General features: G+C 71.1%; 50 protein-coding genes and 2 pseudogenes (2 of these 52 running past the window's edge). 27 read left to right on the plus strand and 25 right to left on the minus strand.

Going from position 1 to position 56639, the window contains the following annotated elements; all coding sequences use genetic code 11:
- Together ACLBYE_RS01005 and ACLBYE_RS01010 are read right to left on the minus strand one after the other, a co-directional pair.
- A pseudogene (locus ACLBYE_RS01005) lies at positions 1-1335 on the minus strand (MATE family efflux transporter) (it extends 31 nt beyond the left edge of the window).
- Between the two features lie 142 nt (positions 1336-1477).
- Positions 1478-1831, minus strand: coding sequence for a DUF6460 domain-containing protein (locus tag ACLBYE_RS01010; protein ID WP_020093561.1), 354 nt, complete (start codon positions 1829-1831; stop codon positions 1478-1480).
- A 276-nt stretch (positions 1832-2107) separates the two neighbouring features.
- Between ACLBYE_RS01010 and ACLBYE_RS01015 the strand changes: the two genes are divergently transcribed.
- The 3 genes and pseudogenes from ACLBYE_RS01015 (at position 2108) to ACLBYE_RS01025 (ending at position 6640) form a co-directional block, all read left to right on the plus strand.
- Complete coding sequence (locus ACLBYE_RS01015; RefSeq protein WP_091680189.1) at positions 2108-3064, plus strand: alpha/beta hydrolase; 957 nt, start codon at positions 2108-2110, stop codon at positions 3062-3064.
- Positions 3061-5790: a ligase-associated DNA damage response DEXH box helicase gene (locus ACLBYE_RS01020; RefSeq protein ID WP_447692727.1), complete on the plus strand. Its 2730-nt coding sequence runs from the start codon at positions 3061-3063 to the stop codon at positions 5788-5790. Before ACLBYE_RS01015 ends, ACLBYE_RS01020 begins: the two co-directional genes overlap by 4 nt.
- A gap of 41 nt (positions 5791-5831) precedes the next feature.
- Positions 5832-6640 (plus strand): annotated as a pseudogene (locus ACLBYE_RS01025) (metallophosphoesterase).
- A 9-nt stretch (positions 6641-6649) separates the two neighbouring features.
- Here the strand turns inward: ACLBYE_RS01025 and ACLBYE_RS01030 are convergent.
- Both ACLBYE_RS01030 and ACLBYE_RS01035 read right to left on the minus strand, forming a co-directional pair.
- Positions 6650-8110 carry a methyl-accepting chemotaxis protein gene (locus ACLBYE_RS01030; protein WP_447692677.1) on the minus strand — a complete coding sequence of 487 codons (1461 nt, stop codon included), beginning with the start codon at positions 8108-8110 and terminating at the stop codon, positions 6650-6652.
- Between the two features lie 208 nt (positions 8111-8318).
- Positions 8319-9305 (minus strand): CorA family divalent cation transporter, encoded by a 987-nt coding sequence (locus ACLBYE_RS01035; RefSeq protein ID WP_447692678.1) that lies wholly within the window; start codon positions 9303-9305, stop codon positions 8319-8321.
- Between the two features lie 212 nt (positions 9306-9517).
- Here ACLBYE_RS01035 and groES point away from each other — a divergent pair, with 212 nt between their 5' ends.
- Both groES and groL read left to right on the plus strand, forming a co-directional pair.
- A complete protein-coding gene (groES, locus tag ACLBYE_RS01040) occupies positions 9518-9808 on the plus strand; it encodes a co-chaperone GroES (protein WP_012317542.1) in 291 nt (96 codons plus the stop codon).
- A gap of 71 nt (positions 9809-9879) precedes the next feature.
- Positions 9880-11520, plus strand: coding sequence for a chaperonin GroEL (gene groL / locus ACLBYE_RS01045; protein ID WP_447680561.1), 1641 nt, complete (start codon positions 9880-9882; stop codon positions 11518-11520).
- Positions 11521-11620: 100 nt separating this feature from the next.
- Here the strand turns inward: groL and ACLBYE_RS01050 are convergent, their stop codons facing one another.
- The 8 genes from ACLBYE_RS01050 to ACLBYE_RS01085 all read right to left on the minus strand — a co-directional run bounded on the left by ACLBYE_RS01050 (position 11621) and on the right by ACLBYE_RS01085 (position 18928).
- The gene (locus ACLBYE_RS01050) at positions 11621-11983 is read right to left on the minus strand and encodes a hypothetical protein (protein WP_447692679.1); all 363 of its coding nucleotides are present in this window, start codon (positions 11981-11983) and stop codon (positions 11621-11623) included.
- A 222-nt stretch (positions 11984-12205) separates the two neighbouring features.
- Positions 12206-12718 (minus strand): 5,6,7,8-tetrahydromethanopterin hydro-lyase, encoded by a 513-nt coding sequence (gene fae, locus ACLBYE_RS01055; RefSeq protein ID WP_012317540.1) that lies wholly within the window; start codon positions 12716-12718, stop codon positions 12206-12208.
- A gap of 238 nt (positions 12719-12956) precedes the next feature.
- Positions 12957-13796 carry a triphosphoribosyl-dephospho-CoA synthase gene (locus tag ACLBYE_RS01060; RefSeq protein ID WP_447692680.1) on the minus strand — a complete coding sequence of 280 codons (840 nt, stop codon included), beginning with the start codon at positions 13794-13796 and terminating at the stop codon, positions 12957-12959.
- Positions 13793-14701, minus strand: a complete 909-nt coding sequence (locus ACLBYE_RS01065) for an ATP-grasp domain-containing protein (RefSeq protein ID WP_103985156.1) — start codon at positions 14699-14701, stop codon at positions 13793-13795. Before ACLBYE_RS01065 ends, ACLBYE_RS01060 begins: the two co-directional genes overlap by 4 nt.
- A 121-nt stretch (positions 14702-14822) precedes the next feature.
- Positions 14823-15797: a methenyltetrahydromethanopterin cyclohydrolase gene (gene mch / locus ACLBYE_RS01070; protein WP_091978092.1), complete on the minus strand. Its 975-nt coding sequence runs from the start codon at positions 15795-15797 to the stop codon at positions 14823-14825.
- Positions 15794-16945 carry an ATP-grasp domain-containing protein gene (locus ACLBYE_RS01075; protein WP_447692681.1) on the minus strand — a complete coding sequence of 384 codons (1152 nt, stop codon included), beginning with the start codon at positions 16943-16945 and terminating at the stop codon, positions 15794-15796. The genes mch and ACLBYE_RS01075 overlap by 4 nt, the downstream gene beginning before the upstream one ends.
- A 22-nt stretch (positions 16946-16967) precedes the next feature.
- Complete coding sequence (locus ACLBYE_RS01080) at positions 16968-17861, minus strand: NAD(P)-dependent methylenetetrahydromethanopterin dehydrogenase (RefSeq protein ID WP_056521160.1); 894 nt, start codon at positions 17859-17861, stop codon at positions 16968-16970.
- Positions 17862-17950: 89 nt separating this feature from the next.
- A complete protein-coding gene (locus ACLBYE_RS01085) occupies positions 17951-18928 on the minus strand; it encodes a beta-ribofuranosylaminobenzene 5'-phosphate synthase family protein (RefSeq protein ID WP_447692682.1) in 978 nt (325 codons plus the stop codon).
- A gap of 398 nt (positions 18929-19326) precedes the next feature.
- Here ACLBYE_RS01085 and ACLBYE_RS01090 point away from each other — a divergent pair, with 398 nt between their 5' ends.
- From ACLBYE_RS01090 to folK, 16 genes are all read left to right on the plus strand, one after another.
- Positions 19327-20397: a formyltransferase gene (locus ACLBYE_RS01090; RefSeq protein ID WP_447692683.1), complete on the plus strand. Its 1071-nt coding sequence runs from the start codon at positions 19327-19329 to the stop codon at positions 20395-20397.
- Entirely contained in the window at positions 20391-22037 is a 1647-nt protein-coding gene (locus ACLBYE_RS01095) for a formylmethanofuran dehydrogenase subunit A (RefSeq protein WP_447692684.1), read from the plus strand. The genes ACLBYE_RS01090 and ACLBYE_RS01095 overlap by 7 nt, the downstream gene beginning before the upstream one ends.
- A gap of 27 nt (positions 22038-22064) precedes the next feature.
- Positions 22065-23012 carry a formylmethanofuran--tetrahydromethanopterin N-formyltransferase gene (fhcD, locus tag ACLBYE_RS01100; protein WP_020091835.1) on the plus strand — a complete coding sequence of 316 codons (948 nt, stop codon included), beginning with the start codon at positions 22065-22067 and terminating at the stop codon, positions 23010-23012.
- Between the two features lie 3 nt (positions 23013-23015).
- On the plus strand, positions 23016-23810 hold the full coding sequence (locus ACLBYE_RS01105; RefSeq protein WP_447692685.1) for a formylmethanofuran dehydrogenase subunit C: 795 nt from the start codon (positions 23016-23018) through the stop codon (positions 23808-23810).
- Positions 23811-23894: 84 nt separating this feature from the next.
- Positions 23895-24101, plus strand: coding sequence for a hypothetical protein (locus ACLBYE_RS01110; protein WP_012317529.1), 207 nt, complete (start codon positions 23895-23897; stop codon positions 24099-24101).
- A 78-nt stretch (positions 24102-24179) separates the two neighbouring features.
- Positions 24180-25838, plus strand: a complete 1659-nt coding sequence (locus ACLBYE_RS01115; RefSeq protein ID WP_447692686.1) for an ATP-binding protein — start codon at positions 24180-24182, stop codon at positions 25836-25838.
- Positions 25835-26539, plus strand: a complete 705-nt coding sequence (locus ACLBYE_RS01120; protein ID WP_020091831.1) for a response regulator transcription factor — start codon at positions 25835-25837, stop codon at positions 26537-26539. The genes ACLBYE_RS01115 and ACLBYE_RS01120 overlap by 4 nt, the downstream gene beginning before the upstream one ends.
- Positions 26540-26763: 224 nt before the next feature.
- Positions 26764-26853 carry a pyrroloquinoline quinone precursor peptide PqqA gene (gene pqqA, locus ACLBYE_RS01125; RefSeq protein ID WP_012317526.1) on the plus strand — a complete coding sequence of 30 codons (90 nt, stop codon included), beginning with the start codon at positions 26764-26766 and terminating at the stop codon, positions 26851-26853.
- Between the two features lie 33 nt (positions 26854-26886).
- A complete protein-coding gene (pqqB, locus tag ACLBYE_RS01130; protein WP_447692687.1) occupies positions 26887-27786 on the plus strand; it encodes a pyrroloquinoline quinone biosynthesis protein PqqB in 900 nt (299 codons plus the stop codon).
- 186 nt (positions 27787-27972) lie between these two features.
- On the plus strand, positions 27973-29058 hold the full coding sequence (gene pqqC, locus ACLBYE_RS01135; protein WP_447692688.1) for a pyrroloquinoline-quinone synthase PqqC: 1086 nt from the start codon (positions 27973-27975) through the stop codon (positions 29056-29058).
- Positions 29055-30200, plus strand: coding sequence for a pyrroloquinoline quinone biosynthesis protein PqqE (gene pqqE, locus ACLBYE_RS01140; protein WP_447692689.1), 1146 nt, complete (start codon positions 29055-29057; stop codon positions 30198-30200). Before pqqC ends, pqqE begins: the two co-directional genes overlap by 4 nt.
- Positions 30197-30922, plus strand: coding sequence for a hypothetical protein (locus ACLBYE_RS01145; RefSeq protein WP_447692690.1), 726 nt, complete (start codon positions 30197-30199; stop codon positions 30920-30922). Before pqqE ends, ACLBYE_RS01145 begins: the two co-directional genes overlap by 4 nt.
- Positions 30903-31265: a hypothetical protein gene (locus ACLBYE_RS01150; RefSeq protein WP_091678351.1), complete on the plus strand. Its 363-nt coding sequence runs from the start codon at positions 30903-30905 to the stop codon at positions 31263-31265. The genes ACLBYE_RS01145 and ACLBYE_RS01150 overlap by 20 nt, the downstream gene beginning before the upstream one ends.
- 97 nt (positions 31266-31362) lie before the next feature.
- Positions 31363-32199 carry a dihydropteroate synthase gene (gene folP, locus ACLBYE_RS01155; protein WP_447692691.1) on the plus strand — a complete coding sequence of 279 codons (837 nt, stop codon included), beginning with the start codon at positions 31363-31365 and terminating at the stop codon, positions 32197-32199.
- 2 nt (positions 32200-32201) lie between these two features.
- The gene (folB, locus tag ACLBYE_RS01160; RefSeq protein ID WP_020091824.1) at positions 32202-32579 is read left to right on the plus strand and encodes a dihydroneopterin aldolase; all 378 of its coding nucleotides are present in this window, start codon (positions 32202-32204) and stop codon (positions 32577-32579) included.
- A complete protein-coding gene (gene folK / locus ACLBYE_RS01165; RefSeq protein WP_132366958.1) occupies positions 32576-33046 on the plus strand; it encodes a 2-amino-4-hydroxy-6-hydroxymethyldihydropteridine diphosphokinase in 471 nt (156 codons plus the stop codon). Before folB ends, folK begins: the two co-directional genes overlap by 4 nt.
- A gap of 30 nt (positions 33047-33076) precedes the next feature.
- Here the strand turns inward: folK and xoxJ are convergent, their stop codons facing one another.
- From xoxJ to ACLBYE_RS01195, 6 genes are all read right to left on the minus strand, one after another.
- On the minus strand, positions 33077-33922 hold the full coding sequence (gene xoxJ, locus ACLBYE_RS01170) for a rare earth element methanol dehydrogenase accessory protein XoxJ (protein WP_244526844.1): 846 nt from the start codon (positions 33920-33922) through the stop codon (positions 33077-33079).
- On the minus strand, positions 33922-34533 hold the full coding sequence (locus ACLBYE_RS01175; RefSeq protein WP_447692692.1) for a c-type cytochrome, methanol metabolism-related: 612 nt from the start codon (positions 34531-34533) through the stop codon (positions 33922-33924). Before ACLBYE_RS01175 ends, xoxJ begins: the two co-directional genes overlap by 1 nt.
- Positions 34534-34666: 133 nt before the next feature.
- Positions 34667-36472, minus strand: coding sequence for a lanthanide-dependent methanol dehydrogenase XoxF1 (gene xoxF1, locus ACLBYE_RS01180; protein WP_447692693.1), 1806 nt, complete (start codon positions 36470-36472; stop codon positions 34667-34669).
- Between the two features lie 704 nt (positions 36473-37176).
- Positions 37177-37464, minus strand: coding sequence for a hypothetical protein (locus ACLBYE_RS01185; RefSeq protein WP_020091819.1), 288 nt, complete (start codon positions 37462-37464; stop codon positions 37177-37179).
- A 110-nt stretch (positions 37465-37574) separates the two neighbouring features.
- Entirely contained in the window at positions 37575-38762 is a 1188-nt protein-coding gene (rnd, locus tag ACLBYE_RS01190; protein ID WP_447692694.1) for a ribonuclease D, read from the minus strand.
- Between the two features lie 107 nt (positions 38763-38869).
- Positions 38870-39268 carry a hypothetical protein gene (locus ACLBYE_RS01195; protein WP_020091817.1) on the minus strand — a complete coding sequence of 133 codons (399 nt, stop codon included), beginning with the start codon at positions 39266-39268 and terminating at the stop codon, positions 38870-38872.
- Between the two features lie 144 nt (positions 39269-39412).
- Between ACLBYE_RS01195 and aspS the strand changes: the two genes are divergently transcribed.
- The 4 genes from aspS to ACLBYE_RS01215 are packed head-to-tail and all read left to right on the plus strand — an operon-like array spanning position 39413 to position 43552.
- The gene (gene aspS, locus ACLBYE_RS01200) at positions 39413-41257 is read left to right on the plus strand and encodes an aspartate--tRNA ligase (protein WP_447692695.1); all 1845 of its coding nucleotides are present in this window, start codon (positions 39413-39415) and stop codon (positions 41255-41257) included.
- Positions 41258-41277: 20 nt separating this feature from the next.
- Positions 41278-42150, plus strand: a complete 873-nt coding sequence (locus ACLBYE_RS01205; RefSeq protein WP_447692696.1) for a glycosyltransferase family 2 protein — start codon at positions 41278-41280, stop codon at positions 42148-42150.
- Positions 42147-43223, plus strand: a complete 1077-nt coding sequence (locus tag ACLBYE_RS01210; RefSeq protein WP_447692697.1) for an acyltransferase family protein — start codon at positions 42147-42149, stop codon at positions 43221-43223. The genes ACLBYE_RS01205 and ACLBYE_RS01210 overlap by 4 nt, the downstream gene beginning before the upstream one ends.
- Positions 43220-43552: a hypothetical protein gene (locus ACLBYE_RS01215; protein WP_447692698.1), complete on the plus strand. Its 333-nt coding sequence runs from the start codon at positions 43220-43222 to the stop codon at positions 43550-43552. The genes ACLBYE_RS01210 and ACLBYE_RS01215 overlap by 4 nt, the downstream gene beginning before the upstream one ends.
- Here the strand turns inward: ACLBYE_RS01215 and ACLBYE_RS01220 are convergent.
- Entirely contained in the window at positions 43522-43773 is a 252-nt protein-coding gene (locus tag ACLBYE_RS01220; protein WP_020091812.1) for a DUF3297 family protein, read from the minus strand. The two genes, ACLBYE_RS01215 and ACLBYE_RS01220, sit on opposite strands and share 31 nt — an antisense overlap.
- Complete coding sequence (locus tag ACLBYE_RS01225) at positions 43770-44432, minus strand: CatB-related O-acetyltransferase (RefSeq protein WP_447692699.1); 663 nt, start codon at positions 44430-44432, stop codon at positions 43770-43772. The genes ACLBYE_RS01220 and ACLBYE_RS01225 overlap by 4 nt, the downstream gene beginning before the upstream one ends.
- A 66-nt stretch (positions 44433-44498) precedes the next feature.
- Between ACLBYE_RS01225 and ACLBYE_RS01230 the strand changes: the two genes are divergently transcribed.
- Positions 44499-46826 carry an NADP-dependent malic enzyme gene (locus ACLBYE_RS01230; protein WP_447692700.1) on the plus strand — a complete coding sequence of 776 codons (2328 nt, stop codon included), beginning with the start codon at positions 44499-44501 and terminating at the stop codon, positions 46824-46826.
- Between the two features lie 82 nt (positions 46827-46908).
- Positions 46909-48354: an acetamidase/formamidase family protein gene (locus tag ACLBYE_RS01235; protein ID WP_447692701.1), complete on the plus strand. Its 1446-nt coding sequence runs from the start codon at positions 46909-46911 to the stop codon at positions 48352-48354.
- Positions 48355-48366: 12 nt separating this feature from the next.
- Here ACLBYE_RS01235 and ACLBYE_RS01240 read toward each other — a convergent pair whose 3' ends face one another.
- From ACLBYE_RS01240 to ACLBYE_RS01260, 5 genes are all read right to left on the minus strand, one after another.
- On the minus strand, positions 48367-50826 hold the full coding sequence (locus tag ACLBYE_RS01240; protein ID WP_447692702.1) for a methyl-accepting chemotaxis protein: 2460 nt from the start codon (positions 50824-50826) through the stop codon (positions 48367-48369).
- A gap of 458 nt (positions 50827-51284) precedes the next feature.
- Positions 51285-52838, minus strand: a complete 1554-nt coding sequence (gene ppx / locus ACLBYE_RS01245; protein ID WP_132366963.1) for an exopolyphosphatase — start codon at positions 52836-52838, stop codon at positions 51285-51287.
- Between the two features lie 82 nt (positions 52839-52920).
- Complete coding sequence (locus ACLBYE_RS01250) at positions 52921-55308, minus strand: RNA degradosome polyphosphate kinase (protein WP_447692703.1); 2388 nt, start codon at positions 55306-55308, stop codon at positions 52921-52923.
- 98 nt (positions 55309-55406) lie between these two features.
- A complete protein-coding gene (locus tag ACLBYE_RS01255; protein ID WP_447692704.1) occupies positions 55407-56117 on the minus strand; it encodes a hypothetical protein in 711 nt (236 codons plus the stop codon).
- Between the two features lie 13 nt (positions 56118-56130).
- On the minus strand, positions 56131-56639 hold the final stretch of the coding sequence (locus ACLBYE_RS01260) for an AI-2E family transporter (RefSeq protein WP_447692705.1). It continues 616 nt past the right edge of the window; 509 of the gene's 1125 nt are visible here — the last part of the coding sequence; its start codon lies beyond the right edge, outside the window; its stop codon occupies positions 56131-56133.

The following is a 56639-nucleotide window of genomic DNA, read 5'->3' on the forward strand; positions in this document are numbered from 1 at the left end:
GGCGTCGGGAACGTGTCCCGGGCGAGGCGCGGGAAGGCGATCGCCTGTCCGAGGCCCCGGGCGCCCAGGAAGCTCACGAAGGCCAGCCACAGCCCGGTATTGCCGAAGCCCAGGCTCTCGACGAGCGCGAGGATCGCGCAGTAGGCGGCGAGCGCGCACACCATCAGGTTGCGCATCGCCCGCGTCCAGGTCGCGCCGATATAGATCCCGTCATACGCGAAGGGCGCCGCGGCGGCGAGCGGCGCCAGGGCGGCGAGGACGAGGTAGGACCGGGCCGCCTCGCGGACCGGACCGTTCGTGGTCACGGCGTCGATGAAGGCCGGGCCGCCCGCCAGAGACACCAGGCTGACCGCGAGGCCGAAGCCGAGGCACCAGCGCAGGCTCAGGGCGGCGGCCGCGTCGAACGCCTCCCGGTCCCGGGCGCCGACGGCCTGGCCGCACAGGGTCTCGGCCGCCGTGGCGAAGCCGTCGAGGAAGAAGCCGCCGATCAGGAAGAGATTCCACAGGACCGAGTTCGCGGCCAGGACCACGTCGCCCTGCCGGGCGCCGAGCGCCGAGAACAGCACGATCCCGGTGATCAGCGCCAGCGTCCGCAGGATGACGTCGCCGTTGACGCTGAGCGTCCGGCGGAGCGCCGCTGCGTCGCGGAGGTCGCGCAGCGGCACCCGGAAGGGCCGGGAGCCGAGGCGGGCCAGGAGGATCAGCCCGAGGCCGAGCCCGAGCGCCTCGGCGCCGAGCGTCGCCAGCGCCGCGCCGGCGAGGCCCAGGCCGAAGCCCAGGACCAGAGTGAGCGTCAGCGCGACGTTGATCAGGTTGATGGCGATCTGCAGCAGCAGGCCGAGATCGGTGCGCCCGCGCCCCAGGACCGAGCCGAGCACGCCGTAGCTCGCCAGCACGAAGGGCGCGGACAGGATGCGGATGTGGAAGTAGGTCGCGAGACCGGCGATCACCGCCGCGCTCGCCCCGCTGATCGCGAAAGCGAGCTGCGCGAGGGGGGCCTGCAGGGCCACCAGGACGAGCCCGATCAGGGCGCCCGCCGCCAGAGCCCGCGCCAGGATGCGGTCGACCTCGGCGTCGTCGCGTCCGCCGACCGCCTGCGCGGTCAGGCCGGCGGGTCGCCATGCGGAGCGCCCCGAACGACCAGAAGATCGCGTCGAAGATCACGGCGCCGAGGGCGATGGCGCCGAGCAGCGCCGCGTCGCCGAGCCGCCCGATCACCGCCGCGCCGACGAAGCCGAGCATCGGCGTCGTGACGTTGGCGATCGTCATGGGCAGCGCCAGGGCCAGGACGCGGCGGTTCGTCGGGCGGGCCGAGCTGGCGACGGTGTGCATCATGCCGCACGCTAAGAAGCCGCGCCCCCCGCGCAAAGCGGGGTGATCGCATCGGCGGGTTGCGATGGCGGGCGGCCGATCTGCCCGATCCCACGGCGCGCCGGGCCGTCGGGGCGCGACCGTGCCGGATCGGCCCCCGACCCCGTCAGCGGGAGACGGCGAAGAGGCGCGCGATCAGCCAGAGCGGCACGACCACGATCGCCCCGGCGACGATCCAGCCGCCGAAATCGTGGAGCGAGGCGAGCCCGACCTCCACCAGCGCCCGCGCCGAATCGTAGACGTGCCAGAACAGTCGCCCCGGCGTCAGGCCGAGCATCGACATGAAGGCGCCGACCAGCACCGACAGGAACAGGAGCCGCAGGAACACGCCGGCCGGCGAGCCGCCGAGGAACCGCCGCAGAGCGGAGGGACGCGACCGGTAGCTGTCCGCGCCGTAGGGGGCGTTCGGCGGGGCGCCCTGCTGATAGCCTTGCCGGCGCCGGTCGTGATCGACGAGCATTGCGTCCTCGTGAAGCCTCAGGACCCTCGGATCGGCGACGAAGCGGGCGGAACCGTGACCGGCACACCACACCGCGTCGAAACCCGAGCGCGGATCAGGCGTTGGCGGGTTTCTCGCGCGCCGTGCAGATGGCAAGCGGCGTCGCGCGCGCCAAGATGCCGGACGGGGTGGACTACGCCGCGGGACTCTCGCGGCGCGGCCTCGGCCAAACGGAGAACTCCCGGGAATCGGGAATTGGTGTGAGAGGCTCTGAGTGCCGACGGGACCATACGCACGATGATCGACCACGCCCTGTTCGACCCGGCGACGATCGATCCCGAGACGCTCCGGCTCAATGCCGAGATCGTCGCGGCGCACGCCGCGCTGCCCGATCCCTGGTCGCTGCCGATCGCCGAGGTGCGCGAGCGGCGCCGTCTGGGCACCAAGGCGGCGCCCGCCATGCCGCACAGCGCCCGGGCCGAGTGGCTGACGATCGACGGGCCCGGCGGCCCACTCAAGCTCCGCGTGGTCCGGCCCAAGCCCGGCACGAAGCTGCGCGGCGCCTACCTCCACATCCACCGCGGCGGCTGGGTCTGGGGCTCCGCCGACGAGCAGGATCCCTGGCTGGAGCGCATCGCCGACACCTGCGGCTTCGTCGCCCTGTCGGTCGAGTACCGCCTCGCCCCCGAGCACCCGTATCCGGCGGCGCTGCTCGACTGCGAGGCGGCGGCCCTGTGGCTGGCCGGTCCGGGCAAGACCGAGTTCGGCATCCACGCGCTGACCATCGGCGGCGAGTCGGTGGGGGCGCACCTCGCCGTGATGGTGCTGCTGCGGCTGCGCGACAAGCACAACCTGCCGCGGGCCTTCCGGGGTGCCAACCTCAACGCCGGCTTCTTCGATCTCGGCCTCACGCCGTCGGTGCGGAACTGGGGCGAGGAGCGGCTGGTCGTGAACACCCGGGACCTGACCAAGTTCGCCGACGGCTACGTCCGCGAGGGCATCGACCGGCGCCGGCCGGACGTGTCGCCGATCTACGCCGACCTGAAGGGTCTGCCGCCGGCCCTGTTCACCATCGGCACCGCCGACCCTCTCCTCGACGACACGCTGTACATGTCGGCGCGCTGGGCGGCGGCGGGCAACGGCGGCCACACGGCGATCTATCCGGGCGGCTGCCACGTCTTCGCCCGCTACCCGAGCCCGATGAGCGAGCGGGCGCTGGAACTGATCGACCGCTTCCTGATGGCGCTCGCCTGAGCGACCCGGCCGAGATCCTGCCGGAGCGGTTCCGGGCCTGGTTCGCGGGGCGCAAATGGGCGCCGCGGCCGCACCAGCTCGATCTCCTGCGGATCGCCGGCGCCGGCCGCTCCGCCCTGCTGGTGGCACCGACCGGGGCCGGCAAGACGCTGGCCGGCTTCCTGCCGAGCCTCGTCGCCCTCGCGGAGCGCGGACCGCAGAAGCTGAAGCCGGTGGGGCTCCACACGCTCTACGTCTCGCCCCTGAAGGCCCTCGCGGTCGACATCGCGCGCAACCTCGACGCGCCGATCGCCGAGATGGCGCTGCCGGTGCGCGTCGAGACCCGCACCGGCGACACCCCCGCGCACAAGCGCACCCGCCAGATCAGCCGGCCGCCGGACATCCTGCTGACGACGCCCGAGCAGCTGGCGCTGCTGATCGCCCATCGCGAGGCGGCGGCGTTCTTCTCCGGATTGCGCTGCGTGGTGCTCGACGAGCTGCACGCGCTGGTGACCTCGAAGCGCGGCGACCTGCTGTCCCTGGCGCTGGCGCGGCTGCACCGGCTGAGCCCCGGCCTCGCGGCGATCGGGCTGTCCGCGACCGTTCGCGAGCCTGATGAACTACGAAAATATCTGGTGCCGCAGGGCCGCCTTCCCCCACCCCCTTCTGCGGGCGCGCCTTTGAAGCTGCACGACGGGAAGGCCAGCCCGGCTGCGGGAACAGGCACGGGTCCCCTCTCCCGTGCGGGAGAGGGACAGGGTGAGGGTCGAGAACGTTCAGAATGTAGCTTGACCGCGACGGGCGGCGATGATGCGCCTGATCCTGATCCTTCGCGTCCCTCACCCCAACCCTCTCCCGCACGGGAGAGGGGGCCGGTCGGGCCACCCATGGCCGATCTCGTCACCGTAGCCGGCGGCGCGAAGGCGGACCTGCGCATGCTCGATCTGGGCCGGGCGCTGCCGATCTCCGGCCACACCGCCTGGCACTCGATGCCGGCGATCTACGACCTCATCCGGGAGCACCGGACCACGCTGGTCTTCGTGAACACCCGCCTCCAGGCCGAGTACACGTTCCAGGAGCTGTGGCGGCTCAACGACGACGCCCTGCCGATCGCGATCCACCACGGCTCGCTCGACGCCCAGCAGCGCCGCCGGGTCGAGGCCGCCATGGCGGCGGGCCAGCTCCGGGCGATCGTCTGCACCGCGACCCTCGACCTCGGGATCGACTGGGGCGACGTCGACCTCGTGGTCAATGTCGGCGCGCCGAAGGGCGCCAGCCGCATCATGCAGCGGATCGGCCGGGCCAACCACCGCATGGACGAGCCCTCGAAGGCCTACCTCGTCCCGGGCAACCGCTTCGAGATGCTGGAGTGCCAAGCGGCCCTCGACGCCGTCGAGGAGGCCGCCCAGGACACGCCGGACGCCCGGCAGGGCGCCCTCGACGTCCTCGCCCAGCACGTCCTCGGCATGGCCTGCGCCGACGCCTTCGATCCCCTCGACCTCTACGATGAGATCGTCTCGGCCGCGCCCTACGCCGGCCTGACCTGGGAATCCTTCGAGCAGGTCGTCGACTACGTCGCCACCGGCGGCTACGCGCTGCGCGCCTACGAGCGCTTCGCCAAGATCCTGCGCGGGCCGGACGGGCTCTGGCGGGTGCGCGACGCCCGCACCGCCCAGGCCTACCGGATGAATGTCGGCACGATCGTGGAGGCGGCCCGGGTGAAGGTCCGCCTCGGCCGGACCCTGCGCGGCAAGCCCGGCACGGTCCTGCCGAAGAGCGGGCGGGTGCTCGGCGAGATCGAGGACGAGTTCGCCGAGACGCTGACGGTGGGCGACACCTTCCTGTTCGCGGGCGAGACCCTGCGCTTCGAGGGGCTCGCCGAGGACGAGTGCCTCGTCACCCGCGCGCCGGCCGGCACCGACCCGGCGATCCCGTCCTACGCGGGCGCGAAGTTCCCGCTCTCGACCTTCCTGGCCGCCCGAGTGCGCGCGCTGATCGCCGACCCGTTCGAGTGGGACCGGCTGCCCGAGCAGATCGGCGCGTACCTGCTGCAGCAGCGCCGCCGCTCGGTCCTGCCGGGCGAGCGCGACCTCCTCGTCGAGACCTTTCCGCGCGGCAAGCGCTACTACCTGACCGCCTTCCCGTTCGAGGGCCGCCTCGCTCACCAGACCCTCGGCATGCTGCTGACCCGGCGGCTGGAGCGTTCGGGCCTGCGCCCGCTCGGCTTCGCGGCCAACGATTACGGCATCGCCATCTGGTCGACCCGCGACGTCTCGGAGCGCGCCGCGATCGATCCGGACTTCATCGGCGACCTGTTCGCGGTCGACATGCTGGGCGACGACCTGGAGGCGTGGCTCGACGAGTCGGCGATGATGAAGCGCACCTTCCGCCAATGCGCGGTGATCGCCGGCCTGATCGAGCGCCACCATCCGGGGCAGAAGAAGTCCGGCCGGGCCGTGACGATCTCGACCGACCTGATCTACGACGTCCTGCGCAAGCACCAGCCCGACCACCTGCTGCTGCGGGCCGCGCGGCAGGATGCGGCAACCGGACTCCTCGACGTGAGGCGCCTCGGCATGATGCTAGAGCGCATCCAGGGGCGAATCATCCACAGGTCTCTCGACCGGGTCTCGCCGCTCTCCGTGTCCGTGATGCTCGAGATCGGGCGCGAGCGGGTCTACGGCGAGGGCGCCGACGAGATCCTGGCCGAGGCCGAGGCGGAGCTTCTCCAAGAGGCTCTGTCCTGACCGTCGATCCGCCTTCCCCCGACGACACCGAGGATGCGATCTTGGCGGCCGGCCTGAGACTCGAGAAGACTCCCAAGCACCCCACCCTGCAGCTCGCGGGCGAGACCCTGGTGCTCGACCTCTGCGGCGGCCTCTGGCTGCCGGAGCACCGGACGCTGATCGTGTCCGACCTCCACCTGGAGAAGGGCTCGTCCTACGCGGCCCGCTCCGGCCAGTTCCTGCCGCCCTACGACACCCGCGAGACGCTCGCCTGCCTGCACGAGGCGGTGGTGCGCCACGATCCCGCGCGCGTGGTCGCGCTGGGCGATTCCTTCCACGACGCCCGCGGTCCCGAGCGCATGGAGCCGGGCGACCGCGCCCTGGTGGCGGCCCTGCAGGAGGGGCGGGACTGGGTCTGGATCGCCGGCAACCACGACGCGGCCGTGAACGAGGGCGTCGGCGGGCGCCCCCCGGGCGCGCCCGCGCCCGCCGGGCCCCCCCCTCCCCCCCCGCCGCGCCCGCCACCGCCGCCCGGGCGGTGAGGGGGGCCGCCGCCGCCCGCTACGCGGACGCGCTGACGCTCGGCGGCCTCGTCCTGCGCCACGAGCCGAGCCCGGAACCCGTGCCCGGCGAGATCGCCGGCCATCTCCATCCCTGCGGGAAGGTGGCGATGCGCGGGCGGGCGGTGCGCCGCCGCTGCTTCGTCACGGACGGCACCCGCCTCGTCATGCCGGCCTTCGGGGCCTACGCCGGCGGCCTGAACGTCCGCGACCGGGCGATCGAGAGCCTGTTCCCCGACGGCTTCACCGCCCATCTCCTCGGGGACGGGCGGGTCTTCGCCATCGGCCGGGCGCAGCTCGCCCGGGACTGAGCCACCCGATCAGGCCGTCTTCATGAACCGGATCACGCTCTCCGACAGGCTCGTCGAGTGGCCGGCGAGGCTCTCGGCAATGCCCTGGACCGCCTGGGCGAGCTGACCGGTGGCGTTGGCGGCCTCGGAGACGCCGCCGATATTGCCCGCCATCTCGTGGGTCGAGACCGCCTGCTCCTCGACGGCGCTCGCCATCGCCAGGGTGAGCTTGGACAGTTCGTCCACCGCGGCCGTGATCATCTCGATGGCGCCGACCGCCTCGCCGGTCGCGCTCTGGATCGCCGAGACCTGCTGCGTGATCTCGCCGGTCGCCTTGGCGGTCTGCTCGGCGAGCGCCTTCACCTCGGAGGCCACAACGGCGAAGCCGCGGCCGGCGGTGCCCGCGCGGGCCGCCTCGATGGTGGCGTTCAGGGCGAGCAGGTTGGTCTGGTCGGCGATCGACTTGATCATGCCCACCACCGCGTCGACCTTGCGGGCGTTCTCGGCGAGCTGGCGCATGGTCGCGTCGGTGGTCCCCGCCTGGGCGGCGATCTGCTGCGCGCGCTCCGAGACCCGCCCGACCTGACCGGAGATCTCCTGGATCGCGCCGTTCATCTGCTCGGAGTTCGACGCGACCGACGACGCCTTGTGGCGCGCCGATTCGGCCGACTGCATCAGGCCCACGGCCGAGCTCTGCATCTCCTGGATGGCGGAGCCGACGGCCTCGACGACCCGCTTGACGTCGGCCTCCATGTTCACCTGCGCGGTGACGACCGCCCAGGTCAGCATCGGGCCGAGGTACTGCCCCTTCTCGTCGTTCACGGCCGTGACCCGCAGGTTGAGGGTCTCGGGCCCGACCTTGATCTTGGTGCTGTGCGGCAGCCGGCTCGCATCGGCCAGCATGGTGCGCTGGTGGCTGGGGTTCTTGTGGAAGATGTCGAACGAGCGGCCGAGCATGTCGTCGACCTTCACCGGCAGGTGCTGGTCGATCGTGCCGAGCGTCTTGCGCGACGTGGCGTTCATGTAGTCGATCTTGAAGTTGTCCTTCAGATCGGCCGTCATGACCGCCACCGGAACGTTGTCGATCATCGTCAGGAGCCGGTTGATCTCCTTCTTCTTGGCCGAGATGTCCGCGGCGAACTTGACGACCTTGATCGGCTTGCCGCGCGCGTCGAGGACAGGATTGTACGTCGCCTCGAGCCAGACCGAGTCGCCCTCCTTGTCGAGGCGCAGGAACTCGCCGGTGACGTACTGGCCGTCCTTCAGCTTGCTCCAGAACGCCGCGTAGTCGGCGGACTCGGCGTAGCTCTTGTCCACGAAGATGCGGTGATGGCGGTCCTGGACGTCGCTGAGGCCGTATTTCATCAATCGCAGGAAGTTCTCGTTCGCGTGAAGAACCGTTCCGTCCATCGAGAACTCGATGATTGCCAGCGAGCGATCGAGCGCGTCGATCTTGGCCTGGGCTTCATTGAAAACAGTGCGATTGAACATGGTACGGCTCGCGTTCCCCCGGTGTGGGGTATAGCGTCACAGCGTTAATGAATTCCTTATTTCGGCATTCGCCCAGATTAGGGATTGTCTGACGGAAAGCGAATGCTTGTAGCGCCGCGTTCTCTGCGCGCCCGTGTTCGGATCGACGCCATCATCGAGATTATATTCAAATATAAACGTAGTCAGGGCCGAAGCATGCGTGTGAATATTAGAACCAACCGCGCATGCGAAAGTATACGATCGGCGCGACCGCGCTGATGAGGATCAGGCCGAGCGCGTATGGGTATCCGAGCGCCCAATCTAGCTCGGGCATGTGCTTGAAGTTCATGCCGTAGATCGACGCGATCAGCGTCGGCGGGACGCCGACCACCGAGACGACGGTGAGGACGCGGAAGACGTTGTTCTGCTCGATGGTGATCAGGCCGAGGGCCGCGTCGAGCAGGAACTGCACGTTCTCGGCGAGCCGCGTCTCGAACTCGTCGAGGGATTCGATGTCCCGCTTGATCGTCTCGAAGCGCGCATCCTCCGGCAGGCCGAGGCTGTCGCAGGCCGCGGCGACGAACGGGATGATCCGTTCGAGCCCGAGCAGGCTCGACCGGATCTTGCCCAGAACCTTTCCGCGGTTGCTGATGCCCCGCAGGATCCGCCGCAGGGCGAGGTCGCGGCGCCGGGGCGGCGGGCTCTCCAGGCGCCGCCGCTCGGCGCCGCGGACGTCGAAGTCGAAGATGCGGGTCGAGAGCGAGTCGAGCTCGGAGCCCATATCCTCGAGGGCGTCGGCGAGGCTGTCGACCAGTTCCTCCAGCACGACGAGGAAGATCTCGCTCGGCGTCGTGCTGCCGTCGCCGTCGGCGACGCGCTTCGCGGACGCCTCGAAGGCGCGCAGGTCGTGGAAGCGGATCGTGACGAGGTGATCCTTGGTCAGCAGGAAGCCCAGCGGCTTCAGCTGCGACGCGCTCTGCTCGAACGTGATCATCGGTGTCGAGAGCGAGAGGCCGCCCTTCACCCGGCGCAGGCGACTCGACGTCTCGACTTCCGAGAGCGCCGCCCGCGACGGCACCCGCAGGCCGGTCGCGGCCTCGACCGCCGCGGCCTCCTCCGGCGTGGGGTCGTTCAGGTCGAGCCACACGGTGTCGCGCGCGATCGGGCTGCCGGGTCGCAGCGCGACCGGGCCTTCGGGTCCGTGCAGGCTCAGCATGAGAGCGCGTTATCCATGAGGGGGGAACGGGGCCGCCGGCGCGTCATCGCACCGTCGCGCGGGGGTGCGACAGCCTTGACTCGGAACCCGCCCGCGCCTATCTCGCGGCCGTCTTTGGCACTCGCCGAGACAGAGTGCTAACAGTCGAGTTTGCGAGCGGTCCCGCCGGCCGCATCAACGCCAACTCAAGACCTGAAGCAAGAGGGCAGCTCATGAAGTTCCGTCCGCTGCACGACCGCGTGGTCGTCCGTCGCATCGAGAGCGAAGAGAAGACCAAGGGCGGCATCATCATCCCGGACACCGCCAAGGAGAAGCCGCAGGAGGGCGAGGTCGTCGCCGTCGGGCCCGGCGCCCGCGACGAGCAGGGCCGCGTCAACGCGCTCGACGTCAAGGCCGGCGACCGCGTCCTGTTCGGCAAGTGGTCCGGCACCGAGGTCAAGATCGACGGTCAGGACCTCCTGATCATGAAGGAATCCGACATCATGGGCGTCGTCGCCCTCTGATCGGATCACCTGTCACCGCCCTTTGAGGCCGTCCCGGACTCGGGGTTCAACCACTAGCTAAGAGGCACACAATGGCAGCGAAAGACGTTCGTTTCTCCGCCGACGCCCGCGATAAGATGCTGCGCGGCGTCGACATCCTCGCCGACGCGGTGAAGGTGACGCTCGGCCCGAAGGGCCGCAACGTCGTGATCGAGAAGAGCTTCGGCGCCCCGCGCATCACCAAGGACGGTGTGACGGTCGCCAAGGAGATCGAGCTCGCCGACAAGTTCGAGAACATGGGCGCCCAGATGGTGCGCGAAGTGGCCTCGAAGACCAACGACATCGCGGGTGACGGCACCACCACCGCGACCGTGCTGGCCCAGGCCATCGTCCGCGAGGGCGCCAAGTACGTCGCCGCCGGCATCAACCCGATGGACCTGAAGCGCGGCATCGACCTCGCCACCCAGGCGGCCGTGAAGGACATCACCTCGCGCGCCAAGAAGGTCTCGACCTCCGACGAGGTCGCCCAGGTCGGCACGATCTCCGCCAACGGCGACAAGGAGATCGGCGAGATGATCGCCCACGCCATGCAGAAGGTGGGCAACGAGGGCGTTATCACGGTCGAGGAGGCGAAGACCGCCGAGACCGAGCTCGACGTCGTCGAGGGCATGCAGTTCGACCGCGGCTACCTCTCCCCGTACTTCATCACGAACGCGGAGAAGATGGTCGCCGAGCTCGAGGACCCCTACATCCTCATCCACGAGAAGAAGCTCTCGTCGCTCCAGGCCATGCTGCCGGTGCTCGAGGCGGTTGTTCAGACCGGCAAGCCGCTCCTGATCATCGCCGAGGACATCGAGGGCGAGGCTCTCGCCACCCTCGTCGTCAACAAGCTCCGCGGCGGCCTCAAGGTCGCGGCCGTCAAGGCGCCGGGCTTCGGTGACCGCCGCAAGGCGATGCTCGAGGACATCGCGATCCTGACCAAGGGCCAGATGATCGCCGAGGACCTCGGCATCAAGCTCGAGAACGTGACGCTCCCCATGCTCGGCCGCGCCAAGCGCGTGCGCATCGAGAAGGAGAACACCACGATCATCGACGGCGTCGGCGAGAAGTCCGACATCGAGGGCCGCATCTCGCAGATCAAGGCGCAGATCGAGGAGACCACCTCGGACTACGACCGCGAGAAGCTCCAGGAGCGTCTGGCCAAGCTCGCGGGCGGCGTCGCGGTGATCCGCGTCGGCGGCGCGACCGAGGTCGAGGTGAAGGAGAAGAAGGACCGCGTCGACGACGCCCTCAACGCCACCCGCGCGGCGGTCGAGGAAGGCATCGTCCCGGGCGGCGGCACCGCGCTGCTGCGCGCCAAGAAGGCGGTCGCCGAGCTGAAGTCCGAGATCCCGGACGTCCAGGCCGGCATCAAGATCGTCCTGAAGGCGCTCGAGGCCCCGCTGCGCCAGATCGCCCAGAACGCGGGCGTCGAGGGCTCGATCGTGGTCGGCAAGATCACCGACAACACCTCGTCGGAGACCTTCGGCTTCAACGCCCAGACCGAAGAGTACGTCGACATGATCCAGTCGGGCATCGTCGACCCGGCCAAGGTGGTGCGCACCGCCCTGCAGGACGCGGCCTCGGTCGCCGGCCTCCTGGTGACCACCGAGGCGATGGTCGCCGACGCGCCGAAGAAGGACAGCCCTGCTCCGGCCATGCCGGGCGGCGGCATGGGCGGCATGGACTTCTAAGTCCGAGCCACCCGTCGAGACGAAGGAAGGGGGTCGCCGCGAGGCGGCCCCTTTTCTCTTGGCGCCGGCTCGCCGCGGTGGCCCACGGGGCGCGGGCCGGTCAGAGGCCGCGACGCGGCGCCTGGGCCGCGAGACGCGCCCGCACGGTGGCGATCAAGGATTGCCGGACGCGCTCGGTCGCCTGGAACGGGATATCGAAGTTCAGGCTGTGGTAGATCAGGGACCGGATGCTGTCCTGATCCGGATCGTCCGCGCCTGTCTCCATGAAGTCGAGGATCCAGGCATGGATCGCCGCGTGGTCGGACGTGTCGGGATCATCGGCGAGGACCAAGTGGCCGCCGCGAATCCAGTCATCGCGCAGCGCCGCGGACACTTCGTCGGATGCAGGCATGCCCTCACCTCGCGGCTCTGCCCGGTCGGCCGGGACGATAGAGTTTCCGCGCGCGCCGATCCCGTTCTCCACCAGCGGTCGCGGAGCTTCGACGCCGCGTCACCTGTACGACGGCGCCTCGCCCGGCCGCGATGTGGCGCGGCGGCCCGGGCGGTGGGCGATCAACGAAAAACGGGACGGCTCGCGCCGTCCCGTTCAGGGGCCTAATTATCGGCCAAGGAAGATCGAAGCCAGTCGCTGGAGCAGGCCCCGCGGTGCGGGCGGAGGCTCGCTCTGCCCAGGACCGTCTCCGATCTAAGCGTTGGCGGCGAAGGGGTGCTGCGCCGAGTTGCGCTGCTCGGTGACCGTCGAGGCCTTCGGCTCGCCGTTCACGGCGCGCTGGATCGACAGCTTGGTGGCCTCGTAGTTGTACTTCTGGATCTTGGCGTCGTCAGCCGCCTCCCAGTGGATGAACACGCCGACCAGGATGTACAGGTCGTCGGCCTCGTCCGCCGGGATGATGCCCTCGGCCACCGCGTCCTGCACGGCCTTGGCAACGCCGTGCTGGGCCGGGCCGAACATCTGGACGGCCTGACGGGCGTCGTTGATGGTGACCTTGTTGAACATCAGGGTGTTCGGCTTGCACGGCAGGTTCGGCGCGATGACCGCGAGCAGGCTGGTGAAGCCGTGCTTGTTGTTCACGAGGCCGTTGCAGAAAGCCGTCTCGGCCGGCGAACCGCGCGGTCCGATGATGAGGTCGATGTGGGCGACCTCGTTGCCGTCGCCGACGAGCGCTTCGCCGACCTGAACCTTGGTGATCTTCGCCATTCGGTGTCTCTCCCTGGATTCCGAAATAGAGCCGCGCGCCGGGCGGTGCCGCGGCCGGGAAGCCATCCTTGTTATCGGCGCCCGACCATGCCGGCCGAGCCGGTTGGGCCGAGCCGGTTGGGCCGGACAGCGCGGCGGACCCTACAGCGGGCCCCTGCAGCTCACAACCCGCGCAAGGCCCTGACACGAAGGAATTTCCATCCGCCCGGCGCTATGGACACCGGATCGTGCACGCGGTTCAGGCCAGCCGGGCGCCGGCGCCCGCGAGCGCGTCCCAGAACAGCGTCGCGACGGTGAAATCCGCGCTCGTGCCGGGATTGATCGACCGCGCCTTCAGCGACGCGTCGAGGGCCAGCAGCGCGTCGACCGGCCGCGCGGCGAGGTCGATCTCGGCGAGTGCCGCCTCGGCCTCCCGGCGGACGCCCTCGGCCGCCTCCGCGCCGTGCTTGCGCGCGACGTGGCTGTCCGGGACGGCGCGCAGGAAGGCGAGGTGGATCGCGGTCGTGCACCAGGTCGGGTCGAGCCCGGCAACGCGGGCCGCGCGCAGGGCCGCGAGCCCGATCGCCCGCACGTCCGCGAAACCCGTGACGTAGGCGCGGGCGATCCGGTCCCGGTCGGCGGCCTCCGCCATGGCGTCGCGTAAGGAGCCGGGCGCCGCGTCGGCGACGTCGTGCCGGGCAGCTTCGCCGAGGCCGCCCGGATTCGCGCGGCGGATGCCCGCGAAGACGGCGTCCGAATCCGCGCCGTCCAGCGTGTCGAGCACCGCCGCGACGGTCCGGCCCTCCTCGGCCGCGACCGCGAGCGGCGCGCAGAGCAGCAGGATGCCGAGATTGGTGTTCTGGCCCACCGCCGCCACGGTGGCGGCGACGCCGTCGCGCACCCGCGCGCCGACGCCCGCGCCCGGGTGGGCCAGCGGCGGCGCCGAGACGTCGGCGCTCGTGACGAAATCCGCCAGCACCATGCGGTGGCCAGGCGCGTAGGCGTGGACGTTGCCGGGTTTGAGGGCGTCGAGCTCCGCGAGGCAGGCCGCCCGGTAGAGCGTGCCGATCAGCGCCGCGTCGAGGCCGCCCCCGCTCATGCCACCACGAGCCGGGGACGGCTGGCGCCGCGGGCTGCGGCGAGGAAGCCGCGCACCACCGCGGCGGCGATGTCGGTCTCGCAGACGGTCTGGAGCCCCGACCAGGCCGGCATGGAATTGACCTCGAGCACCGAGAACCCGCCCTCCCCGTCCTCGACGAGGTCGACGCCGGAATAGTCGACCCCGACCGCGGCGGCGGCGGCCTCGGCCAGCTCGGCGGCGGCGCGCGGCATCGCCCAGGGCAGCGGCCGGCCGCCCCGGTGGACGTTGGTGATCCAGCCGTCGCCCTCGCGGATCATGCCGGCGATCGCCCGGCCGTCGCAGACGAACACCCGGTAGTCGCGCCACAGGCCGTCCCGGCGCGGCACGTAGCGCTGGAGGTAGTAGACCCGGGCCACCGCCTCCTCGTCGGGCAGGTCCTCCGGGCGCTCGATCAGGGCGAGCCCCTCACCCTGCGAGCCGAACAGCGGCTTCAGGACCAGCGGCGCGCCCGGGCGCGCCTCGGCGGCGACCAGGGCGGCGGCCGCCTCGCGCTTCGAGAACACCCAGGTCGCCGGGGTCGGCAGGCCGGCCCGGTCGATCAGCAGCGAGGTCGCCGCCTTGTCGACCGAGCGCTCGATCGCGGTCGGCGCGTTCCAGACGGTGACCCCCGCGGCGACCAGGGCGTGCAGCACGCCGAGCCGCATCGTCGTCGCCTCGAAGGTGCCGCCCGCGATGGTCCGCATCAGCACGCCGTCCGGCAGCGCGTCGGCGAAGCCCGGCACGCGCAGCGGCTCGCCGCCGCCCGTGACCACGGCCACGTCGGCGAGGGAGAACAGCACCGGCTCGACGCCGCTCGCGCGCAGGGCCGCGAGCAGGCGGTTCTTGTGCCAAGTGCCGTTATCGGCCGCGAGCCCGATGCGCATGGGGGTCCTGATGGGGTCCTGATCGTCACGGGGCCGCCCGCCTCCGGGGCGGCCCGAGGTTCTGTCGCTCGGTGAATCGGACTGGGGGTCCCGCCGCGCGGGAGGGGCGCCCCGCGTGCCCTCAGGCGAAGGACGCGTCGACCAGTGTCGGCTCCAGGCGCCCGCCGCGGTAGGTGGCGCCGGAGCGCACCGACGTGACGATCGCCTCGGCCGGCGAGAACAGGGCGCCGTCGATCTTGTAGAAGTCGCCGTTCACCCGCGCGAAGATGTCGGCGAAGGGCGCGCCGTGGTCGCTCGAGGTCGTGGAGGGCAGCTGCTCGGCGAGCTGCCTGGCGTCGGCATCGTCGGCATCCACGAAGAGCTGGACCCGGCCGCCGTAGATGATCGCGTCGTTGGTGCGGCCCATCGCCTTGATGAAGTCCGGGTGGGGCGGCGACAGCGGCGCCGAGCCGATCCCGTCCACGATGGCGTGCAGGTCGAAGCCGACCGTGTGGGCCTTGTGGAGGGCGACCTCCAGGACGCGGGCCACGACCTGCGTGGAGCCGGCGAGGCTCTGGGTCGGCGCGAAGATGAAGGTCAGGTCCTCGGGCTTGAGGCCGGAGGCCTCCGCGACCTTGGCGACGACGCTCTCGGGCGGGCCGCCGGCCGCCTCCAGAACGAGGGCGGTCTTGGTGGCGGAATCGCGGAAGCCGAGCTCCTGGTACAGCTCCTCGACGGCCGCCACCGCGCGGCCCGGGCCGGAGCCGAGGGCGAAGAAGCCGGAATCCCCGGTCTCGTCCGCGAGGCTCCAGCCGGCGTACTGGCTGCCGAGGCAGGCGAGCACCGGGTCGGCGGAATGGACCGTCACCGAGTACGGCCAGGACGCGATCGGCCCGCTCGGCGCGATGGTGACGGTGCCGAGGCCGCCGAGGCAGATCTCGGCGATGCGCCGCCCGGCCTCGATCGAGCCCCGCGCCTGCGCGCCGGCATCGACCATGCGGGCGCCGCCGGCGGCCTGCGACACGGAGAGCCGCAGCGTCGCGGCGTCGGCCACGAGCCGCTCGACCAGGGGGCCTGAGAGCGCGTTGATGCTGGGATAGGACGGGCTGGCACTCATGACGGGGCTTCCTCGGGGTGTGTTTTCTTCGCCGCGCAGACGGCCCGCAGGTGTGCCGTCCGCGTTTCCAACAGGGCGAGCACCTCCGCCCGGTCCGCGCCTTCGGCCAGCACCGTGCAGAGCGGCGCGTCGCGGCGGACCACCGAGCCGGGGCACGGGCGGTCGCGCACGCAGTCCGGCCAATCGAGGTCCGGCACAGGCGCAAGCTCACGGTCCGCGTAACAGATCTGCGCGGCCGCCGCATCCGCCGGATGCGGTCCGGGCTCCGGCATCGTGCCGAGGCAGGCCGCGATGTGGGCCGCGAGCAGCGGCGTCCCGCGCCGGTCGAGGACGTCGAGGGTCGCGCCGGGCCTCGGGTTGATCTCCGTGAGCCACCAGTCGGTCCCGTCGACCAGCAGGTCGGCGCTGACGAGGCCGCGCAGGCCGGTCGCGGCGACGATCCGCTCGGTCCCGGCGGCGACGGCCTGCGCGACGTGGGCGGGGAGCGCCGGGGCTTCCCCGGCGCCGCGGGCGAGCGCCCCGGCGTAGCGGAATGGGCGGATCGGCGACGGCGCGCACCACTGCTCGGTGACCGCGAGGACGCGGATCGCGCGGCCGTCGGCGAGGACGTTCAGGGCGTGGGGCCGCCCCGGCACGCGCGCCTGGAAATAGTGGCCCGCCGGCGCGGGCGACCGGGTGGCCGGCCGGATGTGGCTGCCGCCGGAGCCCCCGATCCGCTTGACCAGCCAGCCCGCGGGGTCCGCCGGCGGCGCGGCCGTCACGGCCGGATGCGGCACGCCGAGGCGCGCGCACAGGGCCGCGAAGGCCACGGGATCCTTCAGGGCGGCGACGGTCCCGGCCGAGGCGCCGATGAGCCGGTGCCGCGCGGAGAGGCGCGCGATCAGGTCGGGGGCATCCTCGAAGCCGCTGCCCAGGATCAGGCCGACCGGGTTCCCGGCCAGCGCCGCGAGGTCGTCGAGCGCCGCCAAGGTGGCGTCGGCGGCGGGGCCGGTGCCGAAGCGGCCCGGCAGTGGCCGGTAGGCCTCGGCCAGCGCGCGGGTGTCGGAATCGCCGAACAGGTCGGCGACGTAGGGCCGAAGCCCCGCGCGCCGCGCCGCCTCGGCCAGGGTGCGCCCGGCCTGCGCGGCGATCAGGACCGCGTCCGCCATCGGCATCCGGTCCGGGAGCGGCCTAGCCGGCGATCTCCACGGCGAGCTCGTAGGCGTCGCGGAAGTCGAGGCACAGCGGCGTGTCGGAGGCGAGCATCCGGTCGAACAGGCGCCGCTGCGTCTTGTACTTCACGTCGCCGACGGCCAGCGCGCCGATGCCGACCCCCTTGCCGGTGGGCAGCGCGACGTCCACCGCGTTGACGTCGATCCCCGCGATGCCGGCGGGCGGCACGGCGTTGACGTCGGACGCCACGAGCAGCTTCGGCGCGGATTTCAGATCCTCCGCGGTGAGGATCGGGATGCCCGCCGGGCCGGCTGAGAGGATGACGTCGGCGTCGCGGATGGCCGCGCGCCGATCGTCGGGCGTCGTGCCGTCGACGGCGCCGACCTCGATGCCGAAGCGCCATTTCATCGTGAAGGCGATCTTCGAGACGCGCTCCTCGCCGTCGTGGCCGACCAGGACTGTGGTCGCGCCCTGCAGGGCGCCGATCACCGCGGCCACGTAGGCGACGACGCCCGCGCCGCCGAAGATCACGATGCGCTTGCCCTTGAGGTCGGTGTTGAACTTCTGCCGCAGGGCGCGGGAGACCTGCGCCACCATGGCGGCGCCGGTGGTGAACGAGCCCGCCGGGTCGGCGAACACGTGGTTCACGAAGGGCGGCACGAAGGCCTTCTTGGCGCGGTCGACCATGTCGAGGGCGTCCTCGGCGTTCTTGCCGCCGATGAAGATGCCCGTCCGCGTCCCGTCGGCCGGCGACCGCGAGAAGATCGAATCCTGCGTCAGGGTGACGACGTCGGCGAGGCTGACCTCCGCGTAGGTCACCACCGTCTCGAAGCCGGCATCCACGGCCATGTTCACGTCGAACGGGCTCATGTGCCGGAGCGGCGTCAGCATGTGGAGGATCGAGCGGGCCATGGAATCCTCGTGCGGCGCGCGAGACGAGAGGCGCCTTCCCTCCGTCCAAACCCGGAGCGGCGCCCCGGGTCAAGCCCGGGGCGGCCGGCTCACGCCGGACCGGTTACCGAAGCGCCACCGTTGCGCCCCCGGGCGATGACGAACCGGAGGGGGCCGCCCCGGTCGAGGCCGGCCACCAGGGCGCGGGCCTCGGCCTCGGACGGAACCAGCGCGAAGCCGGTCGGCCCCCAGGAGGACTGGCCGTAGCCCGCGATGCCCCGCGCGGCGACGGCGGCGAGCGCCTCCGCCACCGCGGAACTGGCGTAGCGGCCGCCTTGATGAGGCGCGAAGTGGTCGCCGATCAGCGTCTGGATCCGGGTGATGCCGGCGCCGAAGCCCTGCGGCTCCGCCAGGGCGACGGCGGGCAGCACCTGCATCAGCGCGATCCGGCAGATCTCGGCCGCCTGCGCCTCGGGAAAGCGCGGCAGGTCGCGGAAGGCCTCGACCTCGCGCGTCCCGTGCACGCCGGCCATGCTCGGATCGAGGATCAGGACGATCCGCCAGGCCTCGGGATAGGGCAGGCGCGCGATCACCGGCGGCGGCCCGCCATCCGCGCCGCGGCCGCCGTCGACGACGAGGCCGCCCTCGGTGAAGGCGCACAGGCCGACGCCGGACCGGTTGCCCCGGTCCAGGGTCGCCGCGAAGGCCTCCGCCGCGAAGGGCTCGCCGTTCAGGCGCGCCATCGCGGCGGCCACCGCGAGGGCGAGTTGCGTGCCGGAGCCGAACCCGGCATGGGCCGGGATCACCCGCTCGACCGCGACGGCGACGTCCCCGCCCCGCCCGAGATGGGCGGCGGCGGCCTCGACGTAGCCGCGCACCCGGTCGGATTCCGGGCCCGTGACGGTGGGCCGGGCCGCCCGGCGGGCGGTCAGGACCAGGGACGGCGCGTCGATGGCCAGCCCGATGCTGCCGAAGCGCCGGCCGAGCCCGCCATGCAGGTCCAGGAAGCCGAAATGCAGCCGCGCCGGCGCCTCGACCCGCACGGCACCGTCCGCCGTCGCCTCGTTCCGTTCGGGGACCTCGCCCAACGCTCTTCCCTCGAATCCCGCCTCGAATCCCGCAGGTCCGGCCCCTGCGCGGCGCGCTTTTCACACGCGGCCCGGACCCGGGCAACGTGGACGCGCGCGGATCGTGCCCGCCGACGGCGCAGGACTGATCGATCGCGGAGAGCGCGCGCGGCGGTGAAGCGATACCCGCGATTCACTTCCCGACGCGCATCGCCGCCGAACCCCCTTGCCGCGGTGCGCGGATGAAGGCAAACCTAGGCCCGCGACGGCGCGCCGAGTTTGCCGCCTGCCCGGACATGCCGGGCGGATGAGCCATTCCGATTCGGTGGGGAACCCTCGGGCTCGAGGGGCACCCGCTTCGTCCGGTCTTACGGCCGTCGCCCGCTCCGAAACCAAGCAAGAACGTTGCGAGAGGGAGCATGGCAGCCTGGGTGAAGGGTGGCGCGACGGACGCGGGCACCGCCATCGAGGCGGCCGCATCCCTCCTCGCCAGTGCGCGCGCGCCGGTGATCGCCGGCCTCAGCGCCGACGTGGCCGCGATCCGCGCGGCCTACGATCTCGCGGGGCGCATCGGCGCCTCCGTCGACACCGCCGGCTCGGCCGGCACCTACGCGGACCTCGGAGCGCTGAGCCGGGTCGGGGCGCTGACCTCGACGCCCGCCGAGGCCGTCGGGCGCGCCGACGTGGTGCTGGTGGTCGGCGCCGCCCCCTGGCAGGCGCCGCTCCTGAAGCGCCTCGTCGACGGCAAGCCCGGCCGCGGTCGCGCCGCCGGGTCGGACCGCACCCTGCTGGCCGTCGGCGCCAACGCCACCGCGTCCCTGTCCTGGCCGGCCGAGGGCGGGCTGACCGAGGCGGTCGGCGTGCTGCGCGCCCACGCCCGCGGCCACCTCGCCGGCGATGATCTCCCCGGCCAGATCGCCGCCCGGCTCGCCGCCGCGCAGTACGGAATCCTCCTCTACGACGCCGCCGAACTCGGCGAGGTCGGCATCGAGATGCTCCAGGGCCTCGCCATGGAGCTCAGCGAGACGACCCGCTGCTTCACCCTCGCGGTCGGCGGCACCGGCCAGGACCGGGCGGTGGTGCCGGTCTCGGCCTGGCTCACCGGGCAGGCGCCGCGCAGCGGCTTCGGGCGCCGCGTGCCCGAGCACGATCCCTGGCGCTTCGACGCTGCCCGGCAGGTCGCCGCCGGCGAGGTCGACGCCGTTCTCTGGCTCGGCGCCGTCCCGGTGTCGCGCCCGGACTGGCTGTCGAACGTCCCCTCCGTCGCGCTGGTCGCGGACGGTGAGGCCGGGGCCGCCGAGGTGGTGATCGCGGTCGGCCAGCCCGGCCGCGACCACGGCGGCGTGTTGTGGAACGAGCAGCGGGCCGCGCTGACCTTCTGGCCGGCCTCGTCGCCGTCGGATCTGCCGTCGGCCGCGTCGGTGCTGGGTGCCCTGAAGGAGCGCCTGGTCACGGGCCCGGCCGCGTCGAGGAGTGAACCCGCATGCTGAGCGTGATCCGGGGCGGGCGCGTCGTCGATCCGACCGCGTCCCGCGATTCCGTGGGCGACGTCTGGATCGAGGACGGCCGCGTGATCGATCCGCCGGGCCGCGAGCCTGACGCCGTGATCGACGCCGCGGGCTGCGTGGTGATGGCCGGCGGCGTCGAGGTGCACTCGCACATCGCCGGCGGCAACGTGATCACCTCGCGGCTGCTGCTGCCGGACCTCTACGTCAGCGAGGCGGCGCCCGACGGCCATTCCTTCGCCCACGCGGGCGGGGCGGCGGCCTGGATCGGCTCGACCTACGCGCGGATGGGCTACACCACGGCCGTCGAGCCGGCGATGCCGCCAACCCACGCGCTGGGCACGCAGCTCGAGCTCGCCGACATCCCGCTGCTCGACCGCGGCGCCCTCACCGTGATGGGCAACGACGACCAGCTCCTGCAGCTCCTGCGCGAGGGCCAGGGCGGCAATGCCGTGCGCGACCTCGTCGCCCTGTCGGTCGCCCAGTCGCGCGGCCTCGGGGTCAAGTGCATCAACGCCGGCGGCGCCTCGGCCTTCAAGGACGGGGCCCTGCGCCTCTCCCTCGACGACGAGATCCCCTGCTACGGGCTCTCGACCCGGCAGATCATGGGTTCGCTCCTCGACGCGGTCGAGCAGATCGGCGTCCCGCACCCGCTGCACGTCCACTGCAACAACCTGGGCCTGCCCGGGGCCGACGACAGCTTCATGGCGACGCTCGACGCGGCCGAGGGACGGCGCATCCACTTCGCCCACGCGCAGTTCTACGCCTACGGCGCGGTCGACCCGGCCAATCCCGGCACCGGCGGCTTCCGCTCGGCCGCCGAGCGGATCGCGCAGGCGATCACCGACAACCCGAACGCCACCCTCGATATCGGGCAGGTCGTGTTCGGCCAGACCGTGACGGTGTCCCTCGACATCCTCCGCCAGTTCGCCGGCCGGAAGGGCGCCAAGCCGAAGAAGTGGGTCCTCAACGCGGGCGACGCCGAGGGCGGCGGGGTGGTGCCGTTCCTGTACCGGCCCCGGGGCCCGACCAGCTCGCTGCAATGGGCGATCGGCCTGGAGATCATGCTGCTCTCCACCGACCCGGAGCGGACGATCCTGACCACCGACCACCCGAACGGCGGCCCGTTCACCCAGTACCCGCGCATCATCCACCTGCTGATGGACAAGTCGGAGCGCGACCGCGAGATCGCGACGCTGCCGAGCGTGGTCGGCGAACGGTCGAGCCTCCCGGGGCTGGAGCGCGAGTACACGCTCTCGGAGATCGCGCAGCTGACCCGGTCCGGACCGGCGAAGCTCCTCGGCCTCGCCGACCGCGGCCACCTGCGGGCCGGCGCCCGGGCCGACGTCGCGGTCTACCGCGACGACGCGAACCGCACCGCGATGTTCACCGCCGCCAAGCTCGTCCTCAAGGACGGCGTGCCGATCGTCGAGGACGGCGAGGTCGTGGAGTGGCGCGCCGGCCGCACGCTGTCGCTGACCGTCGAGTCCGACAAGGCCATGGCGAGGCGCGCCGACACCTACCTCACGGAGCGGTTCGGCGAGGGCCTCGACAGCTTCGCCGTGCCCGACGCGGCCTTCGCCGAGGGCCGGGAGAACTTCGAGGCGGTGCCATGCCGGGCGTGATCAGCGGGGCGAGCCGCGGGAAGTACGATGTCTGACCTCACCCTCAACGGCATCCCGGTCGTCGACACCTTCGCGGAGGCGTTCGACGTGGCCGGCACGGCCATCATCGTCACGAACGACACCGCCAAGTGGGCGATGATCGCCGCGACCACGATGACCGGCTTCGCCACCTCGGTGATCGGCTGCGGCGCCGAGGCCGGCATCGACGCCGAGCTGTCGCCCGAGGAGACGCCGGACGGCCGGCCGGGCGTGCGCATCCTGCTGTTCGGCTTCGAGCCGAACGGCCTCAAAGACCAGCTGATCAAGCGCGTCGGCCAGTGCATCCTCACCTGTCCGGGCACCGCCTGCTACGCGGGCGTCGACGGGCCGACCAAGATCAAGCTCGGCGGCGCGATCCGCTATTTCGGCGACGGGTTCGCGGTGGCCAAGCGCCTGCCCGACGCCACCGGCAAGGCCCGGCGCTACTGGCGCATTCCGGTGATGGACGGCGAGTTCCTCTGCGAGGATTCGGTCCGGGCCGTCGACGGCGCGGTCGGCGGCGGCAACCTGCTGTTCCTCGGGCGGAACCACGCCGAGACGCTCAAGGTCGCCGAGATCGCCGTCGAGGCCGCCAAGGCGGTCCCGGGCGCGATCCTGCCGTTCCCGGGCGGCATCGTCCGCTCCGGCTCCAAGGTCGGCGGCCGGACCAAGGGCATGATGGCCTCGACGAACGACGCCTACTGCCCGACCCTGAAGGGCCGCGCCGGCTCGGCGCTCCCGGCCGAGTGCGGCGTGGTGCTGGAGATCGTGATCGACGCCCTCACCTCGCAGGGCGTGTCCGACTCGATGCGCGCCGGCCTGCACGCCGCCACCGAGATCGGCGGCAAGCACGGCCTGATCGCCGTCACGGCCGGCAATTACGGCGGCAATCTCGGCCGCCACCACTACCACCTGCGCGACCTGATCGCGCGCGACAGCGCCAAGCCGGAGGGCTGAGCCGTGAGCACCCTCACCCTGCGCGCGGCCCCGCCCGAGCGCCTGGACCTCCTGAACGTCAACCCGCGGGCGCTCGGCCGCCTGTCCCAGGGCGAGGCCGAGCGCCTCGAGATCGGGACGACCCGGACCGGCGTGCGCCTCGGCGACTGCTTCGCGGTTGCGCTGGACGGCTCCGACACCCTGACCATCGAGGGCGGCCACGAGCGCCTCGACCGGGTCGGGGCGTCGCTGTCCGAAGGTACGATCCGGGTGACCGGCGATGTCGGCCAGCGCCTCGGCGCCGGCATGGCGGGCGGCAGCCTGACCGTCACCGGCCATGCCGGGCCCTACGCGGCCTCCGGCGCCACCGGCGGCACGATCACCGTCGAGGGCGATGCCGGGGATTATGCCGGCGGCGCGGTCTACGCCGCGAAGGCCGGCCTCGACGGCGCGACGCTGATCATCCGCGGCAGCGCCGGCGCCCATCTCGGCGACCGGATGCGGCGCGGGACGATCGTGGCCGGGCGCGCGGGCGCCTTCGCGGGCTCGCGCATGATCGCCGGCACCCTGGCGGCGCTCGCGGTGGGCGATCATCCCGGCTTCGGCATGCGCCGCGGGACGCTCCTCGTCGGCAGCCACGGCCGGATCTCGCCGACCTTCGTGGAGACCGGGACGCACGACCTCGTGTTCCTGCGGCTGCTGGCCAAGGCCCTGCGCGGCCTCAGCGCCGAGCACGCCGACCTCCTCGGCAAGCCGCTGCGCCGCTATTCCGGCGACCTCGCGACGATCGCCAAGGGCGAGATCTGGGTCGCGGCCTGACGCCGCCTGGGCAAGGGGCGTGGACGCGTCCTATGCTCCCCGCCAAGCCGGCCCGCACGAGGCCGGCAGCCCGGGGAGGCGCCCATGCTGCTTCTGCTGTCGATCTGTCTCGTCGCCCAGCCCTCGACCTGCCGCGAGGACCGGATCGAGATGTCCTTCGAGAAATCGAGTCCCTTCGTTTGCCTGCGCAACTCGCAGAGCGCGCTCGCGACGTGGCAGGCGGCCCACCCGGAATGGCACGTGGAGCGGTGGCGCTGCGCCGCGAAGGGCAGCCTGCCGAAGGATCTGTGACGGGTCCTTGGTTCGGCGCTCCGGCGGTGCCATGCTCGGGCCCGCCTGCACGGCGGGATTGAGGGCGGGACGGGGACGATGCGCTCGCTGAAGGTCCGCTTCGCGCTGCTGCTCGGCGGCACCGCCATCGTGGTGATGCTGGCCGCTGCGGCCGCGCTGGCCGCGATCGGCGCGGCGGAGCGCACCGTCGACCGGACCCTCGAGGCCCAGCGGCGCCTGGAGCTGCTGGCCGAGCTGTCCGGCCGCCTCACGCAGTTCGGTCTCGCGGCGGTGGAGACGGTCGGCAATCCCGACGGCCAGCCCGAGGCGATGGCGATCGCCCGCGACAACGCCGACCGCGCCCTGACCACCGTGGACGAGGCGCTCGCCAAGAGCTTCCCGCCGAGCGACGACCCGGCCGACCGGATGCAGTACGCCGCCCGCACCCGTCCCATGGCGCAGCTGCGCGCGGCGCGCGCGGTGCTGGACCGGCAGGTGTCGCTGATCAGCCGCCAGACCGAGCCGGAGCGGCGCCAGGACGCGATCAAGGGCGCGCTCAACGGTTTCGGTGCCATGACCGGGCAGCCGCTCTCCTTCCTGATCGAGGCCGAGCGGCGCAGCATGGCGCTCGGTTCCGAGGAGGCCCGGGCGCTCTCGGAGCGCCTGCGGGTGGCCGCGGCCGCCGCGGTGGCCGCGGCCCTGGTGCTGCTGGCGATCCTCTACCGCGGCGTCACCCGGCCGACCCTGGCCCGCATCGAGGAGGTCCGCCGCGCCGCGAGCGCCATCGGCCACGGTGCCCTGGACACGCGCCTCTCCGTCGCCACGCGGGACGAGCTCGGCCTGCTCATGACCAACGTCAACCGCATGGCCGCCCGCCTCGCCCGGCGGGAGTCGCGGGTCGCGGCCGACCGCGCGGCGCTGGAGGACACCGTGGCGGCGCGGACCGCGGATCTGCGCGCCGCCAACGCCCGACTCGAGGCCGTCGATCAGTCCCGCCGCCGCTTCTTCGCCGATGTCAGCCACGAGCTGCGCACGCCGCTGACGGTGATCCTGGGCGAGTGCGACCTCGCCCTGCGCGGCGCGTCCCGGGGCGCCGATCCGGGACCGGTCTTCGCGACGATCAAGAAGCGGGCGCAGCGCCTCAAGCTGCGCGTCGAGGACCTCCTGCGCGTCGCGCGCTCGGAATCCGGCGAGATCGCGTTCGACAAGCGCCGTCTGGGTCTGGCCCAGGTCCTCGCGGAGGCGGTGGACAACATGAGCTCCGAGGCGGCGCGCCGCCGCGTCGGCCTCACCCTCGATCCCGGCTGCCGGGACGTCGAGTGCCTCGCCGACCGCGAGTGGATGCGCCAGACGGTCGAGAGCCTCGTCGACAACGCGCTCCGCCACGCCGCCGGCCTCACCCGGGTCGAGGTCGCCCTGTCGGCAGGGCCCGGGCTGGTCGGACGGATCACCATCACGGATGACGGACCGGGCTTCGGCGCGTCGGAGGACGCGCTGTTCGAGCGCTTCAAGCGCGGCTCGGGCGCCGGACCGGACGAGACCGGGTTCGGCATCGGGCTCGCGCTGGCGCGGTGGATCGTGGAGCAGCACGGCGGCACGATCCGGCTCGGTCCCGGGGCGGACGGGCGCGGGGCCCGGGTCACCCTGGACATCCCGGCCTGCGATCCGGCATGGGAGACGGGCCCGGTCGACGGCGCAGCCGTTGGCGCCGAATTGGGCGCTCAACTGGGCGCGCAGGTGAAGGAGTCGGCCGCATGACGCGGATCCTGATCGTCGAGGACGATATCGACATCCGCGGCCTCCTCGCCCGGGGTCTCGAGGCCGAGGGATTCGAGGTCGGGACGGCGGCTTGCGTCGACGAGGCCCTGAAGGCCGCCCACGACCCGGCCCCCGGCGCCGTGCTGCTCGACATCAACCTCCCGGACGGTTCGGGCCACGACGTCTGCCGGTCCCTGCGCGAGGGCGGCTTCCCGGGCGCGATCCTGTTCCTCTCGGCCCGCGACGAGATCCGCGACCGGGCCGAGGGCCTGGCGCTCGGCGCCGACGACTACATCATCAAGCCCTTCGAGTTCGACGAGCTGGTGGCCCGCCTGCGCACCCACCTGATGCGCCGCGAGCAGGCGGAGGCGCCGCGCTCGCGCATCACCGCCGGCAAGCTGATGCTCGACCTCGAGACCCGGCAGGCGAGCTGCGGCGAGGCGAGCGCCCGCCTCACGCCCCGCGAGGCCGACCTCCTCGCCATGCTGATGGAGAATATCGGCAAGCCGGTCTCGCGCGCCGACATCTTCGACCGGCTGTGGGCCAGCCAGGGCGGGCTCTCCCTCAACGTGGTCGACGTCTATATCGGCTACCTGCGCTCCAAGATGGCCGATTTCGTGCGCTACGGCGGGCCCGGCCTCGTCACCGTGCGGGGTAAAGGTTTCATGCTGGAACTGCGCGGTCCCGACTTCCGGCAGTAGGCCCCTGTACTTTAGTCGCAGGTCCGCCCATTTCGCGATGGGTTCCGGACGCTTAGGAAGTCTCTCACGAAAAATTTGGGAGGATCCGGCAACTTAGTGCTTGAAGCCCGCGCGTGAATCGTCGATACCTCTCCGGCGCCGGAAATGAGAGCGCCATCAGTGTCTTAGGGTCCTCTTAGGAACCGCGTGACACTCGGTGTAGATGTTGCCTGAGGAGAAACACCATGAAGTGGGCTGCCCCGATCGTGTCCGAGATCTGCGTCGGCATGGAAGTGACGAGCTACGAGTCGGCCGAGATCGACACCTTCAACTGAGTTTCACGGGCCGGGGATCTCGGGAGCCGCACCATGCGCGTCGTGATCCTCGGTTCCGCGGCCGGCGGCGGCCTTCCCCAGTGGAATTGCCGCTGCCCCATCTGCACGCTGGCGCGGTCCGAGCCGGACCGGGTGCGGCCCCGGACCCAGTCGAGCATCGCGGTCTCCGCGGACGGGTCGGATTGGCTGCTGATCAACGCCTCGCCGGATATCCGGCAACAGCTCTTCGACAATGCGCAGATGCATCCGCGCGAGGGCCTGCGCCACTCGCCGATCCGCGCCGTGCTCCTGACCAACGGCGACGTCGACCATGTCGCGGGTCTCCTGACCCTGCGCGAAGGTCAGCCTTACACCCTCTACGGCACGCGCGGGATCCTCGATTCGGTCAACGCCAACCGCGTCTTCGACGTGATGGCCGAGGGCGTCGTCGCCCGTCAGCCGATCGGCATGGACCAGCGCTTCGAGCCCCTCCCCGGCCTGTCGGTCACCCTCTTCCCGGTCCCCGGCAAGGTGCCGCTCTGGCTCGAGGACGAGACCATGCAGATCGGCGCCGAGACCGAGACCACGGTCGGCGCCCTGATCGAGGCCGGCGGCCGGCGGCTCGCCTACATCCCCGGATGTGCCCGGGTGACGGACGGTCTGCGCGCGCGGATCGCGGGCGTCGACGCGCTGCTGTTCGACGGAACCGTCCTGCACGACGACGACATGATCCGGGCCGGCGTCGGCACCAAGACCGGCTGGCGCATGGGCCACGTGCCGATGCGCGGCGAGAACGGTTCGATCGACGCCCTGGCTTCGGTCGAGATCGGGCGCCGCGTCTTCGTGCACATCAACAACACGAACCCGGTCCTGGTCGAGGGCTCGCCGGAGCGGGCCGATGTCGAGGCGGCCGGCTGGACCGTGGCGCATGACGGGCTGAGCCTGACGCTCTAGGGCGGGGCGCCGACGGCCCGCCGGATCTGGGCGCCGCGGCCGAATGCGCGGCCGACGGGCGCCGTCGACGGTTGGGCGCCCGGGGGGACGGCACTATATCGTGGCTGAGCCCGGACAGTCGCCCCGCGCACGAGGGCGGGATCGGAACACAGGAAACGCGACCTGAGGACGGACGCCGGACACGCCATGAACGCCATTTTCCCGACCCCCGATGCCGCCGACAGCCAGCGTCTCCTGAGTCCCGAGGAACTGGAGGCGGCCCTGCGCGACATCGGCGCGCGCCGCTACCACAACCTGCACCCGTTCCACCGGCTGCTGCACGACGGCAAGCTGTCGAAGGACCAGGTCCGGGCCTGGGCGCTGAATCGCTACTACTACCAGGCGATGATCCCGGTGAAGGACGCCGCCGTGCTGGCGCGGATGACCGACGCGTCGCTGCGGCGGATCTGGCGCCAGCGGATCGTCGACCACGACGGCGACCACGAGGGCGACGGCGGCATCGAGCGCTGGCTCAAGCTGGCCGAGGGCGTCGGCTTCGACCGCGACTACGTGCTGTCGACCCGCGGCATCCTGTCGGCCACGAAGTTCTCGGTCGAGGCCTACGTCCACTTCGTCTCCGAGCGGTCGCTCCTGGAGGCGATCGCCTCGTCGCTGACCGAGATGTTCTCGCCGACGATCATCTCCGAGCGCGTCGCCGGGATGCTGAAGAACTACGACTTCATCACCAAGGACACGCTGGCCTATTTCGACAAGCGCCTGACCCAGGCACCGCGGGACGCGGATTTCGCCCTGGACTACGTCAAGCAGCACGCCACGACGCCGGAGCTGCAGCGGCAGGCGATGGCGGCGCTGACGTTCAAGTGCACCGTGCTGTGGACGCAGCTCGACGCCCTGTACTTCGCCTACGTGGCCCCCGGCATGGTCCCGCCGGACGCGTGGCAGCCCGGTGAGGGTCTGGTCGCAGAGGTGTCGCCGGCCCGGCCGGGTGCGACCGGCGGGAAGATGGCGGCCGGCGACCGCCCGCGGCTGCCGCGCGGCGTCCGGCTGCGCAACGACGAGACCCGCGGCAAGTGGGTCCTGCTCGCACCCGAGCGCACCTTCGACCTCGACGACAACGCCGTGGCGGTCCTGAAGCTCGTGGACGGCGCGCGCAGCGTCGCCGACATCGCGGACGAGCTGGGCAAGACCTACGCGGCCGATCCCCGCGCCATCGAGGCCGACATCCTGGTGATGCTCGACGGCCTCGCGGAGAAACGGGTTCTCGAGCGATGAACGCGCTGACGCCGAACCGCCCCGACGCCCCGGCCCCGGTCGGTCTGCTCGCCGAGCTGACCCATCGCTGCCCGCTGCGCTGCCCGTACTGCTCGAACCCGCTGGAGCTCGACCGCCGGTCGGGCGAGCTCGACACGCGGACGTGGCAGCGCGTGCTCGGGGAGGCCGCGGCGCTCGGCGTCCTGCACGTGCACCTGTCCGGCGGCGAGCCGACGGCGCGCAACGACATCGTCGAGATCACCAAGACCTGCGCCGATCTCGGCCTGTACTCGAACCTGATCACCTCCGGCGTCGGCGGGGCGCTCGCCAAGCTGCAGGACCTCTACGACGTCGGGCTCGACCACGTTCAGCTGTCGGTGCAGGGCGTCGACGCGCAGAACGCCGAGAAGATCGGCGGCCTGAAGAACGCCCAGCCGCAGAAATTCGCGTTCGCCGCCAAGGTGGTCGAGCTCGGCCTGCCCCTCACGCTGAATTCGGTGATCCACCGCGGCAACATCCACGAGGTGGCGGGCTTCATCGATCTCGCGGTGAAGATGGGCGCCAAGCGGCTCGAGGTGGCGCACACGCAGTATTACGGCTGGGCCTACGTCAACCGCGCCGCCCTGATGCCCGACAAGGCGCAGGTCGACGAGTCGATCCGGATCGTCGAGGCGGCCCGGGAGCGCCTGAAGGGCCAGCTCGTCATCGACCTCGTCGTGCCCGACTACTACGCGAAGTACCCGAAGGCCTGCGCGGGCGGCTGGGGCCGCAAGCTGATGAACGTCACGCCCCAGGGCAAGGTCCTGCCCTGCCACGCGGCCGAGACGATCCCGGGGCTGGAGTTCTGGAACGTCAACGACCGCTCGCTCGGCGAGATCTGGCGCGACTCGCCGGCCTTCACGGCCTATCGCGGCACCGACTGGATGAAGGAGCCCTGCCGCTCCTGCGACCGGCGCGAGAAGGACTGGGGCGGCTGCCGCTGCCAGGCACTCGCGCTCGCCGGCGACGCGGCCGCCACGGACCCGGCCTGCTCGCTCTCGCCGCTCCACGCCAAGGTGCGGGCGCTCGCCACCGAGGAGGCGGCCGAGAACCCGCCCGACTACGTCTACCGGACGATCGGCAGCAACGTCCGGTCGCCGCTCAAGGAGGAAGTGAACTCGTGAGAAGTCTTGTCGTGAGGGGCCTCGCCGCGACGTCGGTCGCGCTGGCCCTGGCCGCGCTGCCGGCCCTCGCCGAGGACGCGCCGAAGCCCGCCACCGTTACCCCGGCGAATGCCGCCGCCCCGCCCTCCGCGGCGGATCTGCTGTTCGACCAGCCGCACATGAAGAACACGGCGCCGGGCTCGACGCTGACCTACGATTACCTGCGCCGCTCGGGGATCTCCAAGGGGCCGTTCGGGGCGCCGCTGGAGGACACGGTCCAGCTGAAGGTGACGCCGGGGAAGACCGCCGAGGGCCGCGACATCAGCGTCGTGATGTTCTCCGGGCTAAACCGGATGCCGGCCGGTCCGTTCGAGGATATGTCCGGCAACCCGGTCGTCTCGCTGTTCCTGGAGAACCATCTCCGGGCCGTCGCGAAGGTGCTGGAGGCGAACCCGCGCTACCTCAAGCTCGCGATCCGCAAGGGCCTGCGCGAGAAGGCGACGGTGACGCCGACCAAGGTGGATATCGGCGGCCGCGAGGTCGACGGCTGGCGCGTGGTCACGAAGCCGTTCGCGGGCGACGCGATGGCGCAGCGCATGCGCGGCATGGACGACATGACCTATACCTTCGTCACCGCGCCCTCGGTCCCGGGCGAGATCGTCTCGATCGAGGCGTCGTCGAAGAGCCCGGACGGCGGCGAGCTGCTTGAGGAGAAGTTGAGCTATGATCAGAAGGCTGGCTGAACGGGGCGCGCTGGCCGCCCTCGCCCTGACGCTGTCGGGCCTGGCCGGCTGGGCCGCCGAGGAGAACGACTACCCGACCGACGCGCGGGTCGATTACGTGTTCGGCTGCATGGCCGCCAACGGCCAGACCCGCGAGAGCCTGCAGAAATGCTCGTGCTCGCTGGACCAGCTCGCCGCGATCCTCCCGTACGACAAGTACGTCCAGGCGAGCACAGTGCTCTCGATGCGGCAGGGCATCGGCAACCGGGCGAACGAGTTCAAGTCGACCAAGATCTTCGACGACAAGGTCGCGGAGCTGCGCCGCGCCCAGGCCGAGGCCGAGATCCGCTGCTATCACGGCTGACGCGCAGGTCTGAGCCGCACGGCGAGGCCGGCGTTGCGCCGGCCTCCCGATTCGCGCACACCGGCTCCCGAACCGCGCTCGTGAACGGGACCCGCCTGTGACCCCCTCTTCCCGCCTGTCCGACCTGCTGCCGGCCCTCGGCGGCCGCACGCTGGTCATGGGCATCCTCAACGTCACGCCCGATTCCTTCTCCGACGGCGGCCTGTTCGCCGGGGAGGCCGAGGCCGTGGCCCAGGCCGAGCGGCTGGTCGCCGAGGGGGCGGCGATCCTCGACGTCGGCGGGGAATCGACGCGGCCCGGCCACGTTCCGGTCCCCGCCGAGGAGGAGCAGGCGCGCGTCGTGCCGGTCATCCGGGCCGTTGCGCCGCGGCTGCCGGTGCCGATCTCGATCGACACCTACAAGGCCTCGACCGCGCGCGTCGCGCTCGAGGCCGGCGCGCGGATCGTGAACGACGTCTGGGGCCTCCAGCGCGAGCCCGACATCGCCAACGTCGCGGCCGCCCACGGCGCGCCGGTCATCATCATGCACAACCGCGAGACGATCGAGCCGGAGCTCGACATCGTCGCCGACATGCTGGCCTTCTTCGAGCGGTCCCTCGCGATCGCCCACCGGGCGGGCCTCGCGGATTCCGAGATCGTGCTCGACCCGGGGGTCGGGTTCGGCAAGACCTGGAATCAGCATCTCGAGGCGCTGCGGCGGCTGCCCGAGATCCGCGCCCTCGGCTTTCCGGTCCTCGTCGGCGTCTCGCGCAAGTCGCTCCTCGGACGCCTGCACGACCGCGAGACCCGTCCGGCGGACCGCCTGCACGGGTCCCTCGCCGCCCACGCCGTCGCGGCGACCCTCGGGGCCGACATCGTGCGCGTGCACGACGTGGCCGCGCATATCGACGCGATGCGCGTCGTCGACGCCGTGATGCGGCCGGAGGCGCGCTGAGCATGGCGGGCGACCTGATCCGCGTCACCCGGATCGCCGTGTTCGGCCGGCACGGCGTGCTGGCCGAGGAGGCGGTGCTCGGTCAGCGCTTCTACATCTCCCTCGAAGCGGAACTCGATCTCGGCCCGGCGGGCCGCTCCGACGACGTGGCCGGCACGGTGAGCTACGCGGATCTCACGGCGGTGGCCGTCGCGATCGCCACCGAGCGCCGGTTCAACCTGATCGAGGCCCTGGCCGAGACGGTCGCCGCGGAGATCCTCGCGCGCTTCGCGCAGGTCGACGCCATCACCGTGCAGGTCGACAAGCCGAGCGCGCCCGTCCCCGCCATCCTGGACAGCGTCGGCGTGGCGATCACGCGCCGACGCGGAGCCGGTCGATGAGGGCGTATCTCGGCATCGGCAGCAATGTCGGCGACATGGCCGCCATGCTCGACCGCGCGGTCACCGGTCTCGCCGCGATCCCGGGCATCGACGTCGTGGCGCGCTCGGCCGACTACCGGACCCCGCCCTGGGGCAAGACCGACCAGCCGTGGTTCCTCAACGGGGCCGTGGCGGTCGAGACCGACCTCGATCCGCACGGGCTGCTCGACGCCTGCCTGCGGGTGGAGCACGACCTCGGCCGGATCCGCGAGGAGCGCTGGGGGCCCCGTGTGATTGACATCGACGTCCTGGCCTACGAGGGCGCCAGCATCGACGACGCGCGCCTCGTCCTGCCGCACCGCTACGTGCGCGAGCGGGCCTTCGTGCTCGTCCCGCTGGCGGAGATCGCGCCCGACCTCGTCATCGGCGGCGAGCGCGTGGTAGACGCCCTGGCGAAGCTCGACTCGACCGGCATCGCGCGCGCCTGATGGTGGCACGCGCGGCGACTGCGGCGCGCGTCAGCGCTCGCCGGGGGCGACGAGCTTGTTCTCTTCCTCGTCGAGGAGCGGCACGTCGTAGTCGCGCAGGACCTTGTCGATGTCGGCCTTGCGCTTGCGCAGGATGGTGTTCAGCGAGCGCTTCCAGTCGTTCTCGCCGATCCGGACACCCATGGCGATCCGGTACGCCATCGGCGGACGCTCCGGCTCCTTGAGCAGCGGCACGACGCTCATGGGCGTGCCGGACTGCTTGGCGAGCCAGCCCGCGGCCGGGCCCCAGAGGACGGCCGCGTCGATCTCCTTCGCGGCCAGGGCCGCGACGATCTCGGCAGCGACCGTCTGGTGCTTGCGGGACGGGTCGAGCTGGTAGGGTGCGTAGGCCTTCATGGCCGAGACGAGGCCCAGTTCGCCCATCCGGTTGACCGGCGGCGTCCCGGCGATCACGCCGATGCTCTTGCCCTTCAGCCGCGGGTCGTCGAGGGCCGTCACCCCGTCGAGTTCGCCCGCGCGGGTGACCAGCGTGTAGGCCGATCGATAATAGGGATTGGTGGTCTGGACGAGGTCGCTGCCGAAGGCCTGGCCCATGATGACGTCGCACAGACCGGTTCCGAGCGTGTTGCGCACGAAGCCCGGACCCTGCGTCAGCCAGTAATAGCGGACCTTGATCTTCAACTCGTCGGCGATGATCGCCGCGATCTTGTTCTCGAAGCCGTCCTCCTTGCGTTCGGAGAACGGCATGTTGCCCGGATCACCGCAGACGCGCAGAACGTCCGTGGTGACGGTATCCGGCAGATGCTGGGCGAGCGCGCCCTGCGCCCCGAAGACGGTCAGGGCGCAGAGAACGGCGATCCGGGCAGGAGACGACATCAGCCGCCCATGCATTCCTTCTCCGCCTTCTTGGCGGTCTCGGGCTTGCCCTCGTGCTCAGAGGGACGGATACGCCCGATCGCGCCGGAGGCGCGCGCCTTGAGGTAGACGTAGAGGTCGTCCGAGTAGCACATGACGTTCTTGTTGTCGCCGAAGGCCGGCATGACCTTCTGCTCGGCGGCGTTCACTTCCTGCTTGCCGCCCGCCAGGATGCCGATGAACTCCTCGTAGGAGAGGTGCTTCAGCGAGTCCTTGAGGGCCGGCGCGTAGGTCGAGCCCATGCCGTCCGGGCCGTGGCAGACGTGGCACTCGGCGTGATAGCGGCGGTAGCCCGAGTAGGTGTACCAGTCGAGCATCTTGCCGTCCTGGGTCACGTGGAACGTCGGGTGGCCCTCGGCGTCGAAGTACTTGCCGTCGTCGACCTTCACGGCCGCGTCCTTCTTCAGGAGCTTCTCGTCCTGCTCGGCGGTCTTGTCGTTCGCGTTCAGCGAATTCGCCAGCTTGGGGTCGGCGGGCTTGGCATCCTCAGCATGTACGGCAACCGTCGAGACGGTCGCTAGGGCGAGGGCGGCGATAACCGGCCGCGTTACGATCTTGCTGAGGTTGAGCAACGCATGTGTCTCCCTTGATCGAGGCTCTTGGTCTCCCTCCGAGACGCAGCCTCTTGCGAGAAAGTCTAATCACAAGGATGCCGGCGCGGGAACCCGCGCCGGCACCATTTTTCACTTCAAACCCTGCGGCCGATTAGTTCGGCAGGGCGAAGACCGTCAGCTGACCGCCGAGGTTGGTGTACTGCGACAGAGCCGCGTAGCCACCCACCGCGCCGAGGCCGGCGTTCGGGTCGGTCAGGCCGGCCGCGAGGCCGATGCCGGCCCAGCCGCCGACGCCCGAGAGGACGCCCACGTACTGCTTGCCCTTGTGCTGGTAGGTCATCACGTTGCCGATGATGCCCGACGGGGTCTTGAACTTGAACAGCTCCTTGCCGGTCTTGTCGTCGACCGCCTTCAGGTAGCCCTCAAGCGTGCCGTAGAACACGACGTCGCCAGCGGTGGCCAGAGCACCGGACCACACCGAGAACTGCTCGGGGTTCGTCCACTTGATCTTGCCGTTGACGCCGTCCCACGCGATGAAGTTGCCCATGCCGCCGTGCGAGTTCGGGGCCGGGTACATCGAGAGGGTCGCACCGACGTAGGGCTGGCCCGGGGTGTAGGTCACCCGGAACGGCTCGTAGTCCATGCAGACGTGGTTGGTGGGCACGTAGAACAGGTTGGTCTTCGGCGAGAAGGCCGCAGGCTGCTGATCCTTGGTGCCCAGCGCCGCCGGGCAGATGCCCTTGGAGTTGGTGTCCTCACCGTTCTGCTCGGTCGAGTACTTCGACACGACCAGCGGCCGGCCGTAGTTCTTCGAGCCCTTGTCCATGTCGACCTTGGTCGCCCAGTTGACGGCCGGGTCGAACTTCTCGGCGACGAGGAGGGTGCCGTCCGCGCGGTTCAGCGTGTAGCCGAAGCCGTTACGGTCGAAGTGGGTCAGGAGCGGCTGCTCCTTGCCGTCGATCTTCTGATCCGTGAGGATCATCTCGTTGATGCCGTCGTAGTCCCACTCGTCGTGGGGGGTCATCTGGTAGACCCACTTGGCCATGCCGGTGTCCGGGTTACGCGCCCAGATGGTCATGGACCACTTGTTGTCGCCCGGACGCTGCTTGGGGTTCCAGGTCGAGGGGTTGCCCGAGCCGTAGTACATCAGGTCGAGCTTGGGGTCGTACGAGAACCAGCCCCAGGTGCAGCCGCCGCCGGTCTTCCACTGATCGCCTTCCCAGGTCTTCAGCGAGGAATCCTTGCCGATCGGCTTGCCGAGCGAGGTGGTCTTCTCCGGGTCGACGATCAGCTGATCGTCCGGGCCCTCGGAGTAGCCGCGCCACACCTTCTTGCCGGTCTTCAGGTCGTAGGCGGTGACGTGGCACTGCACGCCGAACTCGCCGCCCGAGATGCCGACGATGACCTTGTCCTTGACCGGCAGAACCGTCGCGGTGTTGGTCTCGCCCTTCTTCGGGTCGCCGTTCACGACCGACCAGTTGACCTTGCCGGTCTTGGCGTCGAGCGACACGAGGGTGGTGTCGGCCTGGTGCAGGAGGATGGCGCCGTCGGCGTAGGCCAGACCACGGTTGACCGTGTCACAGCACATGACCGGGATCACGGACGGATCCTGCTTCGGCTCGTACTTCCAGAGGATCTTCGCGTCGTGGTCGAGATCGAGGGCGTACACGATGTTCGGGAACGGCGTGTGCACGTACATGATGTTGCCGACGACGAGCGGCGAGCCCTCGTGGCCGCGCAGCACGCCGGTCGAGAACGTCCAGGCGACCTGCAGGTCCTTGACGTTCTTGGCGTTGATCTGGTCGAGCTTCGAGTAGCGCGTATTCGCGTAGTCTACCGTCTGAAGAACCTGTTCCGCCGGGTTGGCGATGCCCTTCATGACGCTTTCATTGGCCAGCGCCGGCGCGGCGACGGCCGCGACACCTGCGCCGAGCGCAAGGAGATGTACCGCTCTCATGGGTTCCTCCGACAAGTCTTGAGAGTTCTCACGGCGCGCGAAGAGAGTGGCGTCGCTCGGACTCCGACCTGACTGTTTGCGACAGGGATGGACGCCTCGGTAGCGGGCATAGTGGACTTCGAGGAGATCTACTGATCCCCTAGCCAGGAGCCGCCATCCCTGAGGCGTCTCCCTCGAAACCGAGGCTTGCCCGGACCTTAAGAGATTTTTGAGCGCCGTCAACTCGCTGTTCGACGCCTGTGGGCACACGGTGAAAGCTTCTTTTCGGGTGACACAGGCACGACGGATGTCATGCGTTTGCGAAAAGAAATGTTGCGACGCACAAGAGAGGCCGGCTCCTCTGACCCCGGTCTCACGGGGATGTGTCCGTTTCCCATGCAGACCTTGCAAACAGGCGAGCTTTGCTGCGCTTAAGCATGCGTCCCCCGCGCGGTGAGCGGGATTTAGGCAGGTCCGGTCGCACGGCCGTGGCGGATCCCCGGACTGCACTGCAAGACGCTTCGGCGGCTATATGTTGCCGAATTTTCCCGAAAGCCCGGTCTGCGCCCAGTCGCCGCATCCCGTTCTTCCGCGGATCCCCGCCGGATCGGTGGGGTTCGCGCGCGGCAAATTGCCGAATCATCCCGTTTTTGAGAATCGGGATGGGTCGCGCGCGCGGACCAATTTGGTCTTTCTTGGAATCTGCGGAACGGCTTTTGCCGCTATCAGACCGCGCCGACCGGCCCGGTGCTCTCGAACTCCGCAGTGTCGCCGATCAGGTCGGTCACGGAGATGTTGAGACGACGGCCGTTGGACAGACGGAGCTGGGCATCCGGCTCGAGCCAGACCGGCCGCAGGCCCGCGTAGCTGCCGTACAGATTGCCGTAGGCGACGACACCGCCTTCGCGCCTCTCGACCACAACCCGGTAGCGGACGCGGACGGCCTCACACCCTTCGGCCGACACGAGACCGCGCCCGGTCAGCGTCTTGAGGATCTCGTTCGGCTCGAACATACGCGGGACGCAGGGGCGGGATTAAGCGGCAACACGATTGCCATTTAATCCCGGACCCGCGGCGAGTCACGCCCGCCAGTGCGGTTTGTGCGATCAGCGCCGCCGCGGCGTCATTCGTCCGGGTCGCCGCCGCCGCCGACAGGTTCGGCCTCCAGGGGACGGACCACGATGCGACCGGACTCGACCGAGAGGGCCAGCCGTCCCTGCTTCAGCGCCAGCGCCTTCTCGCCGAACAGCGTCCGGCGCCAGCCCTGCAGCGCCGGGACCTCGGCGTCGTCGTCGTCGGCGACCGCTTCCAGATCGTCGACCGTGGCGATGATCTTCGGCGCCACGCCCTCGGCCTCGCAGACCGCCTTCAGCAGGACCTTCAGGAGCTCGACGATCGCGCCGTTGCCGCCGCTCCGCCGCACGCGCTCGGGCATCCGCACGGCGCTCGTGTCGCGGGCGAGACCGCGCTCCACGGCGGCGACGATGTCGGCCCCGGTCCGGGAGCGCTCGAAGCCCGCCGGGATCGTCCGCAGCCGCCCGAGCGCCTCCGCGCTCCGCGGCGCCGCCGACGCGATATCGATGACCGCCTCGTCCTTCAGGACGCGCCCGCGCGGCACGTTGCGCGTCTGCGCCTCGCTCTCGCGCCAGGCCGCGACCTCCATCAGCACGGCGATCTCCCGCGGCTTGCGCATGCGGCCGGAGAGGCGGCGCCACGCCTGCGCGGGATCGGCGCGGTAGGTCTCGGGGGATGTCAGCACCGCCATCTCCTCGTCGAGCCAGGCGCCGCGGTCGGTCCGCAGCAGCTCGGCGACGAGGACTTCGTAGATCTTCACCAAGTGGGTGACGTCGGACAGCGCGTAGGTCAGCTGCGCCTCCGAGAGCGGGCGCCGCGACCAGTCGGTGAAGCGGGAGGACTTGTCGATCTTGGCCTTCGCGACGTCGTTGACGAGCTGCTCGTACGAGACGGAATCGCCGTAGCCGCAGACCATGGCGGCGACCTGCGTGTCGAAGAACGGGTGCGGCAGGATTCCGCCGATCAGCCAGATGATCTCCAGGTCCTGGCGGGCGGAGTGGAACACCTTGACGGTGCCCTCGTCGGACATGAGGGCGATGAACGGCCCGAGGTCGATCCCCGGCGCCAGCGGATCGACCAGGACGCCGGTCCCGTCCGGTGCCGCCATCTGGATCAGGCACAGTTTCGGATAATACGTCGTCTCGCGCATGAACTCCGTGTCGACGGTCACGAAGGGCTGCTCGGCGAGACGTGTGCAGATCTGGCACAGCGCGTCAGTGGTGGTGATCAGGTCCATGCACCGGCTATACGCAACCGCGGCGGACATGGGGAGACGCGGCTTCGCAGGTCCCCATCTTTCACGCATTCACGCGCGACCGTTCACGCGCGACGCGGCGACCGCGATCACGCCACGGCCGCGACCGCCGCCTTCCGGCGCGCCCGCGCCTGCCGGCGGATCCGCAGCGCGTCGGCCCGACGCTGGGCCTCGGCGCGCGCGAGCAGGCGGTCGAGGATGCCGGTCTCGATCCGCTCGCCGGTGGCCCCGTCGACGAGGCGGCGGATCCGGTCGACCCGGAACCCGCGATAGCCGCCGCGCCGGGCATCGATGCCGCCGAGCAGCGTCCGCCCCGGCCCGAGCCTGAGTTCGCGGGCGTCGAGGGAGCGGTTGCTCCAGGCCCCGGCCGCGTCCTCGTAGACGAGGTCGAACCGGCCCTCGAGGGGCAGCGTCCGCCACCCGGCCGCGGCGCGTTCGGGCGCCGCCTTCGCGGGGCGCTCCAGATCGAAAAAGAGGTTGTCGTTCATTGGGATGATATGGGGATTCGGGGTCTCCTGCGGTAGGCCGGCGGGCGAGTCGCGCGCGGCTTTCGGCGCCGTTCTGCCCGCCCCGCGCTTGACTTGGGGGGCCTCGCGTGAATGGTGCCGGCCTTCCCACAGAAGAAGCCCGTCATGCACCGTTACCGTTCCCACACCTGCGGGGCGCTTCGCCCGTCCGACGTCGGGCAGAGTGTCCGCCTCTCCGGCTGGTGCCACCGCATCCGCGACCACGGGGGCGTGCTGTTCGTCGATCTGCGGGACCATTACGGCCTGACCCAGTGCGTGATCGATTCCGATTCCCCGGCCTTCAAGGCCGCCGAGGCCGTGCGCTCGGAATGGGTCGTGCGGATCGACGGGCGCGTGCGCACGCGCCCGGCCGGCACCGAGAATGCCGAGCTGCCGACCGGCGCGGTCGAGGTCTACATCGACGACCTCGAGGTGCTGGGGCCGGCGGGCGAGCTGCCGCTGCCGGTCTTCGGAGACCTCGAGTATCCGGAGGAGACGCGGCTCCGGTACCGCTTCCTCGACCTGCGCCGGGAGAAGCTCCACGCCAACATCATGAAGCGCGGCGCGATCATCGACTCGCTCCGCCGCCGGATGCGCGAGGGCGGCTTCTTCGAGTTCCAGACCCCGATCCTGACAGCCTCGTCGCCCGAGGGCGCCCGCGACTACCTCGTGCCGTCGCGCGTCCATCCCGGCAAGTTCTACGCGCTCCCGCAGGCGCCGCAGCAGTTCAAGCAGCTGACGATGATCGCGGGCTTCGACCGCTACTTCCAGATCGCGCCCTGCTTCCGCGACGAGGACGCCCGCGCCGACCGCTCGCCGGGCGAGTTCTACCAGCTCGACATCGAGATGAGCTTCGTCACCCAGGAGGACGTGTTCCAGGCGGTGGAGCCGGTGCTGCGCGGCGTGTTCGAGGAGTTCGCCGAGGGCAAGCGCGTCACCGGGGAATTCCCGCGGATCACCTACGCGGACTCGATGCTGAAGTACGGTGTCGACAAGCCGGACCTGCGCAACCCGCTCATCATAGCCGACGTCTCCGACCTGTTCGCCCGCGAGGACGTGGCGTTCAAGGCGTTCAAGGGCGTGGTCGCCTCGGGCGGCGTCGTCCGGGCGATCCCGGCGACCGGCGCGGCGAGCCAGCCGCGCTCGTTCTTCGACAAGCTCAACGACTGGGCCCGCTCCGAGGGCGCGCCCGGACTCGGCTACGTCGTGTTCGAGGAGGAGAACGGCGCGCTCACCGGCAGGGGGCCGATCGCCAAGTTCATCCCGGCCGAGGTTCAGGCCCTGATCGCCGAGCGCTCCGGCGCGAAGGCGGGCGACGCCGTGTTCTTCTCCGCCGGCCCGGAGGCCAAGGCGGCCGGGCTCGCCGGCAAGGCGCGCGTCCGGATCGGCGACGAGTTGGGCCTCTGCGACAAGGACCAGTACGCGTTCTGCTGGATCACCGACTTCCCGATGTACGAGTGGAGCGAGGAGGAGAAGCGGATCGACTTCTCCCACAACCCGTTCTCGATGCCGAACATCGACCGCGAGGAGTTCCTCGCGCTCGACCTCGACGCCCTCGCGAGCGAGGACGAGAACGGCGTGAACACCAAGCGGATCCTCGGGATCAAGGCGTTCCAGTACGACATCGTCTGCAACGGCGTGGAGCTGTCCTCGGGCGCGATCCGCAACCATCGTCCGGACGTGATGGAGAAGGCCTTCGCCATCGCGGGCTACGGCCACGAGGTGCTGGAGCAGAAGTTCGGCGGCATGCTCAACGCCCTGCGCATGGGCGCCCCGCCGCACGGCGGCATCGCGCCGGGCGTGGACCGCATCGTCATGCTCCTGTGCAACGAGCCGAACATCCGCGAGGTGGTGCTGTTCCCGATGAACCAGCGCGCCGAGGACCTGATGATGGGCGCGCCCTCCGAGGCGACCCCCAAGCAGCTGCGCGAGCTTCACATCCGCCTCAACCTGCCCGAGAAGAAGGCCTGAGGCGCCCGTAGTCCCCCGCGGTGGCGAGCCTCGTCGCGATCGTCGTCGCCCACGACAGCGCCGACGTGCTGCCGGCCTGTCTCGCGGCGCTCGCCGGCGAGCATGTGCCGGCGATCGTCGTGGACAATGCCAGCCGGGACGCCTCCGCGTCGGTCGCGGAGGCGGCCGGCGCGCAGGTGATCCGCAACGCCCGCAACGAGGGCTACGGCCGCGCCAACAACCGGGGCGTCCGCGCGGCCGAGACGGCGGAGCACGTCCTCGTCGTCAACCCCGACGTCGTGCTGCGGCCGGGCACCGTGGACGCCCTTCTGGACGCGGCACGCGCCTGGCCGGATGCCGGTCTGCTCGCCCCGCGCCTCGTCGAGCCCGACGGGCGCTTCTTCTTCCAGGCGCGGTCCCTGCTCGCGCCCTACCTGACCAATCCCGCGGGCCGCCTCGCGCTGCCGCAGGGCGATGCCTGCGCGCCGTTCCTCTCCGGGGCCTGCCTGATGATGCCGCGTGCCCTCTTCCTCGATCTCGGCGGCTTCGACGAGAACATCTTCCTGTTCTACGAGGACGATGACCTGTGCCGGCGCGTTGCCGACAGCGGCCGCGCCCTGATCCACGTCCACCGCGCCGAGGCGCTGCACGGTCGCGGCCGATCGTCGGCGCCGGAGCCGGGACGGGTGTTCCGCGCGCGCTGGCACCAGGCGTGGTCGCGCGCCTATGTCAGCCGCAAGTATGGCCTCCCGAACCCGAGCCTCGCCGCCCTGGGGTCCAACCTGCCGAAGGCGCTGCTGTCGGGTCTGGTCTTCCGGCGAGCCGGGCTCGAGCGTTACGGCGGCTCGGCCGCGGGCGCCCTCGCCTTCCTGCGCGGCCGGACCGCGCTGGCCCGCGAGGGTCTGACCGGATGAGCGCGCCGACGATCGCGACCGCTCTGGCGCGCGGGCGCAACGGCTTCACCGGCCTGCGGCTGATGCTGGCTCTGGCCGTCGTGGTGTCCCACGCGTTCAGCGTCGCGACCGGCGCGGCCGGCGACGAGCCCCTCGCCCGGCTCACCGGCTACACGCTGGGCGAGCACGCGGTGAACGGCTTCTTCGCGGTGTCGGGCTTCCTGGTCACCATGAGCTGCGACCGCCGCGGCCTCCGCGACTACGCCCTCGCCCGGACCCTGCGGATCCTCCCGGGACTCGTGGCGGCGACGCTCGTCGTCGCGCTCGGGCTCGGCGTGGCCCTGACCCGCCTGCCGGTCACCGAGTACTGGCGCGATCCCGCCCTGTGGTCGTTCATCCGCGGGACGCTGACGACCTTCAAGAGCAACGCCGCCCTGCCCGGCGTCTTCGAATCCAACCCCTACCGGGCGCCCCTCGGCACGGTCTGGACGCTCAAGTACGAGGTGCTGTGCTACCTCGGCGTCCTCGCCGCCGCCCTGTGCGGCCTGCTCCGGCGCCGGTGGTCGGCGCCCGTGATCGTGGCCGGCCTGGCGCTCGCCCTGACGATCGCCTGCGGCCTCCGCGGTCCGGACCTGCCCAAGGGGACCGAGACGGCGCTGCGCCTGCCGCTGATCTTCGCGGCCGGCGCGTGTCTCTACCTGTGGCGCGACCGCCTGCGCGTCTCGGCCGCGGCCCTCGCCTGCCTGGTCTTAGGCGCCTTCGTCCTCGCGCGGACGCCGGCCTACCCGGCCCTGCTGTTCCTCGCCGAGGCCTACGGCGTGGTCTGGCTCGCCCTCGGCCCCCTCGCGCGCGGCCTGTTCGACCCGGCGGCCGACCTCTCCTACGGGATCTATCTCTACGGCTGGCCGGTCCAGCAGACCCTGCACGCTCTGTGGCCGGCCGCCTCCGGGCCCGCGCTGCTGCTGCCGGCTCTCGCCCTCACGCTGCCGGTCGCGGCCCTGTCCTGGTACGGGGTCGAGCGGCCGGCCCTGTCGCTGAAGGCGCGCGCGCTCGGGCGGCGCCGCCTCGGCACGATCGAGCCGGCCGGGCCGTGACCGCCGACGGGCCTCTCCCGCCGCTGAAGACGCTCGCCCTCGCGGCGCGGATGCTGGAGGCGGACGGCTTCGCGATCGTCGCCCGGAACGAGCGCGGCGACAGCCTCTACCTGCGGCGACCGGACTGCGCCTGGCACCTGCGCCTCTCGAACCACCGGCGCACCGCCAAGCAGCGCGCCCGGCGCTCCGATATCCTCGCGAGCCTCGTCATCGACGGGCCGCGCTCCTCGGATCAGGTCGGGACCCTCGTCCGCGAGGCCGTCCGGAACTTCGAGGCCGCCCTGGCACGGGTGGCGGATCAGGCGTCCGCGGCGGGGTCGCGGAAGTAGGGCTCCACGGTGCCCTTCAGCTTCACGGTCATCGGGTTGCCGGCCCGGTCGAGGGCCTTGCCGGCCGAGAGGCGGACCCAGCCCTCGCTCACGCAGTACTCCTCGACGTTCGTCTTCTCGACGCCCTTGAACCGGACACCGACCCCGCGCTCCAGCACCTTCTCGTCGTAGAACGGGCTGTTCGGGTTGGAAGCGAGGCGGTCGGGGGGCGTGTCGGTCATCGTCCGGATCTCGGATGGTCTTCGTACGGGGTCCCGCCGGTACGGGAATCCGCGCCCGCGCGCAACGCCGCGAGCAGGTCGGCGATCCGCCCGCTCTGGAGCAGCGGCACCAGCCGCGTCACCGCGTCGTGCGAAAGGTCCCACCACGCCGCCGCCACGAGCGCCTCCACGGTCGCCGCGTCGAAGCGGTGGCGCACGACCTTGGCCGGGTTGCCCGCCACCACGGCGTAGGCCGGCACGTCGCGGGTCACCACGGCGCGGGCTGCTACCACGGCCCCGTGCCCGACGGTCACCCCCGAGAGGATCATGCAGCCCGATCCGAGCCAGACATCGTGCCCGATCACCACGTCGCCCCGGGACGCGTGGAAATCCTCCGGCGCCGCGGCGTCCGGGAACAGCCCGCGCATCGCCGCGAAGGGATAAGTCGACGCCCAGTCGAGGCGGTGATCGCCGCCGAGCAGGATCTCGACCTTGTCAGCAATGGAACAATAGCGGCCGATCGTCAGCCGCCGACCGCTCTCCGGGAAGCGGACTTTTGGACGCCCGTACGAGTAAGCGCCTATGGAGAACCCGTGGGCCCTCGCCAGCTTGGCGAGGTGGATCCGGGTCTCGTTGTGCGGGTTGCGCCCCCTGCGCAGCCGGTGCAACAGACCCGTCATGACGCGAGCCCGCGCGATGCGCGACCGCGTCGTCCTCGGTGAAAAAGGTGAGCGGGAGCGTGGGCGATGGCCGATAACATGTCCGAGGACCTCAAGGCCGGGGCGCTCGTCTACCACCGCCTGCCCAAGCCCGGGAAGCTGGAGATCCAGGCGACCAAGCCGCTCGGCAACCAGCGCGACCTCGCCCTGGCCTACTCGCCCGGCGTCGCCGCGGCCTGCATGGCGATCCACGACGACCCGCAGCAGGCCGCCGAACTCACGGTGCGCCAGAACCTCGTGGCGGTGCTGTCCAACGGCACGGCCGTGCTCGGCCTCGGCGATATCGGCCCGCTCGCCTCGAAGCCCGTGATGGAGGGCAAGGCCGTCCTGTTCAAGAAGTTCGCCGGCATCGACGTCTTCGACATCGAGGTCGACCAGAAGGACGTGTCGAAGCTCGTCGACGTCGTCTGCGCCCTCGAGCCGACCTTCGGCGGCATCAACCTCGAGGACATCAAGGCGCCCGAGTGCTTCGAGGTCGAGGAGCAGTGCCGGGCCCGGATGAACATCCCGGTCTTCCACGACGACCAGCACGGCACCGCGATCATCGTGGCCGCCGCCGTCCTCAACGGCCTGGAACTCGCCGGCAAGAACCTGTCCGACGTCCGGATCGTCACGTCCGGCGCCGGCGCGGCGGCGCTCGCCTGCCTCAACCTCCTCGTGTCGCTCGGGGCGACCCGCGAGAACATCACGGTCACCGACATCAAGGGCGTCGTCTACAAGGGCCGCGCCGAGCTGATGGACCGGTGGAAGGACGTCTACGCCCAGGAAACCGACAAGCGGACGCTCGCCGAGGTGATCCCGGGGGCGGACGTGTTCATCGGCCTCTCGGCCGGCGGCGTGCTCAAGCCCGAGTACCTGAAGGAGATGGCCGAGAAGCCGCTGATCATGGCGCTCGCCAACCCCTACCCGGAGATCATGCCGGACCTAGCCGAGAAGGAGCGGCCGGACGCGATGATCTGCACCGGCCGGTCGGACTTCCCGAACCAGGTCAACAACGTCCTGTGCTTCCCCTACATCTTCCGCGGCGCGCTCGATGTCGGCGCCCACAAGATCAACGAGGAGATGAAGAAGGCCGCCGTCAAGGCGATCGCGGGCCTGGCCCACGAGACCACCTCGGACGTGGTCGCCCGCGCCTACGGCGGCGAGGCCCGGCCGTTCGGGCCGAAATCCCTGATCCCGAGCCCCTTCGACCCGCGCCTGATCCTGCGCATCGCCCCGGCGGTGGCCAAGGCCGCGATGGATTCGGGCGTCGCCGGCCGGCCGCTCCCGGACCTCGACGCCTATGTCGAGAGCCTCGACCGGTTCGTGCACCGGTCCGGCCTGATCATGAAGCCGCTGTTCTCGAAGGCGAAGGCCGAGCCCAAGCGCGTGATCTACGCCGAGGGCGAGGACGAGCGCGTGCTCCGCGCCGTCCAGGCGATCGTCGAGGACAAGGTCGCCCTGCCGATCCTGGTCGGCCGGCCGCGGGTGGTCGAGACGCGCCTGAAGCGCTTCGGCCTGTCGATGGTGCACGGTCGCGACTTCGAGCTGATCGATCCCGAGGACGATCCCCGCTACCGCGCCTACGTCCAGACCTATCTGGAAGTCGCCGGTCGCCGCGGCATCACGCCGGACGCGGCCCGGACGCTGGTCCGCACCAACAACACCGTGATCGGCGCCATCGCGGTCCGCCGCGGCGAGGCCGACGCGCTGATCTGCGGCCTGGAGGGCCGGTTCGAGACGCGCCTGCGCATCATCCGCGACGTGATCGGGCTCGCGCCGGGCGTGGAGCAGTGCGCCGCGATGAGCCTCGTGGTGACGCATAACGGCGCCTACTTCCTGGCCGACACCCATGTCCGCCAGAACCCCACCGCCGAGGAGATCGCCGACGTGGCGCAGGCCTGTGCCAGCCACGTCAGCCGGTTCGGGATGACGCCGAAGATCGCGCTGCTCAGCCACTCGGATTTCGGCCAGTCGGATTCCCCCTCCGCGATGAAGATGCGCGACGCCCTCGCGCTCCTGCACACGCGGAATCCCGAGCTGCAGGTCGACGGCGAGATGCAGGCCGATTCCGCCCTCAACGAGATGGTGCGCGAGCGCGTCCTGCCGGGCTCGCGCCTCAAGGGCGCGGCCAACGTCCTGATCTTCCCGAACCTCGACGCCGCCAACATCGCCTTCCAGTTCGCGAAGGTGCTGGCGGACGCGCTGCCGGTCGGCCCGCTCCTGATCGGCCCGGCCAAGCCCGCCCATATCCTGACGCCGTCGGTGACGGCGCGCGGCATCGTCAACGTCACGGCCGCCGCCGTGGTCGAGGCCCAGGCGGACGAGGCCGTCGCGCGCGCCGAGGAGGGCGGCGTCGGCATGATCTCGGAGTGAGGGGCGCCCGTCGGCGGCCGCCAGCGTGGCCGTCGATTTGCTTGCCCGCCCCGGGGCCACGAAACCACCGGGAGACGACGCGATGTGCGCGGGCGACGATCCAACCTGCCACGCCTTCGAGGAGCACCGCCGCCGGTTCCGGCGGGATCTCGAGCCGGAGCGGCGCGCCTTCCTGAAAAGCGGCTTCGCGGCGACCGGCGCGGCCGCCGCGGCCCTGGCGGCCGGCGGCCCGTCGCTCGTGAGCCCGGCCCTGGCCCAGGCGAGCGGCGCCAAGATCGCCGCCACGGCGCATTACCACCTGCCGGCGAATGCCGAGACGGTCCACTGGGGCTTCTTCAGCCGCAGCCTCAAGCCCAAGGTCGAGATCGGCTCGGGCGACTTCGTCACGATCGAGACGCTCACCCACCAGGCGAGCGACGATGCCGAGCGCATGATCCAGGGCGATCCGGGCGCCGAGAGCGTCTATCTCTGGACCAAGGACAAGATGGGCGTCGCGCCCCGAGGGGCCGGCGCCATGGACGCCAAGGTCGGCCCCGGCGGCGGCCTCGGCGTGCACATCTGCACCGGCCCGGTGGCGATCCGCGGCGCCGAGCCCGGCGACGTCCTGGAAGTGCGGATCCTCGACGTCGCCCCCCGCCCCTGCGCCAACCCCAGGTACAAGGGACTGGCCTTCGGCAGCAACGCGGCGGCGTGGTGGGGCTACCACTACAACGACCTGATCACCGGCGATAAGCCCCGGGAGGTCGTGACCATCTACGAGGTCGACGCCACCGGCGAGCGCGACTGGGCCCGGGCGGTCTACAGCTTCCGCTGGCCGGGCGTGACCGACCCGTTCGGCGTCTCCCACCCGACCATCGACTATCCCGGCCTGCCGGTGGACCACACGAAGACCCAGAAGACCTTCGAGGTCCTGAAGGGCATCCGCGTGCCGATCCGGCCGCATTTCGGCACGATGGGCGTCGCGCCGGCCGAGGCCGACCGGGTGAACACGATCCCGCCGAGCTACACCGGCGGCAACATCGACAACTGGCGGATCGGCAAGGGCGCGACCCTCTACTACCCGGTGGCGGTGCCGGGCGCCCTGTTCTCCGTGGGCGATCCCCACGCCAGCCAGGGCGATTCCGAACTGTGCGGCACCGCGATCGAGTGCTCGCTGACCGGCACTTTCCAGTTCATCCTGCACAAGAAGGCGGACCTGCCCGGCACGCCGCTGGAGGCGCTCGACTTCCCGATGATCGAGACCCGGGACGACTGGGTTCTGTCCGGCTTCAGCTACCCGAACTACCTGCGGGATCTCGGTCCGGACGCGCAGAGCGCGATCTTCCAGAAATCCTCCATCGATCTCGCCATGCGCGACGCCTTCCGGAAGATGCGCCAGTTCCTGATGCACGCGAAGGGCCTCACCGAGGACGAGGCCATCTCGCTGATGTCGGTGGCGGTCGATTTCGGGATCACGCAGGTCGTGGACGGCAACTGGGGCGTCCACGCCGTGGTCAAGAAGGCGATCTTCTCCGATCGCGTCGCCTGACGGCGGACCCGGTCACGCGGCCTTCGCGGCTTCGGTCATCGTCATCAGGCCGGCGATGACCCGGTAGGTCTCGGTCCAGGCTTCCCGGACCTCCGGCGTGAAGTCCGGGCCGAGCCCCTGCTCCAGGGTCCAGAGCAGTGCCGCCCCGACCGCCTCGAAATGCGCCTGCAGCGCGCCGTAGCCGACGTGCCGGTCGCCGAGATCGCGCAATGTGGCGACCAGGGCCTCCGGCTTGTCGAGGTTGGACACCGCCAGTGCCAGCATGGCGACGAGTTTCCGCTTCTGCGCGGTCATGTCGTCCGGGAAGAGCGATCGGACCTGCGGCGCGATGTCGAACAGGCGCCCGTAGAACATCTCCGCCGCGCTGTCGCCGAGCGCCTGCACCGTCGCGAAGCTGCGCTGCACGACCGCGACCTGGGCGGCGGAGACCGCGTAGGAGACGCGGACGCTCGCCAGGAACCGTTCGACCTCGGCGGTCAGACGGTCAGACTGGTCCGACAGGGCGGAGGCCGCCTCGAGGACCTGGCTCGCCGCCAGGCCGGTGCCCTCCGCCGCCCGCGCGACGCCGGTCATGGTCGTGGTGACCTCGCCTGTGCCGGTGGCCGCCTGCCCGACGTTGCGGACGATCTCCTGGGTCGCCGCACCCTGCTCCTCGACGGCCGCCGCGATCGTGGTCGCCGCGCCGTTGATCTCGCGGATCCGCGCGGTGATCGCCGCGATGGCCTCCACCGCCTGCCCGGTGGAGGCCTGCACCTGCGCGATCTGACCGGAGATCTCGTCGGTGGCCTTGGCGGTCTGCGCGGCGAGGGCCTTCACCTCGGACGCTACCACCGCGAAGCCGCGGCCGGCCGCGCCCGCGCGGGCCGCCTCGATGGTGGCGTTGAGCGCCAGCAGGTTGGTCTGCTCGGCGATCGACGAGATCAGCCCCACGACGGCACCGATCTGGTCCACGGCGCTGCTCAGGTCCTGGACGCGCGCGGCGGTCCGGTCGGCCTCGGCCGCGGCCCGCTGCGCGAGATCCGCCGACCCGTCGGCCTGCCGACCGATCTCCTGGACGGAGGTGCCGAGTTCCTCCGCGGCCGCCGCCACGGTGTTGACGTTGCTCGAGGCCCGCTCGGCGGCGGCCGCGACCGCCGTCGACTGCCCGGCCGTCTGGGTGGCCGTCGCGGTCATCGTCTGCGCCGTGACCTGCAGGGCGGTGGCCGAGGACGCGACCGAGCCGATCATGCCTCCGACGGCCTCCTCGAACCGTTGCGCCATCTGGCGCAGGCTGTCCCGGCGCTGGTCGTCGGCGTCCAGCCGCGCCCGCTCGGCCCCGAACTCGAGGTCGCGCGTGCGGATCAGATTGTCCCGGAAGGCCTGCACGGCCACCATGATCGGCGCGAACTCGTTCCGGTACGCTCGCACCGGGACGGCGACGGCGGTCTCGCCCCCCGTCAGCGCGCGCATCGCGGTGGCGATGATCCGGAGGGGGCGCAGCACGCCCCCGAACAGAGCCATGAGGCCCAGCCCGACGAGCAGCAGGACGGCCAGCAGCGCCGCAGCACTGTGCAGGAGAACGCGGTCCGCCTCCGCGGCGAGGCTCTCGGCCCGCGCCACCATCTCGGCGAGGGCGGCATCGGCGAGATCGACGATCGTCATCTGCTCGACGGTGTTGCGCTTGCGGAGATCCTGGAACGTGATGGGCGACGCGCGCTGCTGGCTCAGCGCGTCGAAGATCGCGCGCGCCGCCTCCGCCGCCTCGCCCTCGAAATTGCTGCGCTTGGCCCTCTCGAACGCGGCCCGCACGGCGTCCGAGCTCTGGGCGGCGGCCTCGCTGGTGCTCGACCACGCCGACTGGACCCGCGCCCGCTCCTCGGCCGCAGCCACGGTCTCGGGCAGCGACCACGACGTGCCGGCCGCCAGCGAGGTCTGCACGCGCAGGGCGACGTTCCCGATCGCGACACGGGTCGCCCAGGCGGACCGCTTGAGGACGAGGTAGCGCTGCAGGACGGCGTCGGAGCGCGGAATAGCCGAATCCACGGCGTCCGTGGTCGCCGTCAGCGCGTCGAGAAGATCCTGGAACGCCGTCAGCACCGCGGGCAGCAGCGCCGGGTCGCGCTTCGGCTTCGCGACGCGCAGGGCGTCGTCGACGCGGGGGCGGAGCAGGTTCACGGCATCCTGCGCCGCGTTGAGCCTCGCCAGCGTCGCCGTCACGGAGGGCAGATCCCGGTTCCGCAGCAGGTCCTGAACGCTCGCGAAGCCCGCGACCATCGCGTCCCGGTTCGTCGCGTAGGCCTTCAGGCTATCCGAGTCGGCGGATGCATCCCCGCCCAGGGCGAGCGCTGCCCCCCGCTCGAGACGTGTCGGCAGGATCGTCCCGAGTAATTGGCGACTCGCGCGGGTCAGCGTGACCGCGTCCCGGCCCTGTCGCGCCTGAAGACGCGCGTCGAGCAGAGCATTCCCCGCGTAGGCCAGTAACATCATCGCCATTGCGAATATCGTCGTGCACATGACGACTCGAATCGAGACGTAGCCAAGCCATCTCATCGCGTGAACATTCCGATGTGCGGGTGGGATCTGCGTGTCGCCCGCATCATAGGGCGAATGGCGCGCACGTTCACGCTGCCGCTCGGCAGTGTTCGATAGTCTATCGCGCCGACATATTTTGCGGACGGCGCGCTCTATTCCGGATTCAGACGAGAATCGACATCAACAAATAAAAAAGTTGGCTTCGTGAATTAAGCCGACGTTACCGCTGCGATCTCGGTCAGCAGGCGCATTCTCGCCGTTCCGGCAGCGTGCGGTGAGCACCGGTGCGACCGTCACGGGGCCGCCTTCGGCCCCGGCACGCGTGAGCTCTCGCGCGCGGCAAGCGCGGGCCATCGTGCGAGACCGGACCGCGGCGACGAGCGAGGCCCTGCCCGGGACCGGCGCCCGCGCCGCGCGGATCAGGGCGCGTCGTCCGCGAGCTCGACCCGCCCGTCCAGGCCGATGATGCGACCGAGGCCGCGGACGCGGTTCAGCAGGCGGTCCCCGTTCAGGGCCTCCCAGTCCCGCGGCAGGCGCAGCACGACCCGGCCCTCCTCGACGGTGAGCGGCGCCCGTCCGAGGGCGCCGTCCATGCCGGCCGAGATCGGGAAGGCGATCCGGAGCAGGGCGCCCAGGAGGCGGGCGCGCTCGAACAGGCGCGGACCGGCCACGCTCCGGAGCATCGGGTTCGCTTTCTCGGGGGCCAGGCCGGTGTGCCTCAGGGACACCGCCAGGGCGAGATAGGCCCGGCCCGGATGATCCACGCCGACGAACGCGGCATTCTGGATCACCGCGATGCTCTGCTCACCGCGGTAATCCGGATGCGCCCGCCAGCCGACGTCGGACAGCAGGCAGCCGGCGTGCCGCAAACGGCGCTCGTCGGTGGTCTCGTGGCCGTCCAGGGTCGCGACGAACCGGTCCGTCCAGGTGATCAGCTCCTCGCCGTGGCGGGGCGAGCGCGCGCGCAGAACGTTGAATTCCGACGCCGAGGCCAGCAGCGGATCGATCAGACGGGTGTCGCGGTCGAGCTGCTCGAACAGCAGGCCCTCGCGCACGCCCGATGCCGAGATCGCCACCTCGCGGGGGCGCCCGACCCGGATGATCTCCTCGAGGACGACGGCGCCGTAGGCGAGGAGCGGGCGCCGCGCCTCGGAGATCGCGTCGACGTCCTGCAGCAGCGCCACGTCGGTCTGCTCGACGACCTGCAGGAAGCTGAGCTCGTCGGTGGGCTCCACCGTGTAGCCGTGCATCACGTGGACGGGGTAGCCGCGGGCCGCCTGATGGAGCCGCGCGATGGCCCGCCACGTGCCGCCGACCGCGTAGAAGGTCCGCCCGCGCAGGGTCTCGAGCTGCGGGGCGGCCTTGCGCATGTACTCGCGGACGATCTTGGCGGCCTTCTTGACCGAGCCGCCGGACAGGTCCTGCAGGGCGAGCCCGCCGAGGGGCATGGTCACCCCCTGTCCGACGACCGCCCCGCGGACGTCCACGAGCTCGAGCGAGCCGCCGCCCATGTCGCCCACGACGCCGTTCGGCGCGTGGAATCCCGAGACCACGCCGAGGGCCGACAGCTCGGCCTCGCGCCGCCCGGAGAGGAGCTGGATCTCCTGGCCGCAGGCCGCCTCGGCGGCGCGGAGAAAGTCTGGGCCGTTCTCGGCGTCCCGCGCCGCCGCCGTGGCGAGCACGTAGACCTGCCTGACGCGCATCGTCCGGCACAGCACCCGGAACCGCGCCAGGGCGGCGAGTGCGCGCGTCACCGCCTCCTCGTTCAGGCGGCCGGTCGTCAGGACGTTGCGGCCCAGGCCGCAGAGCACCTTCTCATTGTAGAGCGGCGTCGGCGCCCGGGTCAGTCCGTCGTACGCGACGAGGCGGACCGAGTTGGAGCCGATGTCGATGATCGCCACAGGATGGCGCGCGGTGCTGTCGATCGCCTCCGCGTCGTGCGCGAGGGTGAGGTTGGCAAGAGGGCTGCCCAAACGTCCGAGTCCTTCATCAGCCCGGCGCGCCTGCCGGCGCGCCGTGCGGGAGGTTTAGCCCAGCGACGCCGCGCAGCGAAACTCAGCTGCGTTGGGCGCGGCGGCTCAGCGCCCGCGGGCTCGACTTCTTCGAGGCCTTGCCGCGCCCCGAGAGGCTGGGATTGGTCATGAAATACTTGTGGGCGTTGAACGGCTCCTCGCCCTCGGCGGGCTGGATCCGCTCGCAGCCGCCCGAGGCGAGGAGCCGCCAGCTCTGGCGGTTGTCGAGCAGGTTGGCCAGCATGATCTGGTCGAGCACCTGCTGATGCACCGTCGGGTTGGTGATCGGCAGCAGCGCCTCGACGCGGCGGTCGAGGTTCCGGCTCATCAGGTCGGCGGAGGAGATGTAGACCGTTGCCTTGGGGTGCGGTAGCCCGACGCCGTTGCCGAAGGCGTAGATGCGCCCGTGCTCCAGGAAGCGCCCGACGATCGACTTCACCCGGATCGTCTCCGACAGCCCGGGGATGCCCGGGCGCAGGCAGCAGATGCCGCGGACCACGCAGTCGATCTGAACCCCGGCCGCCGAGGCGTCGTAGAGCGCGTCGATGATCTGGCTGTCGACCAGGGAGTTGCACTTGATCCAGATCGCGGCCGGACGCCCGGCCTTCGCGTGGGCGACCTCCGCCTCGATGTGCTCGAGGAGGCGGTTCTTCAGGGTCAGCGGCGAGACCGCCATGCGCTCCAGCTCGGCCGGCTCGGCGTAGCCGGTGATGAAGTTGAAGATCCGCGACACGTCCCGCGCGATCGCGGGATCCGCCGTGAAGAACGACAGGTCCGTGTAGATGCGCGCGGTGATCGGGTGGTAGTTGCCGGTGCCGACGTGGCAGTAGGTGACGAGCTTGTCGCCTTCCCGTCGGACCACCAGCGACAGCTTGGCGTGGGTCTTCAGCTCGACGAAGCCGAACACCACCTGCGCGCCGGCCTTCTCGAGGTTGCGCGCCCAGCGGATGTTGGCCTCCTCGTCGAAACGCGCCTTCAGCTCCACCAGGGCGGTGACGGACTTGCCGAGTTCCGCGGCCTCGGCGAGGGCCGCCACGATCGGCGAGTTGGACGAGGTCCGGTAGAGCGTCTGCTTGATCGCGACCACGTTCGGGTCACGGGCGGCCTGCGCGAGGAACTGCACCACCGAATCGAAGGATTCGTAGGGGTGGTGGACGATGAAGTCCTTCTGCCGGATCGCCGCGAAGACGTCGCCGCCGCTCTCGCGGATGCGCTCCGGGAAGCGGGGATTGTAGGGCTTGAACTTCAGGTCGGGCCTGTCGATGCCGACGACCTGGGACAGCTCGTTCAGGGCCAGCATGCCCTCCACGAGGAAGATCGCGTCCGCGGCGATCTCCAGTTCGTCGGCGACGAAGCTGCGCAGATCCTCCGACATGCCCGCCTCGACCTCGAGACGGATCACGACGCCGCGCCGCCGCTGCTTCAGCGCCGTCTCGAAATGCAGGACGAGGTCCTCCGCCTCCTCCTCGATCTCCAGGTCGGAATCGCGGACCACGCGGAACGCGCCGCTGCCCTTGACGAGGTAGCCCGGGAAAAGCCGCCCGGTGAACATCCCGATCACCTGCTCGATGGTGATCAGGCGCGCGGCCGTCTCGCTGTCGCTCACCGGCAGGCGCACGAAGCGGTCTATGACGCCCGGCAGCCGGATCAGCGCGCGCAGCAGCCGGCCGTCCTTCGGCCGCACCAGCATCAGCGCGATGGTCGTGCCGAGATTCGGGATGAACGGGAACGGGTGGGCCGGATCGATCGCCAGCGGCGTCAGGACCGGGAAGACGTGGTTGAGGAAGTACTCCTCCAGCCACGCCGCCTGCTCGGCCGTGAGGGCGGCGGGCTCGACGATGTCGATGTCGCTCGTGTGCAGCTCCGTGCGCAGTTCCCGCCAGCGGGCCTGCTGGTCGGCGGCGAGGCGCGACACCTCGGCGCCGATCCGGACGAGTTGCTCGGACGGCGACAGGCCGTCCTGCGACGGGACCGTGATCCCCGCCCGGACCTGATCGATGAGGCCGGCGACGCGGACCATGAAGAATTCGTCGAGGTTGTTGGCCGAGATCGACAGGAAGCGGAGGCGCTCCAGGAGCGGGTGGTTGGGGTTCGACGCCTCTTCCAGCACCCGCCGGTTGAACTGCAGCCAGGACAGCTCGCGGTTCACGTACCGCTCCGGTGAGTGGCGCAGGGTTCGCCCGGCTTCCACCACCGGCTCGCGGGCCGCGCCGACCGGCGGCTCCGCGGGAGTCGCGGCCGCCGAGGCCGGCCACTCGTCGTTGGCGTCCGGAATGGCTTCCGCCGGAGCCGCCGCCCCCGCGACCGGATCGGCCTGCAGGCGCTTGGGCGCGACCGCCCGCCGCGTCGCCGGACTGGCCGTCGCGCGCCGACGGGGCTCGGGCGCCTCATCGGCGGCGTCGCGGTCCACGGGCTTCTGCGTCGATTCCATCCCGGATCCCTGTCTCTGCTCCTCGCGGCGGCGGAGCGTGTATCACCCTAGACCGGCGGCCTTCACGACAGTTTCGTGACGGCCACTGCATTCCGCGCTCAGGCGTTCGGGTCCGGCTCGTCCTCCAGCCCCATGCGGCGCAGGACGGCCAGCGCGAGCGGCCGGCTGATGCGGCGGCCGCGCCCGAGGGCGTCGCGGTCGAGCTCGGCGACGACGTCGCGGGCTCGGCCCAGCGACCGGTCGATCCGCAGGGCCAGCGCCTCGATGACGCCGAGATCGACCACCAGCTGCCGGTCCACGAACAGCTTGACCAGGACGGCACGCAGGAGCGCGTCGTCCGGCGCCTCGATGGCGATGCGCGGCGCGAGGCGAAGCCGCGAGCGCAGATCCGGCGTCGTGAGGCCGAGGGCGTCGATACCCGTGGCGCTAATCAGCAGAACCGGGCAGCCTCGCTCGCGGGCGCGGTTGAGCAGGTGGAACAGCGCCGCCTCGTCGCGCCGCTCCGCCCGGTCGATATCTTCCACGACCAGCGCCCCGTTGGAGACGAGGTGCTGGACCGCGTCGGCACCCAGCTCGGCGGCCGGGAGGGTCCAGGCGTGGGCCCGCTCGGCCCAGATCGCCGCGAGGTGGCTCTTGCCGCTGCCGGAGGGGCCAGTGAGGACCAATACGCTGTCCGGCCAGTCCGGCCACGCCTCGATCAGCGCGTAGGCGGCCTCGTTGGCCGGTCCGACGAGGAAATCCTCGCGCCCGTAGCGGGGGTCGAGCGGCAGGTCGAAGGCCAGCTGCCGGGGTGGGGCGTTCTCGCGCATAGGCCGCTCAGGATCATCCCGCGCCCGCGGAGGTCAAGGCCGAAGCGTCCTTGCCCTCGTGCTCGATCAGGATCGGCTGCCCGGCGTGGTAGAGGCGGCTCTCCAGGTAGCGGGCCAGGGCGAAGCGGACCAGCACGCCGATCGAGGCCGCGATCGGGACGGCGAGCAGCAACCCGACGAAGCCGAACAGCGTCCCGAAGGCGAGCAGGGCGAACATCAGCCAGACCGGGTGCAGCCCGGTGGAATCGCCGACGAGCTTCGGCGAGATGACGTTGCCCTCCAGGAACTGGCCGACGAGGAAGACGGCGACGGTCAGGCCGAGATGCAGCCAGTCTCCGGAGGGCCAGAACTGGACGAGCGCGACGCCCACGGAGAGCAGGAAGCCGGTCAGCGTACCGACGTAGGGGATGAATGTCAGGAAGCCGGCGATCAGGCCGATCAGCACGCCGAAGTTGAGGCCGACCAGCCAGAGGCCGACGGCGTAGAAGCTGCCCAGGATGAGGCAGACCAAGGTCTGGCCGC

It is taken from the genome of Methylobacterium sp. A52T, from assembly GCF_053346095.1.

Bases quoted from the DNA above. Each gene is read 5' to 3' on its own strand.
- ACLBYE_RS01010 (WP_020093561.1), bottom strand. From the start codon at position 1,831: ATGCTCGTCGATCACGACCGGCGCCGGCAAGGCTATCAGCAGGGCGCC.
- ACLBYE_RS01015 (WP_091680189.1), top strand. From the start codon at position 2,108: ATGATCGACCACGCCCTGTTCGACCCGGCGACGATCGATCCCGAGACG.
- ACLBYE_RS01030 (WP_447692677.1), bottom strand. From the start codon at position 8,110: ATGTTCAATCGCACTGTTTTCAATGAAGCCCAGGCCAAGATCGACGCG.
- ACLBYE_RS01035 (WP_447692678.1), bottom strand. From the start codon at position 9,305: ATGCTGAGCCTGCACGGACCCGAAGGCCCGGTCGCGCTGCGACCCGGC.
- groES (WP_012317542.1), top strand. From the start codon at position 9,518: ATGAAGTTCCGTCCGCTGCACGACCGCGTGGTCGTCCGTCGCATCGAG.
- groL (WP_447680561.1), top strand. From the start codon at position 9,880: ATGGCAGCGAAAGACGTTCGTTTCTCCGCCGACGCCCGCGATAAGATG.
- fae (WP_012317540.1), bottom strand. From the start codon at position 12,718: ATGGCGAAGATCACCAAGGTTCAGGTCGGCGAAGCGCTCGTCGGCGAC.
- ACLBYE_RS01060 (WP_447692680.1), bottom strand. From the start codon at position 13,796: ATGAGCGGGGGCGGCCTCGACGCGGCGCTGATCGGCACGCTCTACCGG.
- ACLBYE_RS01065 (WP_103985156.1), bottom strand. From the start codon at position 14,701: ATGCGCATCGGGCTCGCGGCCGATAACGGCACTTGGCACAAGAACCGC.
- mch (WP_091978092.1), bottom strand. From the start codon at position 15,797: ATGAGTGCCAGCCCGTCCTATCCCAGCATCAACGCGCTCTCAGGCCCC.
- ACLBYE_RS01075 (WP_447692681.1), bottom strand. From the start codon at position 16,945: ATGGCGGACGCGGTCCTGATCGCCGCGCAGGCCGGGCGCACCCTGGCC.
- ACLBYE_RS01080 (WP_056521160.1), bottom strand. From the start codon at position 17,861: ATGGCCCGCTCGATCCTCCACATGCTGACGCCGCTCCGGCACATGAGC.
- ACLBYE_RS01090 (WP_447692683.1), top strand. From the start codon at position 19,327: ATGGCAGCCTGGGTGAAGGGTGGCGCGACGGACGCGGGCACCGCCATC.
- ACLBYE_RS01095 (WP_447692684.1), top strand. From the start codon at position 20,391: ATGCTGAGCGTGATCCGGGGCGGGCGCGTCGTCGATCCGACCGCGTCC.
- fhcD (WP_020091835.1), top strand. From the start codon at position 22,065: ATGTCTGACCTCACCCTCAACGGCATCCCGGTCGTCGACACCTTCGCG.
- ACLBYE_RS01110 (WP_012317529.1), top strand. From the start codon at position 23,895: ATGCTGCTTCTGCTGTCGATCTGTCTCGTCGCCCAGCCCTCGACCTGC.
- ACLBYE_RS01115 (WP_447692686.1), top strand. From the start codon at position 24,180: ATGCGCTCGCTGAAGGTCCGCTTCGCGCTGCTGCTCGGCGGCACCGCC.
- ACLBYE_RS01120 (WP_020091831.1), top strand. From the start codon at position 25,835: ATGACGCGGATCCTGATCGTCGAGGACGATATCGACATCCGCGGCCTC.
- pqqA (WP_012317526.1), top strand. From the start codon at position 26,764: ATGAAGTGGGCTGCCCCGATCGTGTCCGAGATCTGCGTCGGCATGGAA.
- pqqB (WP_447692687.1), top strand. From the start codon at position 26,887: ATGCGCGTCGTGATCCTCGGTTCCGCGGCCGGCGGCGGCCTTCCCCAG.
- pqqC (WP_447692688.1), top strand. From the start codon at position 27,973: ATGAACGCCATTTTCCCGACCCCCGATGCCGCCGACAGCCAGCGTCTC.
- pqqE (WP_447692689.1), top strand. From the start codon at position 29,055: ATGAACGCGCTGACGCCGAACCGCCCCGACGCCCCGGCCCCGGTCGGT.
- ACLBYE_RS01150 (WP_091678351.1), top strand. From the start codon at position 30,903: ATGATCAGAAGGCTGGCTGAACGGGGCGCGCTGGCCGCCCTCGCCCTG.
- folB (WP_020091824.1), top strand. From the start codon at position 32,202: ATGGCGGGCGACCTGATCCGCGTCACCCGGATCGCCGTGTTCGGCCGG.
- folK (WP_132366958.1), top strand. From the start codon at position 32,576: ATGAGGGCGTATCTCGGCATCGGCAGCAATGTCGGCGACATGGCCGCC.
- xoxJ (WP_244526844.1), bottom strand. From the start codon at position 33,922: ATGTCGTCTCCTGCCCGGATCGCCGTTCTCTGCGCCCTGACCGTCTTC.
- xoxF1 (WP_447692693.1), bottom strand. From the start codon at position 36,472: ATGAGAGCGGTACATCTCCTTGCGCTCGGCGCAGGTGTCGCGGCCGTC.
- ACLBYE_RS01185 (WP_020091819.1), bottom strand. From the start codon at position 37,464: ATGTTCGAGCCGAACGAGATCCTCAAGACGCTGACCGGGCGCGGTCTC.
- rnd (WP_447692694.1), bottom strand. From the start codon at position 38,762: ATGGACCTGATCACCACCACTGACGCGCTGTGCCAGATCTGCACACGT.
- ACLBYE_RS01195 (WP_020091817.1), bottom strand. From the start codon at position 39,268: ATGAACGACAACCTCTTTTTCGATCTGGAGCGCCCCGCGAAGGCGGCG.
- aspS (WP_447692695.1), top strand. From the start codon at position 39,413: ATGCACCGTTACCGTTCCCACACCTGCGGGGCGCTTCGCCCGTCCGAC.
- ACLBYE_RS01210 (WP_447692697.1), top strand. From the start codon at position 42,147: ATGAGCGCGCCGACGATCGCGACCGCTCTGGCGCGCGGGCGCAACGGC.
- ACLBYE_RS01220 (WP_020091812.1), bottom strand. From the start codon at position 43,773: ATGACCGACACGCCCCCCGACCGCCTCGCTTCCAACCCGAACAGCCCG.
- ACLBYE_RS01225 (WP_447692699.1), bottom strand. From the start codon at position 44,432: ATGACGGGTCTGTTGCACCGGCTGCGCAGGGGGCGCAACCCGCACAAC.
- ACLBYE_RS01230 (WP_447692700.1), top strand. From the start codon at position 44,499: ATGGCCGATAACATGTCCGAGGACCTCAAGGCCGGGGCGCTCGTCTAC.
- ACLBYE_RS01235 (WP_447692701.1), top strand. From the start codon at position 46,909: ATGTGCGCGGGCGACGATCCAACCTGCCACGCCTTCGAGGAGCACCGC.
- ACLBYE_RS01240 (WP_447692702.1), bottom strand. From the start codon at position 50,826: ATGGCGATGATGTTACTGGCCTACGCGGGGAATGCTCTGCTCGACGCG.
- ACLBYE_RS01250 (WP_447692703.1), bottom strand. From the start codon at position 55,308: ATGGAATCGACGCAGAAGCCCGTGGACCGCGACGCCGCCGATGAGGCG.
- ACLBYE_RS01255 (WP_447692704.1), bottom strand. From the start codon at position 56,117: ATGCGCGAGAACGCCCCACCCCGGCAGCTGGCCTTCGACCTGCCGCTC.